We start from the raw sequence: 57,052 nt of genomic DNA, 5'->3' as shown, positions 1-57,052 counted from the left end.
TTCTCGGTGAGGGTGTGGTTGGATTTGCGCGGTTTCTCGGGGGTTACCCGGGTTTCGCTGGTGTTGGGTGATTCTAAGACCCTGTTTTTCGCGTGATTCGGTGTTTGTGTTGGAGTGTGTAGTAGTTTGTGTCTGTTACTGACCAGAAGAGTCAGTTATACACACGCTATCAGCGGCAGTCTCCGAACGGAACCTGATAAATCACATGACGCTATATAAAAATCGAGAGTCGGTGGCTGACAGAAAGACCGAGGATAGATATTGACAAACCATCAGCCCCAAATCAGGAATACACTCGGGGACCTAATTGTCAACGCGCTTTCTTGCTAAAATGTAGCCAGCAAATGCGCCGACGGGGATTATGAACCCTCCAATAGATACTGACACGATTGTGGCGCTAATAAACATAAACCATAGAAGAGCATACACAACCTCTGGAGTTAGTGCTATTTGGTCAATATTCAGAATGACCTGTACAAGCGGAACCATCAACGTTGTGACATCCTCCTCGCCGTAAACGGCGAGGCTTCCCACACATGGGGAATACCAGTCAATCGCCGTCACCAGAACCGGAGGTTCTGGTTGGCTCACGAGACACAGCCTCGTGCACGCTGGTAGAGGGTTCCGACTCTTCGTCGGCCGTGAGCGTCATCTGCGAGGGTGTCTCGCTCGTCTCACGGTGAGTCGAGGCCGTGTCACTACAGCTCCCATCCCGAGGCGAGTCATCGCGTTCCGCCTTGTCAAGCGGAACGCTCTCTCCCCACGGGTCAACCCGTCGTGCGATATTCGCGGCAGCGTTGATATCGGCCTGAAACGTCGAAACGTGGCAATCGTCGTGCGGACATCGGAACTCGGCTTGGGAGTCCCGCCGACCGATGCGATGGCACGAGTGGCACGTCTGCGAGGTGTACGCCGGATTCACGTACTCGACTGGGATGCCTGCTTCAGTCGCCTTGTCTTCGATGCGCCCTTGCAGTCGGGCGAACGCCCACGAGTGAAGCCGACGGTTCATGTACGTCCCATAGTCGAGACGCTCACGGATGTACGTGAGGTCCTCCATCACCAACACCGGGTTCTCGAACTGCTCGGCGTACTCGACGGCTTCCCGAGACGCTTTCTCCACGATGTCGGTGAGCGCGTTCTGGTAATGGTCGAACCGTTCGTCGGTACGCCACTCCGATGCGTCGCGCTCTTGGAGTCGTTTCAGCGTCGTGTGCATCTCTTTGCGGAGATGCTTCGCTCTGCTTCCGCTACGCACGAGCGGGTCAGTCGGAGACCCGTCCTTGAGGGCACAGCCCGTGATAAGGGCGGTTTCTCCGATGTCTAAGCCGATGTGCGTGGCGTCACCGTCAGTCGCTGGATCTTCGACCGGGTACTCGACGGTGACGTGCAGTACCCAGTTATTCCGGTGTTTCTGAAGCCGTATCTCGCCCGCCTTCGCGTCCTCGGCTACGAGGTCGTGCCAGAGGGCTTCCTGTTCGGGGTTGATACGGAGCGGTATCCAGAAGTTCGTTCCCCGACCGGGACGCGGAACCCACCACGTGAACTCGTAGTCGCGCTCTGTGGAGTGGTCGAACGTTGCAGCCTGGTTCGTGAGCCGTATCGGGTGTTCGTCGTCCAACTCGTTGGCGTCGTACGTCTTGCGGAGTTTCGGGACGTAGTTGCAGAGCGCAGCTTTGGCCTGATACGGTAGGTTGTAGGGCGTGACGATGTCGCTCACCGACGACATGGTACTCGCCCCGGCGTCGAACGCCTCTTGCAGACCGTCACGGTACGTGTCGAGCAGGTCGTCGAGTTTCGACTGCTTGTGCGCGGTGGGTGGCGCGAACGTCGCCTGCAACGTCTTCGTGACGGTCGTAGGCACGCTACTGGTCCTCCACGTACTCCATCAGTACGTCGATGCTCACTTGGCCGGTGGTGGCGAGGAAGTACCCCGGTTGCCAGAACGCGCTGTCGAGCGCCTGGCGAACCTCGGGGTTCTCGTCACGGATTTTGCGGGATGTGACGCCCTTGAGCGAATTGATGAACTTGGTGAGGTCGGTCGTTGGTTTCGCCGTGAACAGAATGTGAACGTGGTCGGACCCGCCGTTGACATTCTGGATGCTCACGCCGTAGTCCTCGGAGATGTCGCTGGTAATCTCACTGATACGCTCTGCGATCTCGTCGGTGAGGAGGTCTGCGCGGTACTTCGTGACGGTCACGAAGTGATATTGGAGCGCGTAGACCGTGTGCGACCCGGTTTCGAGGTTGTACTTCATTTGGCCGTACTGATTTCTGTAGACCCAATTCTAATAAAAGCTCGCTGTCGTGGGGTATTCGGCCTGCAACCGATGGTGGAGCGTGAGGCAGTTGTCGGCTTCACGCCCGCCGTGAACGGCGGGATTCTCGCCTTGAAGAAAGATAGTTGGATGAGGATTGGCCGGTGAACAAAAAGGTATATAATTGGCTGCTTGGACGAACAGGTATGATAAATGGTATTACCCGTCGAAACGCAATTGTAGTCGCTTCTATGAGCTTAGCACCCCTTTCAGGGTGTACATTTATCAGAGACGATACTTATACCGTAACCATACATTTGATTAATAATACCCCCTCAGAGCAAGAATTCTACACCGAGCTAACTTACGATGATGACAAGCACCAATTTGGAAGAGTAAGGAGTATACCAGCCAGATCGGCAATAGAGATCAACACCAGTGTGCCTCAAAGAACATATATAATGAAAACTAACGTAGACGACATAGTTCCACGGCCAGAAAAAACTACAAAAGTAAAAGTCGCACAAAACGAATGTGAGGACACAATTTACTGTACTCTTGAGACTAGTGGCGGCAATTATAATCTCAGATATTCAAGACCGGAATGTTCCGGTGAATCATAACATTTCACCGAGTGATGAGTCACTTGGAGCAGGTGTGTCCCTAGGCACTGTCTAGTTTAGCACCTCCGCAGCTGGCATCTGTCCATCAAGCGCCTGATGCGGTCGCTGGTGGTTGTGTAGTGCATGGACTGTACAAGCCATTGCGGACGCTCGCCCAACCGCCCACCCACGAGTGATGGAAGCGGTCGATCCGCATCGTGAGCGTGTGAGACCACGTCTCAATCAGCTCGCTCCCATTCTCAACTTCACCAGAAGCCAACCAGGCATCCAGATCGGGGTCGATACTAATGTTCCGACGTTGCCGAACCATACCCGAGAGAAGGGCACAGCCACACAGGAATCCCCGATACACACCCATGTGGACTAGCGTCTGAAAGAAACAGACGGTCGTCGACGTTCCCTATAGTTCATCGCGTCGGGCGGCCTCAACGTAATCTGCGACTTCCTCAGGATGCTCAAGGAGAACGCGAATCGCAGCTTCGTCGAGTTCACGTCCCTCTACGTTCCGGATGTCACGGTCGGCGAGCTTGCGTTCGACCTCGAACTTCCGGAGGTCCTCCCAATCGCTCCAGACCGCAGGCCGGACGTACATCTGCTGTTGTTTGGTCTCACCGAACTCGAAGGCCGGCGTATCGAGAGCATCCTCTTCCGTCATCTCGTCCGCCTGGTCACTCCCGGTGCTCGAGACGTCCGTGCTCGTCGCCGCTGATTCGCTCATATCACTCGAGTCAGTAGCGGAGTCAGAGACGGCGGTGACGTCAGGGTCGCTGTCTTCAGTATCCTCGGTGTCGTCGGTGTCTTCTTCGGCGACGGCCTGGTCGAGATCGTCGAAGCCCCCCATTATCGAGTCACCTCACCGCGTTCGACGATTTCCGCAAGTTCCTCGTAGCAATACAGTTGATCACATTCGGTGTCGGCGTCCCGAACAGGCGTGCCGGTCAGCGTCTGGCCGATGGTCTCACGGTGTCGAATTCCAGGGAGAGGACCATCGTAGGTGCCGTTGTCGATCTGTTCCCACTCCTCGTCGGTCCGGAACGCGAAGTTTGGAAGCTTCGATCGGACGTGTTCCCGGTTATGTATAGCATCCAAGAGTTTACGATCGTTCGTTGCTTGGTCGATGCGCTTCTGGAGATCGGTCGGGACCACGCTCAGCACGCTCATGTCGTCGATTCCAGCGTCGCGGGCCTCCATGACGAGCCGGGAGACGGTGTTCGTGAGGCCGGAATCATACCCCGTCTCCGGTCGCAGCGGAATGATGAGGTTGCGGGTGGCGAACATCGCGTTGTCGTTGAGCTTCCCTCGAGAGGCGGGACAGTCGACGACGATGTAGTCGTAGTCGTCGCCGAGGAGTTCGTCGACGACAGTCTGTTTGACGCGCGTGGTGCCCATGGTGACGCTTCCGAGTGCGTCCTCGGTTTCCTCGATCTCCTCGTGAGAGGGGAAGAGGTCGAGGCCGTCGGTGACGTTCACGATGTATTCGCGGGGGTCTTCGCGTTCCTTGTAGACGCGTTTGGTGTGGTTCGTGTCTGCGGTGAAGGCGTGGTTGAACCCCATGCCGTTGGTGAGGTGGCCGTTGTCGTCGAGGTCGACGAGGAGCGCGCGGTCGTGTCTGTGCGCGAGTTCGCGTGCGAGGTTGACGGAGGTCGTGCTCTTGCCGTGGCCGCCTTTCAGTACGCCAACCGCGACTGCGCGTGGTTCTGCGTTCATGTTTGGTGACTCATCATCGCCCTGTGGGGCGGTTACACCCTGCTTAGAGCCCATTTGTTATAATCATACTGCACCTACCTCAGCTACCCCACCTTAGGCACCTCACTTACTCTAGTCACCTAAGCCACCTAAGGTGGCTGTAGCAGGTGCCTAAGTGAAGCCACCCCAGGTACACTATTTAGAACAGCCAGACCAGGGGAAGTAGCTAGAGTAGGTAAAGTAGGTAGAGCAGGTAAAGTAGCTAAAGCAGGTAAAATAGTCGCAATAGGTGGATTAGCTACGACAGGTAGCTTAGGTGCCTTAGGTAGTTTAGGCGAGTCAGTCAAAGTAGGTAGATCGGTTGGAGTAGGTGCAGTAGGTGAGAAAGGGGTAGGATTCGCCCTGGGTATGAGCAGAGGGCGTTCATTCGTTGAGTCGGGGCTACTGCGAGCCGAAATCCTGTTCAGGGCATGGGTCGCTCCAGGGGTCAGCCACTGCGGAGGTTCTCGAGAATCCGCAGATACGATTTACGCAGAGCAGGTGTGCGACTGGAGTTTGCTCGACGCTTGCAGAGCTTCAATAGGCCAGCCATCGGTAACACTCGAAAGCACGACGCTACTGAACAGCAATCGGTTCCACCAGCGAGGCCTTCGAAGGCGTGCTTGGCTTGCACTGCCCGACCTCAAGCAGTGGTGGGACGACCTCTCGGACGTGTACTCGAAGGTCCTCCAAACCGTCGTGGAACGGCTGTTCGACAACCTCAAAGGACTCTCCAAACTCAAGGAAAACGGCTACAGCGTCGGTCAACTCAACTGGAAGCCACCACGGGAGTTCCGCAGTTTCACGTACAGTCAGTCTGGCTTCAAGCTCGACAAGAAGGGCGGTCAGACTGTTCTCTCACTCTCGAAACTCGCGGACATACCGATTCGGCTCCACCGTTTCATCCCCGACGACGCCAAACTCAAGCAGGTCACGGTCAAGAAGGAACCGACGGGCGAGTGGTTCGCCACGTTCGGTGTTGAGATGGACCGCGAACCACCCGAACCGCCTGAGACTCCCGAGCGGTGCGTCGGCATCGACGTGGGAATTCTCAAGTACGCTCACGACACGGACGGTACGGCGGTCGGGTCGCTCGACCTTTCGGACGAACGGGAGCGACTGGAACGCGAACAACGGTCGCTCTCACGGAAGGAACACGGGTCGAACAACTACGAGAAGCAACGGCGACGGGTCGCGGAGTGTCACGCTGACCTCCGTCGGAAGCGCCGCGACTTCCTGCACAAGCTCTCGGCGTACTACGCGAGAGAGTACGACCTCGTCGCGGTCGAAGACCTGAATGTGAGGGGAATGATGGAATCGCCGTCGAACAGCCGCAACACGGCGTCTGCCGCGTGGCGGACGTTCTTCTCGTTGCTCGAATACAAGTGCAAGCACGAGGGGACACACTTCGTGGCGGTCAACCCGAGAGGGACAACCAAGGAGTGCGCGTCGTGTGGCGTCTCGACGGAGAAGCCGCTGTGGGTCCGTGAACACTCCTGTCCGTCGTGTGGGTTCGAAGCGGACAGGGATGCGAACGCGGCGTGGAACATCCTTTCTCGCGGCCTCGAAGATGTAGGAGTGGGACACTCCGAAGGAACGCCTGTGGAGACTGCGCTCCCTGTGGACACCTCGGTGTCTACAAAGCGCGTCATCGAATCAGGAAGCCCTACCCCCAAGGAGCGAACGGCATCAGCCGTGAGCGAGTAGGGTAGGGTAGTTCACATCAGCGGTTCGGTGTAGGACGAGTACTACCGTGGCGCGCAGAGACTCGTTCTGTAGGAGGAACTCGATTGGCTGTAGGATTGTATTGTTTCTCGTTCTGTTCGGACCCCACCCACCCCACTACTTCCAGTGTTAGCGGAGAACAGCGTAACGATAGCTCTCTATGTGAGAGCTATCTACAAGTAGTTCACAACGTCGTTCGGGTATGGTTATTGCTAACACCTAATAAACTTATTCTAGCTATACTAGAATCATCTAGCGTAGTTTGGAGGAATAACAGCACTGCGACCGGTGCTAACACTGGAAGTGATGGGGTGGGGGTTCGGTATTCACGATCACGTCGGTCGAACCGACCACAGCTTACACTGGAAGTAGTGGGGTGGGGGTTCGGTATTCACGATCACGTCGGTCGAACCGACCACAGCTTACACTGGAAGTAGTGGGGTGGGGGTTCGGTATTCACAATCACGTCGGTCGAATCGGCCACAGCTTACACTGGAAGTGGTGGGGTTACCACAGCTGTAACACTGGAAGTAGTGGGGTGGGCGTCCGACTTAGGGCTCAACGAACTCCGACAACCCGTTTCGGACACTCTGAACGGACTGGTTGAGTTGGTGTTCTTTGAACTTCCCGCCACCTTTGCCACGATTAATCTCACTCGCCTCAATGATGCCAAGCGTGTCCAGCTCCGCGAGATATTCTCTAACCGCCCGATCCGACACCGGCTCGATTCCCATCTCGCGACAGACCTCGTTGTACGGCTCGTAGAGTTCCCGAGTCGGCACGGGGGTTTCGCCCTCTTCTTCGAGTCGCATCAACGCCCACAGGACGAACTGGCCGTGCTCGCTGTAGTTGCGTATCCCTTCGACGACTTGGTCGGTTTGTAGCCGTTCGCGTGCGTCACCGACGTGCGCTTCGGTGACGATGTCGTTATCTTGTTCACGAGCAACGTCGCCGCTCTCCAGGAGGAGATCGAGGGCTTGGCGTGCGTCACCGGAGTCTTTCGCTCCGTATGCGGCACACATCGGAACGACGCCATCTTCGAGCACGCCCTCTTGGAAGGCGACGGCTTGGCGTTGTTCGAGGACCTGTCGGAGCTCGCCAGCATCGTAGGCACTGAACGAGACTTCCTTTTCACAGAGCGAGGAGCGGACCTTCGACGAGAGTTGATTCCGGAAGTCGAGATCGTTTGAGATGCCGATGACGCCGAGGCGAGTCGTTGCCAGGTCGTCGTTCGAGCGTGCACGTGAGAGTTTGTAGAGGATGCTGTCGTCTTGGATGTGGTCGACTTCGTCGAGGACGATGAGGACGGTGCCGCCGAGGGATTCGAGTTCGTCGAAGAGGAATTGGTAGACGCTGGCTTGGGGGTAGCCGGTCTTGGAGATCTGGTTGTCGGCGGGGCGGAGTTCGTTGACGAGTGCGACGGCGGTTTGGTAGGAGGAGTTGAGGCCGTCGCAGTTGATGAAGACGGTGTTGAGGTCGAGGCCGTCGACGTCGGCGGCGGCCTGTTCGAGTCTGTCGAGGAGGAATTTCGTGGCTGCTGTTTTGCCGACGCCGCTTTTGCCGTAGAGGAAGATGTTGGAGGGCGGTTCGTTTTCGATGACGGGTTGGAGGGCGGCGTGGTAGTTTTCGAGTTCCTCGTCGCGGCCGACGAGCTGGTCTGGGGTCCATTCTTCAAGGAGTGCTTCGCGGCGCTCGAAGATGGCGCCGGTGGGAGCGAACTCGAAGTCGGGCATTCGTAGCTTGTGTCTCACCCCCACCACTTAACCCTTGCTTCCAATGCTTCCAACGTTCGACTCGACTTATAAACACCCAACCCCACCATTTCCAGTGTAACACCCCCAACTACCAATAACGCACCTAGTACGGAACCACTGGAACAACCATACCGGCATGCTTCGAGGCACAGCCGCTGCACTCAACCGACGGCTGACTCACCGGATCCGTCACCGAAGAAGACGATTGGTGAGGGCTGGTGAACGTAGGGAAGTGGAACGGAGGCCAGAGGCCTGAGGGTGGGTTGAAGCGGGAGTGGAGCTGATCACCTGGCGCAATTCAGGTTAGTAGCCCATACTAACGTCCGGGCGAACACGGTGAAAGAGTCCGGCGACGGCCTCGCCCTCAAGGTCACCCAACCGCCCCGCGCCGCCACCCTCGCCGACCAACACGAAACCCCCGACGGGAGGAGTCCCACGTACAGACGTATGACCGCTTGTACTGTTCCACACGACTCCGGGCCAAGAACGACGAATTTAACGAAAGTTTCTAACAAATTAGATTTATCTCCCCGGTGATTCTCCGTCAGAACTGTGAGTTCGAACCCACAATATGTCTACAACCCGTCTGAACGGACAGTTTACGTCAATGATGGGGAATCAAAGGTGGAGCTCTACACGGATGTCTCACAGCCAGAATTCGAGACGCTTGAGTCGGTAGAAGCGTTCGCAGAGGACACGAGTTCGCTACTCGACCGACTTCTTCACACCATGCTGGGACTTCGAGAGGGCGGTGGGCGAGAAGAATTCTATCAGCAGGTTACCGACCTCCAAGCCGAGACAGTCACCCGGTTCGAGAAGTGCCGCCACTATCAAGAGGCAATCAAAGCCAGAAACTCCGAGGTACTCAACGCCCAGCTGGGCCAACTGTACAAACTCGAGAAGCTCCTGAAACGCTATCTTCGAGCGCTCTCAATCAGCCAGAGCATCGGTTTTTCCCAACGACTGCACGACCAATACAACCACACAGACGACCACCTCTACCTCTACGGATACGTCAGGAACGTCTACTCGACCATCGAATACCTCGGCAAAGTTCTTATAAACCGACTCGGTGAGCACAGTATCGGACTCGACGAAGCAGGCACCGGTTTCAGAGAGATTTATGAAACGCTTCGAGAAGAAGACCTCCTCCATGCTGTCGACGACACCCACCAAGTCCCGATACCGCCTACAGGTCGACAGATGACGATGGGTGACCTCACCCTGAATCAGGGGTCCATCGAGTACCTCAGAACCAAGCGGAACAACATCGTGCATCACTGCCCGCTGGTCGTTGACGAAGACTCAGCAGCCCATCTCCCTGACGACCTGCTTAGCACCATCGTCTTCACCAACGGGGACACGCGGAAACTCCTCGAGCTCAGCTCCCGCCTCCACTTCCAATCCATCGGCCTGTTCGTCAACTACCTCATGAGTTTTCAGAAGGAGCTCCTCGAACAGCTCGTCGAAGCCTGGTTTCACGAACAGTAACAGCGACAGCCGGGCCTAGAATCGAGCCGACGGCTGGTACGCGTTCGCGGCCTACACCAGGAGCGGTCGTGGGATGCGCGTACTCGACGTCCGAATGCGGCGGGCGTCGAAGCTACCGCCGGTGCGGTGGTCGTCGACGGGCGGCCACCGGGATAGTCGAAGGCGAAGGTCGAGGTCTCGCGGGTGATGCGGTCGTGAAGATCTCGGTAGGGTAGCCGGCGCTGGACCGTTGCGTTCCGTTCACCATAGAACGCGCGAACTATCCGTTCAGCAGGTATGCAAACCGACCGATGTCTACTGGGAATCGGGCGTTCCACAAGGGGTTTCCATGTCCATCGGGCCGACGCCAATCGCGTCGTTCTCAGTCTCGGAAAGACTCCCGATCTTGACAACAGCACCGAGACATCCCGGGTCTTCGTGATCGTCACCGTAGTAGGCGTCGTAGTCTTCTCGTGTGAATGTATACTCGTATTTTCCACTTTCTCTGTTGTCGGACGTGTCGTAATGAATCGCAGTCACTGTATATGCACCTTTTTTGTCCGACCACACCGGCGGGATGAGCGTTGCCGGCGTCCCGGTTTCAGCGTCAATCCCGGGCAGTGTGATTTTTCGATCGAGGAGCACCTCTTCGTCGCGTTGTACCATGAGACGAATCCCGTTCGCCACGAACGACGAGTTGATAACCTCGATTCTCCCAAGGACGATTCCCTCGGAACCCAGAACGGACGAACAGCCAGCAAACGAAACAGTACCAGCGGCTGCCAACGTTGAGAGAGCCTGCCGACGGTTCATTCAATACAAAATTTCGATGTTAGATGCATGTAATCCTTTGTACTCGCAGGACGTCTGTTCCCTGTACTGACCGTTCAGTTTATTGCCGTATCTACCGATTCGAGGGTATCGAAATCCGTGAAACGGTCTTTCTTGAACTCGACTCCATCGGTGAGGGCTTCGAGACCGGGTCGCGCTCGCGGCAGTCTGGGGTGACGGTGACGTCGTCGACGCCGCGGAGTTTCTGCGAGGCGAGGTTGGCTAGGTCGCGTCGCTCCTCGACGGTGAGGTCGTCGCGCTCGAGGACGGTGCGGACGAACGCGACGGAGCCGGTCGTGTCCTCGCAGGCGTACGCGACGGCGTCAGACCGGTTGCAGTCGTCGTAGTCGACAGCGGTCTGGATGGCGTCGTATCGCCATTCGTTGCCGTCGTCGGTGCGGATACGGACGCTGCCGGGGACGTCTCGGCGTGCCATGCTCGTGAACACGAGCTCGGATTCCTAGTTTGCTGCGGTGAGCGAACCGGGGTCAACGTATCGCTCATCTCGACAAGTCGTAACATCAATTTGGATGGCGGATCAATGACCAGTCAACGATGGATGAGGAGTCCGCTCAAGTCTTCCTACCATCACGTGAGCGATGTTTTGAACGTCTCCGTCTCGCCCGCTTCGGCGAGACGGTGACGTGTGTCCATTGCGAGAGCGACAACGTTGTGAAGCGAGGGACGACCGGTAAAGACGCCCAACAGCACTGGTGCAAGGAGTGTGAGACGTATTTCAACGACCTCACGAACACGATTTTCGGTCAGCATCGCTTCGAACTCGAAGAGATGTTCTACATCATCAAGGAGATGCGATCTGAGCCGACCGCTCAGATCGCTCGTGACCTTGGCCGAGACTACGAAGCTGTTCTCAACTTTGTCCACAAAGTCCAAGACGTGAGTGGGGAGATCGATGAATTTGAACTGTACGAGGTCTGTGAAGCTGACGAAGTCTACGTGACAGCCGGCGAGAAGGGGATCGAAGACGAAGATGAGAGTCCGCGCGAGCGCGGACTCAAAAAAAGGGACGAGGACGATTCGAATCAGACAAACCGCCAGTGCTGACACTCGTCCGTCGCTCCGACGGACGAGTTCGGTTTCTCGTCTGCAAGAATCTCCAAGGTACCGACGAAGACATCGCTGAGTATGGCGACGGCAGCGTCATCCTCTGTACTGACGATTACTCGATTTACGATGGTATCGAGAACAAGGAGGGGGTGGACGGCCATCTGGCCGTCACCCACTCCGACACCTATGTCATCGGCGATGCCCACACAAACACCTGCGAGAACCGCCACAGTTTCCTTCGCCAGTGGCTGGCGAAGTTCAGGGGTGTCTCGAAGCATCATCTTCAGAAGTATCTCAACTTCCTTGCACTGAAGCTCAACTCACCCGAAGATTGGTTCGAGAAACTCCTATGTTACAATGTATCGGGATGAGCGTTCGAGGAATTCGATGAATTCGGCCTTGGAGTCTGGTGCGACGACGATATCCAGATCAGTGGAGAAGCGGGCGTTGAACGCCGATACAGCGTAGCCCCCGACAAGGACGTACTCGTGTCCCTCCTGAGTGAGGTCCTCGAGCAGTTCGATGAGTGCGTCACTTCGGTTGTTGAAGCTCATGGCTGTGCCCGTTCGGTTTCTCGATACGTAACGCCGAGGTCGAGGTCCTCGTACATCCGGTCGAGCATAGCCAGTGCCGACTGGAACTGGGCGTAGTTCTCGCGCATATACTCGATCGTCTCTACTCTCGGGATCACCGGGTACCCTTCGACGTGCTCGATGTCGAGTGACGGGCGTGGCTCGAGGACGATCTGCAGCGGTCCCTCCAGCTCGTCTCGGGGCTGTCGCTCGAATGCGGTGGGAAGGTCGAAGGATTCAAAGAAGGTCCCCCAGGCGTCGACGTCTCGCTCACGGACGGCCAGGAACAGCGGATAGTCATCCGGATTCCGCCCAACTTGGTAGCCGCCCTGGGTCCACACGTAGACGGCGTCGATCCGTGTAAATGCGAACGGCCAGTCACCGAACTGTGGGATGACGTAGGCCTCCTCGATGGATGGTGGACTGACGCCGGCGCTGGCAGCAACGAGCTCTCGTGCTACGTCTCTCACGTGGTCATCGACGACTGAGAGGCCGTCGTCATAGGTGACGTAGCCTGCGTCTTCGAGTCGGTTAACGGCCTGTCTCACCGTCTCGTACGGCGTGTGGAGGTGCTGGGCGACACGACGGATGGAGTCACCACTCTCGATCGCGAGGATGACCTGCGCCGCGGTGTCATCGAGTACCTCGTACATCTGGTGGTTACCAATAATCCGGTAACAGTTAAAAGTCTTACTCGAATGGCCATGAAGCCACTATCTCTCCATACTCTCGAAGGTAGTCCTGATTCCCGCTGAAAACACGTGGAACGATTATAACGAATTCAACGAACAAAACGAACAGAACGAGAAAAACGAATGAATTGAACGCATTCTGAGAAACGAACTGGCGCCCTCTACTCGATGAACAAAACGAAGAAAACGAACGGAACGAACAGAACGAATGAGTTGATGGCAACGAGTGCGTTTGCTTCAACGAGTGTAACGAACAGTTGGTTTTAACACTGTAGTAATCCTCTCACCGAGTGAAACACCCTCACCGAACGCACCGAACTAAACGACCATAACGAACGTAACGAACACAACGAGAAAAACGAAGCTAATGACCGACACCAATACCGCACGAATCACGGTGGCGAATCAGAAGGGAGGCGCGGGGAAGACGACCGACGTCATTCATACAGGCGGCGCACTCTCTGCCAGAGGCCACGACGTCCTCCTGGTCGATATCGACTACCACGGAGGACTCACCTGCTCGCTTGGCTACAACGACCTGTACTACGATACCGACCGCACAACGCTGTTCGACGTCCTCGACTTCGATCAGATGGAGTCGGTGAACGACATCATCGTCGAGCACGAGGAATTCGACATCCTCCCCGCCAGCGAGAAACTCGCGAACAACAAGAATATCCAGACGCTGCTTGAGGCGCCGAAGAGTCGCGAGCGGTTGGAGATGACTCTCGATGAGCTCGACAAGGACTACGACTACATCATCGTCGACACGCCGCCATCCCTGAACGTCCTCACCGACAACGCCCTGGTCGCGACCGGCAACGTCGTCATCCCCGTCATTCCCGAGAAGCTCAACGCCAACAGCCTCCAGATTTTCGCAAAGCAGCTGAGTTCCCTCGAACAGGCGTACGGAGACATCAATCGGCTCGCAATTGTCTGTAACCGCGTCGAGCAGAACGCTGAACACCGCGATACCATCGAGGAGATCAAGTCGGCGTACTCCCTCCCGGTGTTCGAGATCCCGAAGCGGACCGACCTCTCTCAGTCGATTGGCGAGGGGGTGTCCGTCTTTGGCTTCGGCAAGGAGAACCAGCGCGTCGAGGATGCACGCGACCTGTTCAACGAGATTGCCGACCTGTTCGACGAGACGTTTGACAAGACTGCCCCTGAGGAGGTGGAAGCATGAGCGACGGCTGGGGTGATGCTTCCGGCATCGAGGGCAACTACGAAGAGGAGGACGACGAGGCTGATTCCAGCGAAACGAGTGAGGTGAGTGAAACGGTGGAAACCAGTTCATCGACCGAAACGACCGAATCGACTTCAACGAGTGAAACGAATGGAACGAGCAAAACGAAGACGAACATCAAGGACGAGTGGAATGGGCGGACGATTTACATTCCCGACGATGTCCTCGACGAGATGGAGGACACCTACCTCGAGTCCCAACTGAAGCTCCGCAAGGCGGGGCAGGACGAGTTCAAGAAGAACCGCCACTTCTACCCGCTACTCGTCCAGTTCGGTGTTGAGGCGCTCTCTGAGGCGGATGCTGAGGAAATTCAGGCTCGGCTTTCGGAACTCGGCGAGGAATGACCTCGCGCAGAGCGAGGCCCGGCAGAAGATGAGATCAGCCTTCTCAATGCATACGGTTCTCGGACTGGTTTGTGGCTATGGACAAGGTGCTTATTCGACATTTTCGTTGATTTTACTTCTAACCACAGACAAGCCGGGAGGGCCACCCATTCCAAGGCGACCAGTACATCGCGCTGACGTTGATAGTAAAGTCGTAAACGTGCTGATACTGGTCTAACCGCCGAAATGTTCGCTACTCACTCCACGTGAGCTGGCCAACGGTTGGAAACTCAGCCTTCGCTGTTTGGGGTGGGTTGTAGTATCGGGACTTGATATCGTAGTATCCGAATTCCGGAGGGATACGAGCGCACGCCTTTGCCAGATTTTCGTCCGCTGTGTGAGTGATCACACGGATTCGAGCATTCGCATCGAACAATCGAACTGCCAACGCGACCACCGCCGCGTCCTGCCAGTTGTTCGTCTCTGGATACTTGCTCTGCTGGTTGAGAAACTCATCTGCAACGAACCGTGCTTTCTCCACCGGTCCAGCGCTACTATCGAATCCCTCTGTACGATCACTTGGTAGCGGTGGGGCTACCCGAAGCCATCCTTCTTCGATAGCCGTATCGAGGTACGGATTCGTCGGGGAGGCGGAACCCCCGGTATCCGCCAGCTCGTGGTAGACCGCTGCTGGCACCCAAACTTCAGTTCCAGCTTCCTCTACGGCACTCTTGAGCGATTGTAGGTGTGGACTGGGGTGCTTCCCCAAGTTCCGAAACATCACCGTGTCCGCAATGTTCGCAGTATACATCCTCGCTCGGTTCACTTATCGGCGTATTCCTCGAGGAGATCGCCCCCCTCCGCATCGAACTCATCCGGTGTGTACGTCGTCGGGGTCGAATCGTCATCACCGAGGTCGAGAACCGAATAGAGCGCTTCGACGAGATCATACGTAGTTCCAGGAGAGAGATCTGTGAGGCTCGCGATTTGCCGGATTGTGACCTCGCCCTCACTGTGTGCGTTCACGAGATCGTATGCGAGCGCGAACGTGACGATGCCGTAGTCTTCGAGGACTCGTTCGATCGCTGGGTACTCGTTTTTCTGGGCGATTACCTCGATGATTTTGGGAGTGATCGAGACTTCCGTCTCACGGACCGTCAACGTTAGCTCGAACTCCTGAGCGGTGTATACGGCAGTCCCGGTCTCGTCGCCAACCTTGCTGATCAGGCCCGCCTGCTCCAGTTTATGCAAGTAGTCGTACACCGTCTTTTTGGAGACGGTCGTTGTTTCGACGAGTTCGGGACCTGTTGCAGTCTCTGCCTGTCTAATCGATGTATAGAGGTCCGCGAGGGACGGGTTCTCAAGTAATTCTGCGAACGTCGGAATTCCAGTGATGGTTCCTGGAGTGTCCCCCGCGTTTCGCACGTGTTCTGTATCGTAACTCATCTTGTGTAGAGTTACGAAACTGGAAACCATAAATGTTTGCCACGGAACCGGGTCACTGTAGTGTTTACAAACGGGCCCGACCGCAGAGGATAGCTTTGTTACGTGCCTTAATTACACACTACTCTCGCCCACAACGCCCATTAAGTAGAGACGCGAACTTATCACTGGTATCTCTGTCAATTTACGTCGTATAGCAGCGCAATGCTGAATACAGACACATAGCGACCCCTGAATATTATCATTTCAAGAATAGTTAGGATGGGGGAGAGTCGATACAACAGTATTGTTTTCCCATCTCTTGTACAAACCCGACTAATGACGGCGCAGGACTCCACGCAGACTGAAGACCGAAAAGACGACCACCTTCAAATCGTCCAAGAGCGGGACGTCGAAACGACAGGCACGGGCTTCGACGACGTCCACCTCGTCCACAACGCGCTTCCGGAACTCGATTACGACGCGATCGACCCCTCCATCGACTTCCTGGGTCACGACCTCTCTGCCCCAATCTTCATCGAGAGCATGACTGGCGGGCACCACAACACGACGGAGATCAATCGGGCGCTGGCCCGGGCCGCCAGCGAAACCGGTATCGCCATGGGTCTCGGTAGCCAGCGAGCAGGCCTCGAACTCGACGACGAACGCGTCCTCGAATCGTACACCGTCGTCCGCGATGCCGCACCCGATGCGTTCATCTACGGGAACCTCGGCGCTGCACAGCTCCGAGAGTACGACATCGAAATGGTCGAGCAGGCAGTCGAGATGATCGACGCCGACGCGCTCGCGGTCCACCTGAACTTCCTCCAGGAAGCCACCCAACCAGAAGGCGACGTCGATGGCCGGAACTGTGTAGCTGCGATCGAACGAGTGTCCGAGGCACTCTCGGTGCCGATTATCGTCAAGGAAACGGGCAACGGCATCTCCGGGGAGACTGCCCGAGAGCTAACTGCGGCAGGCGTTGACGCTCTCGACGTCGCTGGCAAAGGCGGAACGACGTGGTCCGGGATCGAAGCCTATCGCGCAGCAGCCGCGAACGCGCCGCGACAGAAACAAATCGGCACCCTGTTCCGAGAATGGGGCATTCCAACCGCTGCAAGCACGATCGAGTGTGTTGCCGAACACGACTGCGTCATTGCGAGTGGTGGTGTCCGAACGGGATTGGACGTGGCAAAAGCGATTGCCCTGGGTGCCCGCGCCGGCGGGTTGGCGAAACCATTCCTGAAACCAGCTACAGACGGGCCAGACGCTGTCATCGAACGCGTCGGGGACCTGATCGCCGAGCTGCGAACAGCGATGTTCGTCACCGGCTCGGGGTCGATCGACGAGCTCCAGCAGGTGGAGTACGTGTTGCACGGAAAGACGCGCGAGTACGTGGAACAACGAACCAGTAGCGAGTAGTCCCGGATTCCCCAGTCTCAGCAGGACGGATAGAACAACAGCGGGAAAGAGAGAGCCGACTCCGATATCTGTCCAACCTGTACTTACCGAACTACGCACCACAACGAGGCGGGTTCTCACCAGCGAATTCGTCGTGAAATAACCGTTCAGTAGGTGTGCGAATGTACCGGGTATACGGAAGCAAGAACACCAGAATTTGGTTGTCAGGAACGAAGGTAGTCCCCGAGGAAATTTGAGAGATTGTACACAGTGTAAAGACCGTACCCGATTACGAGGACGGCGACAACAAGGAGAAGTGCCCAGCTCAGGTCCATGTGTCACAGAAGAATTTCTTGTAGAATAAGATTTGTCCCCTGTGACACAACGAATTTTCACTAACCGATATACTGTTCCTCTACATCTAACGATTAGCTGCATTACCCCTGCTCGCGATTGAGGAATCCAGCAGAGCCACAGAACTCTCTATACTGGTCGGTTGGACGAACTCTTGAGCGTCTCCGGGCTATTCTTCTGTAGTGGTCGCGACTCGCGAGTCTCGGCGCAGCGTCTTTCGACGAATCGCACACCAACATATCGAGTGGCCCGCATATGACTCGACACCGCTGTACGATCGCTCCTCACTCGGTGGGTTAGAATCGGACGTTCGAGTCGTCTCGAGTGTCTGGTTCACGCACCCAAATCATAACTCACTCGAACAGTGCGTCTGCGAACTTCCGCTGGCCTACTTCCGCTTCGAGGCCCACGACTGCTACGGAAGGTCAACACGCTACGAGATGGACACCCTCTTTCGCATGTTCTTGCTGAAAGAACTCCACGGATGGCAGCACGAAACATCTCTCGTCGAGTACCTCGATAGCCACCCCGAACTTTGTGAACGCCTCGAGTTGGAGACGGTGCCCGATCAATCGACATTGTGGCGCGGCTGGAACGAGCGCTTCACGCGCGATTTCCGTGAGACGATCCAGGAAGCGGCTCGAACAATCCTGATCAAAGCGCAGAACGCGGGTGTCGCTGTACCACGCGACCCAGAACGAAACCTCCCGGATCAAGGCGACGACGCAGACGAATCTGTCCCAAACGATCAGGCCATCCTCGACAAGGCTGAGAGGGTCACCGACCACATCAGTCGCGTCGTATACCCCGCGTTCTCGCTCGATCGTGGTGAGGGCTGTGAGATTCCTGAGAACGCCTACTGGGGCTTACAGACCTATCTGGGCCTGCGTGAGAACCTAGCGGCTAACGAGGGCGCTCGCAGTTTCATCCACGAGTCGACGCGTGATCGAACGCCACTCGGGCACGGTCATCGCGACCAGATTCGTGACCTCCCCATCAATCAGATTCGCGAGATGTACCGACAGGCACTCCGTCAGCTCATCAACGAGCTCGCGGGGACAGAGGAGTTCTTTCGAGCTGGAATCGTCGCGATCGACATCACCGAGGACGACCCCTTTACCGGCGACCGTACCGGCCACGAGGACGAGATAATCGGAACGAAGGAGAAGAATGACGAATACGCCTACCAGTGGGCGACAGTCCAGCTGGTCGGCAACGCTGTTCCACTCGTGCTTGATGCCCGCCCAGTTCGACGAGGCGAGTCACGCAAGGAGATCGTCAAGGACCTGCTCGACTCCGCTGAGGACCTCGTTCACGTCGATAACGTGCTGATGGATCGGGAGTTCGACAGCCAGCACATTCTAGAGATGATCAGCCAGCGTGGACTGTCCTACGTCGTGCCGAAACGGATGCAAACGAGTGAGAAAGCTCAGGCCAAACGACTCCTCCAACGCGATCAAGACCGGTACGAGACCGACCGCAAGCTCCATCTTGGCAAGAACGAGTGGCACGAGACGACGCTGATCTATCGCCGGAAAGAAGACTCTGAGCACGACGACCATCGACAGTACTCGGTGTTCATGTCCAACCGGGGTGGTGGTTTTCTCAGTGAGTACGGCTACCGGTGGGAGATTGAGAGTGGCTATCGGTCGATCAAGCGATTCATGGCTGCGACGACGTCGACGGATTTCGGGCTCCGATTCTTCTACTTCGCGTTTGCGTGTCTGTTGTACTCGATTTGGCGAGCAGTCGATTTACTTGTCCAAGTCGAGTTGACTGGTGAGTACGAACACGCGCCGATTGTGACGGCCGACAATACGCTCACGCTGCTGAAGAAGGAGACTGGAATCGGATAAGGAGGTACTCTGTCGGGGCCAGTGCGGATTTCTGAGTGGCAACGCTGTCAGGAATTTCGAAAATCCACCGATTTAGTTGGGAGTGCGATAGGAAGAGACGATTGAGAGGAGATTCGAAGCCGAACTAGTCACTGTTTCGTCCGAGACTGCGCATCACAGCCTCGCTCATCCGTCTTTAGTTAAGCCTCACACCTCGGTTGTGTAGCGGTAGCGAGCGTCTCTTGTAAGATTGGTCGTCGCTTGTGGATCTTTTGAGCGTCTTCGATCAGCCGGTCGAGCAGCGGCGGTGGTGAGTAGCCAAGGAACTCACCGAGTTCGTGGAGAATGAGCTGGGCGTGCGACCGAAAGGTCGCCGCCCAGCGCTCTGTCGGAAACACAAGCTCATCATCCGCCTGCTCAGTGACTAGATCCAACAGATCGCGGCTTACAAGCAGCGACAGCAGTGCTGCGTACAATAAGATCATCACCACGTGTTCGTCACTCGTGTCGAACTCGTCCAATTCGTACTGTGTCTTCAGCTCCCGGAACAGCAACTCAACTTCCCACCGACAGCGGTAGATCTCCGCTAAATCCGCCGGAAAGAACTCCTTCCTCGCTAAATTCGTCATGTACAGGTGGTAGTCGTCGGCGTCCTCGTCGCGGACGCCGACGACGCGAAATCGCTTCGTATCCAGCGACTGTGTCCCATTATACGGCCCCCGTTTGAACTCGACTTCGACCTCTACATCAATGTATTTCCGGTCAAGATCATCGAGAACAGCTCGGAGCTGCTCGCCCTCTAAGGGAATGGCGCGGCCGCGCCATTCCCGTAACTCCCCCGTAATGAGCGGATTTGCGTTCTGCTTCAGCCGACTCACGAAGTAGCCGTCGTTTTCGTCGATCAGCGCAAACCGGCGGTATTTGAAGTAGGCGAGATCGAACAGCACAAGGCGATTCTCAAGCCACGGCCCCGTGTTGAACAAGGTGCTGTCGTGCGTTTTCTCGTTAGCAGTATCGAGCCGTTCAATCGTCTGCTCTGTGGCATTGTGGAGCAGGTGGAGCTTCGCTCCAGCCTGCTCCTCGTGGCGGGCTTCAAACTGATCTGAGAGAAACTCGTGTAACCGCAACACCGTTCCATCAGCGATCATCACGTCTCTAAATCGGTCGATATCAGCGTCAAAAGCGTTAGGAACAGCGACCTCGTCGAGGCCCCGCTCGACGAGGTCGCGGAGGTACTCCGCAAGCGTCGGTGTCAACCGCTGATAGAATCCACCAGGAGAGATCGTCTCATCGGCAGTAGAGTTGTAACAGCGTCTAAACCCGGCGAGTGTTCGGCTTTCGCCTGCGGCGAAGCCGAACACGAACGCCCAAACGAAGGCAGGGATCTGGAGCTTACGGTCACGTTCGACCACGCCGAGTTCCTCGGCGTGCTCTTCGAGGAACTCAGAGGGAAACAGTGTAGTGAGCCGACGCATAATCCGAGATGAGGAGTCCTTGTCGTGCACAGACTGGACTTCCTCATTCCTTCCGAAAGATGCCTCGATAAGCCGCCGCTATCACGCGTTTTCTCGCTTAACTAAAGACGGATGGTTTAGGACCTTACGGACCACGACATCGGAATCGCGAGGGTCGAAGTTCTCCGAGACCTTCGCTAGCTCAGGACTCCGCCGGAGAGCTTCGCACACTACTTGCCCAACCTGTAAACCGCCAAATCAACTATGGACAGTCTTGCTCGATATTATTGAGTTCATTTAGTGCCTCCAGACGTTGTTTGGCCTGGCGTTGCTTCTTTTCTCGCTGGGGCTCTTCCATACGGGCATATCGGAAGGCCTCTGCCACCACGTTTTGATCCAGCCCATAGAAATCGTCTATATATAATTGAATCAATGAATCAGCTAAGTACTTGGCCACGCGTTCATGGATTTCCCAGATGTCCCCCCAGTTTGCTTCGTGGACCCATTTGTTCCGTGTGTCATAGAGCTGCTCAGTGATGGTTTTGAAAAATATTTCGTGGGCCTCACTGGCACTGACACTATATGCCCACATCGCCCGGTCAACGATTTCGCTTTTTTCACCGTGCCCAGCTAATGTGAGTTCTTCAATACACCGCCAAAATCCGAAAAATGCATTCTGACGTTCTGTCTCGAGCATTGCTCGCTGATACTCTAAAAGAGCATCTTGGAATATCCCTGCAAGTCCATCAGCGCCATAATTGAAGGACGGGATCTCCTCAAACCGCTCCGGCAGATCTCCATTAGTCCAATCCAAGTCCACAGTGCGAGGTGAACTCCTATTGGTGATGGCGACCTCTAATGGATGGTCAGTGCCAGCTGTAAGGACAGCCATCGGTTCTTGTATCCATGACCACCGTGGGTTCCCTGGCGAGGACTGGTCCCGCTCGCTCAATCGCTGAATTTCCCAACAATAGAGTGTATGATTGATCTTCGCACACAACAGATTCAGAGCAGTATTGAGCTTATTCGCTGCATAGCTACGTCCTTTCGACTGAATAGTCGTCGTCCAATAGCTATAATCTGTATCCTCACACAGCGACTCCACCGTCCCAGTTCCGAATGTGTCGGGATACCTTCTAAATTCTGAAAGCTGCTCAGACCATTCAGACTCAGAGATTGGCTGGAAGGTAATATCGAAAATCTCAATTTCTGGCGGAGAGCCAGCCCATTGTATATTCAACGGGAAATAGAAGATAGTTTCCAGTTGCTCACCCTGCCCGATTTCAGCAATGACCTGATTGACTTTTGCCTCGTACGTCGATACCAGTCCATCTTCTTCAATCGATTCCTCAACGGGATAGTGATATTCGTCCCAGTCTACCTCAGCGTCCGATTCGAATGCCAGGTCTTGGATGATGCCCATCACATCTGACATTATATCAGATGGAGCAATTCCCAAGTCATAGAGCGGGAAAGTCTCCTGTGCTAGTTTCTCGAACGCATAATTTGAACGATGGCGAGCCCACGGTGACGACGAGCGTTCGCTTGCTTCAAACGCATCAGGTGTCGAATTACGGCTGATATCGTGTTGCCAGTCAATTGCCCATTCTAGCAGCTGGTGAATTTCTTCCGACTCTAATGACATTGCCCCACTATTAGTACAGGACTATGAATAATCGCCGGGACAGAACTAACCCAGTAGGCTGTTCGAACCGGTCACAGCTGTTTGTTTTTCTTCCCCCGGGAGGGGTGCGGGGAGATCCAGTCGCGATCGCCCCGTGAGGTGATTGCTCGATGGGACACCGCGCACTCGTTGCGTACGAACGCACAGACGGACAGTACACGCTCCACTACAGCCATTGGGGCGCAGCGAACCTCAAGCTCAAGCACCGAATTTCGGCTGAGTCGCCGTTCGGTGGCGACGACACCGACTCCAAGTGGGCGAAACAGCTCCTCGCAGAGCTTGCCGATGGCCTTGAGGCAGATGCGGTCGACGGCTACCTCGCTGGCGAGGATCGACCGTCGACGGTCGTCGAGCCGAAGCCCCGCGCCACCGGGCTCACCCTCGACGAGATCGTCGCGGACCATCTCGACTACCTCCATCACGAGGCGTTCTTCGTGGTGTCGACGACGTTCGAGGTGACCGCCTATCGGACGCTGTGGTTCGGGCTCCAGTACGACTCGGAGACGGTTGAACAGGGAGAGACGGTCGGGAACGGCGCGCTCGCGACGGTGCGCTGGTACGACGGCGAGCCGGTCGGCGACGGCCACCTCCAGGGACAGTTCGCGGCCCTCAAAGACGTCGTCGGCGATATGCTGGACAAGGGCGTCTTCACGCCGTCGACGGCGAGACAGTACCTGAAACGGAAGCTGGCCGAGCGAGTCGGAGACCGACAGGAGCTGCTCATTCCGACCGGAGAGTCACCCTTCGAGACAGCGAGTCTCGGCAAGTCGTAACACCAATCCCTTAGTGGATATCGGGGGACGTCTAAGTATGTCAAATCAGTCTGAAGATGACGTTCGTGTTTGGCTTGTCGAACGGACGTACTCCGATGACGAGCAGAATCTGATCATCCTCACCTACGCAACGCCCGATGGAGAACAGTACTATCGGAAGGAACGCGCACTCACGTCCTTCACCGACGTCCGAGATACGACAGCAGCAGTCGATGCTGAACCCGGCAATCTTGGCATGGTCGATGACCCCGACCTCCAGGAGCAATACGCGGCCGAAGCACAGCGAATGCAGGAAGTTCACGACCCTGACGACGTAATCTGAGATCTACTGGTCGACAACGCTGCAGGCCATGGGTTATGTCGTAGCAGGCCTTAGACGGGGTATGCGCGAACTCGTCTTCGCTCTCGAATACGAGCCCGGCTGCAACAGGGTGGCGGACGCCCTCGCCGACCACCCCGACGCTCGCGTTCGCTCGCTCTCGCTGCACGCCACTGCCGAGCGTCTCTGGCGGGTCGACCATGCCACCGGTACGCCTGAGGCGCTCAACGCCATCGAGGACGCCTTTCTCAACGGCGACTACTACGCTGACTGTCTCGCCACCGAGGACTGCAACGCCACACAGACCACCCGCGTCCTCGACCGCACGGACGACGCGCTCATCCTCTACTCAGATTGGGAGCGCACTCCGACCTGCGCCTCAGTCCCCCACATCGCTCGCGACCACCTCGGCGACGGCGTGCTGTTCGAGACTCGTCACGAGGGCCGCCACTACACGTGGCGACTCATCCACTCCGGCGATGGCGACGTGGCGGCGTTCTTCGACGCTCTCAAAGTCGCCGTCGGGGAGTGCGCCCAGATGGAGATGCTCCGCACAGCGGACACAACATCAGCTAGGGGAAGCGACGGAACACCAAGTGGATTGCCTCCAGCCCAAGAGGCTGCTCTCCAGGCCGCCGTCGAACACGGCTACTACGAATCACCCCGCGAGGTCGATGTTGGAGAACTCGCAGAGCATCTCGACGTGCCACGGTCAACACTCACCTACCGACTCCGTCGGGCGGAAGAACATTTGGCGAAGCAACATGTCGCCGGCGAGCGGGTAGCGGAAGAACGGCTGGCATCCCACTGAGGGCCGTAGTTGGAATATTCCAACAAAGACATATCGAACTCCCGCTCCTACCGTGACGTGATGACAGAGAATCCGGACGCAGCAGGAGGAACGAGCGGCGGCGGACAGCGACGTGAGCTGACCGCCCGCCTCGCCGTTCCCGAGATGGACTGTCCCTCTTGCGCCCAAAAGGTGAACAAGAGCCTCCAGCGTGTCGACGGCATTACTGACGTCACGCTCCAGCCGACCACCGGCACGGCCAACGTCACGTACGACCCTGATCGAACTAGCGAAGCCGACGTAATCAAGGCGATTGAAGGCGCCGGCTACGAGGTCGTCGGGGGCTCGGACGCCGAGGGCGATGATGAGGACAACCAAGCGACCGATGGCGTCGACATCGCGCCACCATCGGAGGTCTGGACGAGTCCTCGCGCGAAGAAGACGTGGCTCGGCGCGGCGTTCGTCACGCTCGGTCTCATCTTTGAGTTCCTCCTCACCGGACAGAACGCCACGGTGGCGAGCGTCCTCGAGTACCCGCTCCACATCGCAGATGTCCTGTTCCTCGGCGCCGTCGCGGCCAGTGGCATCCCGGTCGTCCGTAGCGGGTACTACTCCGCGAAGAACCGAAGCCTCGACATCGACCTGCTGATGGGGACGGCGATCATCGCGGCGACCGGTATCGGCTACTTCGTCGAGGCGGCGACGCTGGCCGTCCTGTTCAGCATCGCCGAGCTGCTCGAGGACTACGCGATGGACAGGGCACGGGACTCCCTGCGCGAGCTGATGGAACTCTCGCCCGACGAGGCGACCGTCCTTCGCGACGGTGAGGAAGTGACCGTTCCCGCCGAGGAGGTCGACGTTGGCGAGACCGTCGTCGTCCGCCCCGGCGACAAGATTCCGCTCGACGGAACGGTTATCGAAGGCGGGAGTGCAGTCGACCAGTCGCCGATCACGGGCGAGAGCGTCCCCGTCGACAAGCAGACGGGCGATGAGGTCTACGCCGGCGCGATCAACGAAGAGGGGTACCTCGAGGTAGAGGTCACCTCAACCGCTGGCGATTCGACGCTCTCGCGCATCATCGAGATGGTCCAGGGCGCACAGGCGAAGAAGACCGAGTCTGAGCAGTTCGTCGACCGCTTCTCCGGCTACTACACACCCCTCGTCGTCGTGCTGGCAATCCTGACCGCCGCAATCCCGCCGCTGGTCATCGCCGACCCCATCTCGGTCGACCTGGCCGGGTACGGGTTCACCTTCGCGAGCGACTGGCAGACGTGGTTCATCCGGGGGCTCACCCTGCTGGTGATCGCCTGTCCCTGTGCGTTCGTCATCTCGACGCCCGTCTCGGTGGTGTCGGGAATTACGAGCGCCGCGAAGAACGGCGTCCTGATCAAGGGCGGCAACTACCTCGAGGCGATGGGCGAAGTCGATGCCGTCGCGCTCGACAAGACGGGGACGCTCACGAAGGGCGAACTCGCCGTCACCGATGTCGTCCCGGTCGGTGACACCACGGAGGACGATCTGCTCCGTCGCGCCGCCGGACTGGAGCGTCGCAGTGAGCACCCCATCGCTGCGGCCATTCTCGCCCGTGCTGAGGAGACGGGCGTGGGTAATCTGCCCGATGCGACGAGTTTCGAGAGCCTCACGGGGAAGGGCATCCGGGGCGAGATCGACGGCAAGACGTACTATGCGGGCAAGCCCGCGCTCTTCGAGGAGCTGGGCTTCGACCTCGCTCGAGCACGCCGCGAGACGGACGGCGGCGTCGTAGCGGAAGAGTCGTCAGAGTCCGACGACGGGGCGTTTGCCGAGAATGCACTCTCCGCGCTGGAGCGGGAGGGCAAGACGGTCGTCATCGTCGGGACGGAGTCGGAACTGCTGGGTGCGATCGCCATCGCCGACGAGGTTCGCCCGGCCTCGAAGCGGGCTGTCGAACGCCTGCACGAGCTGGGCGTCGAGCGCGTGGTGATGCTGACCGGCGACAACGAGGGCACCGCCCGCGCCATCGCCGAGCAGGTCGGTGTCGATGAGTATCGCGCCGAACTCCTGCCCGACGAGAAGGTCGACGCAGTCGAAGAGTTACAGGCGGAGTACGGGGAGGTTGCGATGGTCGGCGACGGCATCAATGACGCCCCCGCGCTCGCCACTGCGGAGGTCGGCATCGCGATGGGCGCGGCGGGCACCGACACCGCCCTCGAAACGGCTGATATTGCGTTGATGGGCGACGACATCGGGAAACTCCCGTACCTGTACGATCTGTCGCATACGGCCAACGGTGTGATCCGGCAAAACATCTGGGCCAGCCTCGGCGTGAAGCTCCTACTCGCGCTAGGCGTGCCGCTGGGCCTGGTCAGCGTTGCGCTGGCAGTCGTTGTCGGAGATATGGGGATGAGCCTCGGCGTCACCGGGAACGCGATGCGGTTGTCCCGGATTGAGCCCGATCGAATCATCGACGCCTGATTCTGCGGCGGGAAGTGCGGGCAGGACGCTCTTTTTTCGGGACTTACCTCCGCTACATCGAGACAAGTTGTGGTTTGTCTGGGGCAGAAAGGACTGAGCCCCACCGTGGGCTCGTGATTTGATGCCCGAGAATCCAGACGACGATCCATTCCACGATTGCGAGTTAGGTCCTGACGCAGTCCTCGGGACGCGCACCTTCCACGATGTCCTGTTCACCGACGACACGGAGACGCCGATGAACGTGGTAACCGGTGAGACGCCCGCCCATTCGCAGGCGACCGTCAAGGAGGCAAAGGAGTTCGCTGCGAGTGTTGACACCGACACGCCACAGATCGCACTTCCGGCGTCAGTCGAAACGCAAATCGAGACGCAGAGTAAGCCCTACACGTCGGCTGCGTTCTTCCACTTCAAGGCGACAGGCTCGCTCGAACGCCACCGCGCCTACCACGCCGCCTACGAGGCGGACGCGTTCGCGGTCGACTTCGAGGCCGACTACGCGTCGGGCGATCTAACCATCACAGTCGACCGAGCGAACGAGTCCTAAAAATCGACCGCTAGATCAGGTTTTTCGAGCGCCGGCGATGGGTGCCGGCGCAGCTGGAGCGAGCGAGCAATCACTCCCGGTGCGTCGGCGTTTCGAGGTGTTCGAGATGCACATGGTAATTTACGCTCTGGTAGAAGAATCGACCCACGACGACGCACTGGCCACCGGAAATTCGGTGTTCGACCGCCTGGTCGGCGCGGACCCACACGCCAGCGCCGTCTTCGATTACTATGTGACCTTCGACGGGGAGGACACGTCCGTTGCGGGGAAGGCACGATGGGGGGAGTTGCCGACGGCAGCCCCCGTCGACTCCGATGACGGCCAGGACCTGCTCGAGCGTGGCTGGGAGGCGACGAAGGAGGAATTCGAGCGTAATCTCGACCGGGTGAAGGAGGCCATCGACGAGCTCTCCGACGAGGAGATCATGCGCGACGAGGACCTCGCCCGACACGCCTTCCACCAGGTCGGTGCGTACGACGGCCCGACGATCTTCCTGTACACCGAACACGGAACCGGCATTCGCCACCGTGGACAACTGGATCGACTCCTCGAGGAGAGTGAAGAGTTCTGGATCGTACCCGCTGACGTCCACTTCTGATTAATGCCTCCCATCACCAACTGGCGACGCGAGAGCCGCTCGCCGACGCTTGCGTATCGGAACACCGAGACCGGGGCGCGAGCCGTCCTGCATCGAGCCCCGGATTCCTACCGGTACAAATGGCGCGGGGTGATTCTCGTCGACGGCTACCCGGTCTGGTCGCGGGGATACGAGACGAAGGATGCGACATCGTTCCGTGACGAGGTCCGGGAGCGGCCCGCACCGGACCTCAGCTGTCCGGAGTGTCCGAACGACGACGTTCGCGTCGGCGAGAAGGCAGCAGACGGGGCGAAAGTCCAGCGGTGGTATGACTGCCCCGATTGTGGGTACGAAGCCCCCTCACGCATCGTCTACGGACGGAGTACGCCGTGACTCAGGGCTTGACTCCGAGAGTGAAGGCCGTACGTTCCGCTAAGGAACAGGTGTACGTGGTTCGTTCGCTTCTCGCTTATATGGAGAATCAGCCACCGATCCAATTAAGTATATCCAAAGGATATACACCGATATGGCGAATCGGTTTCAAATCGACGGCGAGGAGGTTCTCGACGGCCAAGTCAAGGAGTTCGGGAACAGCGCCCACGTCACCGTCCCCAAACGCTGGCGAGGGGCTGACGTGAAAGTCGTCCGTACCTCAGAACCAACCGAACAAGACGAAGAATGACTGATTCACAGGCTCTCATCAAGACGCTGGACTTCCAGCTCGACATCCAGAGCGATAATGAGAGCCTGCTGTACGACGCCACCCTCGAAGCGAGGTCGGTATACAACCAATCTATCCGACTCGCCAAGGAAGGTGTGGATTGGGACGTCATTCCCGACCGCGTGGCCGAGGACGCCACCCTCGTAAAAAACACGATACAGCGCGTCGTCGCCAAAGCACTCGGTGCGATGGAGAACTACTACGAGTATGACGACTACAACAAACCCAGCCACACCAAAGGCGGAACGTACCCGCTCCGGGCGAACTACGAGGAGGGGTACACCTTGTCACTCACCGACGACGGCGACGTGGCGTTCCGGATCAGCGCGAAGCCCTACAAGCACGTCAAGGGCGTTCTCGATGGTGACGACGCTCATCTCGACATTCTCAAGACCGCCCTCGAAAGCGATGCATGGACGATTGGGACGGCGGAAGCCCTGTTCCGAAACGGCAACGCCGAGCTGCACGTCAACGTAACTAGCTCCGAGGGGACCGTTCGAAACAAGGAAAATTCACGGACAGTCGTTGGCGTGGATGTCAACGAGGATAATGTGGCGCTGACTGCACTCTCCAAGGGCGGTGTCGAGGACACCATCGTTATCGAATTTCCGGACATCAAGTTCAAGCGCCACCGCTATTTCACGATGCGGAAGCGCGTGCAGAACGCGGGGAAGGACAGCATCCACGACACGTTGGAAGGACGTGAGGAACGGTTTGTCCGCGACCGACTCCACAAAGTGAGCCGTCATATCGTCGAGTGGAGCCGGCAGTTCGAGAAGCCGTGCATCGTCTTTGAAGACCTCAAGGAGATGCGCGACAGTATCGACTACGGCACGCGGATGAACCGACGCTTGCACCGCCTCCCGTTCCGCGCGCTTCAGCACTACACGTCCTACAAGGCAGCATTCGCGGGGATTCCGACGGCTTGGATCAATCCCGAATACACGAGTCAATGCTGTCCGATGTGCGGCCATACAGAACGATCGAACCGTCACAAGAAGCGGTTCAAGTGCCAGTCCTGTTCGCATCAAGACCACGCCGACCGGAGTGCAAGCGTGAATATCGCCGTGAAAGGTATCGAAGAGCATCAAGAGTGGACTGTGCCTGCTCTCAACAGCCTTCCCACTGTGCGGACGGTGCGACGGCAGGCATCGGGGGCAGTGGACGCCCCGACCGTGACCCACGACGCCGTTCGAGGCTATCAGACCGATGGCGTCGCGGGAGTGTCCGACTAATCCACGGGAAGTCTCGAGGACCGATCTCGAGACAGCTCACGGCGCCGAACGGTGAGCAGGTGGATCCCCGCTGGCCGCTGTTTTTCGGCCGGGCACGAGGTGGTGGCCCGGTACGACCGGGTAGTCAACAAATGAGTCTCGAAGTACTTGACCGTCACAGCGAGGCACTGTTCGAGTTCCTCTGGTGTCCCGTCTGCGGGCAGGAGGTCTTCACTCACATCCCGTTCGAGGGGGTGTTCTGCAAGAACTGCAACACCCAGGTCGAACTCCAGGAATCCCGAGAGACGCGCGGCTACGAGGAGGCCGTGCTCGTCTGCTTCGATTCTACCACGACCTGGAACCTCCACGTCGACGAGAAACTGCGCCGCGACCTGCCTGATGGGTCGGCGCGCGTGAAAATCTTCGGCGCACCGGGCGCCTACAAGGTCGACTGGTGGAGTCCAGAGCCGGGTGAGGACTGGGAACCTGTCGAGCGCGGCGAGTTCGACGACGTCGAGGAACCATCAGAGGTGTCGCATCTGGCGTAGAGCACGCGTTAAGGCGGTGAATTTACGCCCGACACACGTCGCAGGACCCGCATCCACGAGGGGTTCGCTCGTCGAAGTAGAGACGGCGCCATCGAGCAAACTGATCCGCATACGTGTCCTTGCTGTACGGGAATTGGTACAGATTGACCCCGTCCGGCAGGTCTGTGATTTCGGGCGCATCTATGCCGGGGAATCCGTTACGAAACACGAGATCTTCTGTTTTGGACACCAGCTCAGGAGCAACTGTGGATGGGTCCGAGGCCTTCAAGAAGTAGAGTGATGGGATGAACTCTTTCGGGTCGAAGAATCCGTTTGCGTGAAGAATCCACCCACAGAGCCACAGATACGCCTTCTCACTCGAGAAGAAGACTCCGTAGTGGTTGTCCGATTGCCGGCGTTTGTACACGAACACGGGGAGACCATAGCTGAAGCCGACCCGCGTTGGCTCTGCGTGGATATAGCAGTCCTCACGGTCGATGTAGTGGACCAGCGGAGCTTGACACAGCTTGCCCGGGTGCTCACCAGTACCAATCTGCTCCCACAGCTCCGAGACGGAGGCCACGTCGGCGCTTTCGTCCTCGAGAGTCGTATCATCGATTGCACGATGGACGGGCGCAGCAGACTGAATCTCCTCGGGGAGATCGTCGCTGGACAGCTTCGCCGTCTCTCGGTCAGGGAGTGTCCGATAGAAGTGTTTATAGAAGCCCTCACGACGCCGCTTGTCGGCGAGCGTTTCGCACCGGGCGCAGTCCTCGATAAACATCGCTGGTACCACCCGGTCTGGATTCTCGGCGGCCTCCTCGTACAGACTACGCTGTCGTTCGGCCCGCCTGGCAATTTCATCTGGATCGGGGAGTGGTGAGCCCCCCTCAGACTCCGATGACATACGCATACCTTTGGGCTGGAACAGCATCAGTTTCCGAGCAAGGATCCCGACCGACTGCCCTCTTGCGAATTTCGGAATCCATTTTTAACCGGGTTTAAGTTGTCCAGTGACAGCCATTCGGCGAGATTCCAGCGACTCCACTCGATTCAGGAGAAGTTGTTTCTGCGCCGGCGGTGATCGATGTCGACACGAAGTCAACTCCGATTCATCCAACGGAGCGAGCCCGCAGACGAACAGTCCGATACCGACCGCATCGCACAAATCTACCGCCACTCGGACGGGTATCCCGATAGCGTCCTCCATGACCTGGACCAGCTGAAGGAGTTGCTCGACGAGACACGAACAGAGCGCGGGCCTGCATACGCCGCTGCCCAGTTCCTGTTCCTCGACACGCTCTCGACGATGACCCTCTACGTGGACGAAGGGCGTGATCGGAGCATCCACGCTGACCAACCCTCGGATCTCCTCGACCCGGACAATATGGAGCACCTCGACCAGCCGATGTTTCTGCTCGGACACGGGGTCGAGAATCCGGCCGACGGCATCCACGGCGACGAAGAGTACCTCTACGTCGTCGAACTTCCGACCCGAAACCCGTTCGACGACCCCTCCGAGTGGACCGTCAAGGTGAGTGGTCACTCCGCGTTCCCGCGCTGGGATGGCCCGACCGAGAAAGCCTTCGAGCGGGCTAGCTGGCAGTTCCACGGCCCGCTTGAGCACGCGCTCGAAGAGCTGGTCGCTGAGCCGGCGTGAACACTGAGCCCGCTCAGATGATGCCGCCGATGACGAGTAGTCCGACGACGAGCAGAATCGTCGCAACAACGCTTCCCCCGGCCAGCCACTTGTTCTCCATCGCCTTCTCGTGAAGCGGCATCGCGGCGTACTCCTCGCGGAACGCTTCGAGATTCTCCTCGTCGTAGAAGTACTTCGTCTTCAACGCGAACCGTTCCGTCCTCGCACAGCCCGTACAGATCGGCTCGCCTTCCAGCCGCTCCGTTTTGATGTGGCTGGAGCAGGCGATGGCCCCGCAGTTCGGACAGTAGGTGTACGTCTCGTCGCGGCCGCTCGTGTCACAATGGACGCAGCGGTGGATGCCGTCCTCGGCTGTCACTCGTGACGGGCCTGCCGCGTAGTACTCGTAGGGGTAGGTGTACGCTTGGATGTCGGTCGTGTGCCGAACCTCGGGGAGGTATACGGGCTCAATCGACTGCACGGAGATGTCCGAGCGGTTCGGCTCGCAGGTCTTGTTGTACGTGACGTTGTTGTCGCCCGTGTAGGTCACCGTCGTCGTATGGTGCTGCTGGAGCCGCTCGACGGCCCATTCCTTATACTCCGTTTGGGTCTGCCCGAACCGTCGCTCCTCGACGTCGTCGAACACCTTCGCGAACTGCTCGTAGTCGAGGTCGACCGTCGCGTGGAGGTTCTCGGTGACCAGCGTTGCGACGTCTTCGTCGACGACCTGCGGCTGCCCGCGTTCGGCGTGGGCAACGAATCGCGTCCGGTCGTTGATTCGGTGGATAACGCCCACCGACGTCTCGAAGACGGCGTTCGTGTCCGCGGTGACCGCGACCACTGGGCGGAACGTCACCGATGAGTGCGGTTCTGGGAGGTCGGCGGCTTCGATGTTCTCGATGTCGCGGAACGCCTCCGTGACTGGCGCGTCGACATCGGCGGCCGGGTCGTACGGGCACAGGGTCTTGTCGCAGAGGATCTCGATGCGACCGTTGTAGAGGTCGAGGCCAATTTCGTCGGCAATCTCCCGGAGGTCCTCGCCGTCGAGCAACTCGATTGGATGGGGGTCGTCGTTCTGCTGGAGTCGGTTTGCGTACTCCTGAGCAGGGTTCGTAAACCGGCCGGTCGTGACGACCAGTCCGCGTTTGGGGCCGTCGAAGTCGAACGTCGCGATGGCGGAGTGGAGCTTCTGGACGACCGGCCGCCCGACCGTCCCCGTGTGCTTGCACTCGACGATAATCGCACGCCGCGTGCCGTCGACGACCTCCTCCATGATGACGTCGCGACCCTCGTCAGCCGTGCGGTCGGCCTGGCGGACGTTCTCGTAGCCGAGGTTCCGGAACACGTCCTCCATCACGTCCTCGAACTCGAACCCCGAGAGATCGTCCAGTACAGCCATCCTCAATTATGTGGATAGTGTGAGGGGAATAACTATCTCTTTTGCGATGGGATAAACCGACACAGCGAGCGGTAATTCACCGCCGATAATACGCCCAAAGAGTCCACCGTTGTCAAACATTAACATTTACAATTCAGACGAGTATAACCTGTTATAGAGACGTTCCACGGATGTTGGAAATCCACCGCACCCACCGTGCGCGAATCCGCAACCACTCACAGGTGGCAGAGTCACTCGACCGGCACGGGTGGAGTGCCAGCAAACTCTGGAACGTCGCCAACTACTACTCCCGCCAACAATGGGAAGACACCGGGGAGATCCCTGGTCACGAGGAACTCAAAAGCGAGCTGAAGGGTCACGACAAGTACCGAGGGTTGCACAGTCAGTCCAGTCAGCGGGTTCTGGAGGAACTCGCTGAAGCCTTCAACTCGTGGTACTCCTCAGACGACGACCGGGACAATCCGCCCGGATACCGCAAACGCAACTACTACGACGACCAAGGCCGCCGCGTCCACGAAGAACACCCGCGCAGCACGGTCACGTGGAAGCAGAAGGGCATCCGACACAACCCGAAACACAATCGCGTCCGCCTCAGCAAAGGCGCGAATCACAAAGACCACCCACGGGACCGCGATTACATCCTCGTCGAATACGAGACGCGACCCGGCATCTCGGTCGAGAACCTGCAACAGGTTCGTGCCGTCTACGACAACGCGAAGGAACGCTGGGAACTCCACCTTGTCTGCAAAGACGAGATTGCGACGCCAGACGCACCCGGAGAGGAGACCGTTGGCATCGACCTCGGTATCTCGAATTTCGCCGCTGTCGCCTACAGCACGGAAGAGGCCGACTTATACCCGGGTCACCGGTTGAAACAGGATGGCTACTACTTCCCGAAGGAGATTGCTAAGTGTGACGACAGTGGTGGCGAGCGGGCGACACGGCTGCACCGGAAGTGGTCTGAGCGCCGCCGGCATTTCTTCCACGCCCTCACCAAGCACATCGTCCAGCGGTGTGTGGAGAAGGGCGTTGGCCGGGTCAACGTCGGAGATTTGAGTAGCGTGCGCGAGGATGAGAGCGGTGAGGCGAAGAACTGGGGACAGCACGGCAACCTTGACCTGCACGGGTGGGCGTTCGACCGCTTCAGCTCGCTTCTCGGATATAAGGCGAAGGCCGAGGGGATCGAGGTCGTGGAAGTGGACGAGGGTGACACATCGAAGACGTGTTCTGTGTGCGGGAAAGAAGACGATGGGCAGCGTGTTGAGCGTGGCTTGTACGTCTGTGAAGACTGTGACGCAGCGTTCAACGCGGACGTAAATGGAGCGGAGAACATCCGTCTCGACATCAACGACAGTGCAAGTAACTCCGAGTCCCCGTCTGGGGATAGGAGTACCGGCTGGTTGGCCCAGCCCGGAGTCTACCTGTACGACCTCTCCTGCGGATTCGAACCGCAGGCCGAGGTGGTGGACTCTAAATCTTAATATCCCAACGCTCGGGAATCCCATCTTTTCAGGGGTGGGAGGAGGTCAAGTGGACAGTACGTTGCCGAACGCTACGCCGTCCTGTTTGTGGAACCCCTGAGAGGGGCGCGGGGGTCACCGAACCGCCCGCGAGCAACGAATGAACGGGAATGTACCTGTAGCAAGTTCGGACTCGGTTCCAGTAGCATCGCCCGGTCAGTCTCACCGAGACACAGTCGAGTACGTCGGCTTCCGCGTCGACGGCCAAGCCGTCGTGCTGAACCTCTCGGAGCATCGGCGACTCTCCCTCGACCGTAGTCTCGACATGGTCAACCACAGTCCGCGTATCCAACCGAAGCTACTTACGTGATACAGACGTATCACAGCATATGAGCACTGACAGCGATGCCGGCGGCGACGGTGAGATGGAGAAGATCAACGTCCGCGTGCCACAGTCGCTGCTGGCACAGGTCGACGACGTCTGGGAGGAGCGTGGCTACGCGAACAAATCCGAGTTCATCCGCGACGCGCTTCGGGACGCCGTCAATCCGCCAACGCAGCTGTCCGAGGAAGCCCTGGATCATCTGGCCGAGAGCCGCAAACAGCGGGAGCAGGGCGAGACGGTGTCGCAGGACGACGTGAAGGACCGGCTGGGCATCGATGACTGAGGTCGAGTGGACGCCAAAAGCACTCGATTTGCTGGAGGGGCTCGAATCGGAAGCCCAAGAGCGGTTGGTGAAGAAACTCGACGAAGCAAAGGACTGGACCTCTCATCGTCTCGAAAAGCTCACCGGGTATCCATACTACAAGCTTCGTGCTGGCGACTATCGTGCGATCATCACCTGGGACCGGGATGAGGATGTCCTGATCGTTGAGGCGGTTGGGCATCGCCGGAATATCTACGACCGTCACCTCCCACCATAACTTGCATTTGAACCGGCGCGAGAATGTGTCGCCGATTCTGACCCCGAAATCGAGCTGATTCTAGCCGGTATACGAACCCTGAAACGGATACAATAGTCAGGGTGTACGCTTCGTAATGCGGTACGCTTGCTCTTCGTATCGGAACTGGGCTGTCCCATCGTCGTAACCAGCGGTCCAGTCAGCCGTTCGGTCGTCTGTGCGAAGGACGACACGCTCCACGTCCGAGGCAACAAACGCGAGGGTATTCCGATACCCGCGATAGCGGCGGCGCATCACCTGTTCGGCGATAAGCCGTCGGTTAGCATTGCCTACCGGTTCGAGCACAAGGGACACGCGTGAACGTCCCTCAGAGTCGGGAGCCGTTCGCCAGCGATCCGAGGTCGCCGTCACTGTTCCGCTGTCACGCTGGGTCGTGACATCATCGGTCGGGACGACAGTCACTGGTGGCGCGTCAATCTCGACGAGGGCTCCACTTTGGGCTGTCGCGTGGCCGTAGCCCGCGACGGCGGCGTAACGTCCGCCGCCGAGGAACGGATAGCTCTGCGCCTCACACGGAGCCATCTCGGAAGTCGCAGCCCGCAGAGCCCAGGTTTCTGCATGTCCGGGTGAGAGGCGATGGCAGACAGCATCCTGAACGTACGGACCGAGGTGGAACCATTCTCCACCCTGAAGTTTGTAGACGTTCCAGTGGCCACACCCCACCGCCTCCCGAGCCCGATTAATGAACGTGAACTCGATACGGGCTGGTAAACTCGTCTGCTCGGTGCTTGGGCGGACGAACGTCGGTGAACTCGCGTCAGCGTTGTGGAACCATGCCGTATCGCTGTCACCCGGAAGCGCAGGAACCGACATGCCTGCGAACTGCGAGTCGGTGGCTGGGCCGGGCGAGTCGGTCGGCCAAACAGCCACTCGAAGCGGCCGCTCGCCCGCTCGGGAGAACTCGTAGACGCCTGGTGGCCGTCCACGTCCCACCCCTTCGGCGCGACCGACCAGAGCGTACTCTCCATGGATAGTTTCACCCGGCGAAAGGCGAACTCGCTCGGGGAGTTCCGGGGTTGTATCAGAGGCAAGTCGCCAGTAGCCATCGTCGGCACGCTGGATGTCAGGCGGATCCTCGACGAGATCGTGGTTCGCCGTCGGAGCAAATATCAACCCGACACGATACGTAAAGTCGCCACTCCGTTCTCCCATCGGATGGGGGATATCGCTAAAGAGTCGCCCGAAAGGGGGCGTCCAGTCCAACCGAAATGTGTTCTCGAAGGGGTTCTCGTTGGTGAGCGTTGCTTCGACCGTCGCAGGTCCCTCCGATGTCGCCGTCGACGAGAACCGCATCCTGATGCTTGCGCCATCGTCGGAGCGATAGCGGAGAGGCGCAAGTGCATAGGTACGGTTGGCTGTCGTCAGGTCGATGATGCTCGCGGCCCCGAGCTCCCATTCCTCGTTTTCACTGGGATCATTGGAGGTCGGTGTCGGTGATTCAGTTGGCTGTTCGGTTGGTGTCGTAGTCGGTGTCTCCGTTGTCCCGCCGAACGTTGTACTACACCCGGCAAGTGATCCGATGCCGGCAGTGAGACTTGCGAGGACAGTGCGGCGGCGCATAGTTCCCTGTTTTCAAGCGGCTGATAAACGCTTTCTGGAGAGTCAAAGAGCCGCTTGAACAGCCGCCATTACTGCGGCAGAGAGGTTTATTTCCCCCTTGAAGGGGGCGGGAGTCCCTTAACGGACACTTTCGAACACAGCTATGACAGATGCACATCACCCCTGGCGAGACGAATCGCTCCTCCACGAACTCTACTGGAAACAGGAGCTGAGCACGGTCAAGATCGCGGATGAACTAGGCTGTACACAACAGACGGTCTCGAAGTGGATGCAGAAGTTCGACATTCCTCGTCGAGACCCACGCGAGGCGGCCCCGAACCGGCGAGGAGCTCGACGCCGCGATGGCGACCCTCCCGACGATGTCGTCGACCTCCCCGACGGCGGACGGCCGTCGCCGACGCTCCCCGAGAACTGGCGAACCGTCTCCCGTCCGGACCGGCGGGTCTTCCAGCGCGCTGATCGCGACCACTACATCGTACTCGGGGATGGACGCGACGAGTGGCTGGTCGTGCTCTGCAGCCAGGGCGACCGTGTATATCCTGCCCCGCTCGCGCATCGGACGGTTGCCGAGGATGCTGACGTGGAACAGGTAATCCGGGAACTCGCCGAAGAGAGCAACGATCTCCTCGAGCCCCCGGAGGGGGAGTACTGATGGAAACGCTTCGACTAGCGCGAGCCACCCACCAGCTCCTCGAACGTGGTGTCGAGGCACTTGAGAAAATCGGGCGCGAACTGGAGCGATACAACGACCGACAGGAGCGCACCGACGACACCGTCTCGTGACCGAAACTCACTCTCTAGACCAAATACGGAGTACCGGCTTCCAGTATACGCCTACCCCCGATGGGTGCTCGTGTCCCATCCATCGGGAAGGCCAGCCGGTCACGGCGCCGCTCGGTTTGGGGTTCGCAGAGCGCGTCCATATCGAATCGATCCCGCGCCACGTCGCCGGCGCGATCTACGAAGCACATCACTCCTATATGGACGATGTCCCCCGGACGAATCTCGTCCATCACGGACTCTGTTACCAGGACCAGCTACTAGGTGCGATTACATGGCGCTATCCGCTGATTCGCTCGCTGGAGTACGACGGGACGCGATTCGAGGGCGACGAAATCGTCGAGGCAGCACGGATTTGCATCGGCGTCGATTTCCCCAATCTCGCCTCTGCCGCCCTCGCCCGGTCGATGGAACGATTCGTGCGTCGGCACGGCCAACGACGAGGCGTTCGGCTCCTGCTGACGTTCGTGCGAGCCGACTTCGACGGCTCGATGATCAAAGCGCTCAGAGACAAGGGCTGGCACTGTGCCGGTAAAACGGACCCCGGCCAAGCGGGAAATCGCCCCGATAAGCAGATCCGAGAGCAGCCAAAGTGGCGGTTTCTCTGCGAGGTCCCAGCTGAGTCCGATCGGGAACAGGCCTCACTCGGGAGGTGGTCCCCGTGACCACGAATGCCAGTCTCGATGAATTCGTAGCGGAGGCTGATTCGGACAGCCAGACAGATGACGATTCATCGGTCGTCGACCAGCTGTTGAAACCGGTATCGCCGTCGCTCGGACTGCAGCTCGTCCCCGGCAGGGGTGACCCAATATACCTCCAAAACACGGGGACCGAACGCTACCTGTTCCGAGATGACCACGAGCGATGGTTCATCCTCCAGCCCTCAGCCAAGAAATCAGTCGACAACCTCGTTCGCTGGGTGTATCTCCCCGAGGACAAGCCCACAGAGATCGCCCGAACAGCGATGGGCCAACGGACGGTTCTCGGCTACAGGTACGTTTCACGGAACGAGGCTCCCGAGCCGGTGGCGACGACGGTGACAGCGATGTTCGTCAGCGAGCCCTGGCCCGATGCCACCTACGAGTGTGGATCCTGTAGTAGAGAGTTCGACTCACCGCAAAGACACGCTCGGCATTGCTGGGAAGCACACCCCTGGGTTCCAAATCCTGAGCAGGTCCGGGTACGGAGAGACGAATCTGAGTAGTTCCGACATCTGATCCGAGCCGCGGACGGGACCTGGATTAACCAACACTCCTCGCCGTTCAGAGACGGGTGTTGGTTAACGTGGTGTTGTTTTTGCGCCCGGGAGAGGGGCGCAGGGCGCGAGACGATGCAGTCGCACGTCGACGAGGATTCCTGAAGTGAGGTGACTGAGATGAAAGATCCAGAGTCCAGAACCATCTTCGCTGGCGTCGATGGACGTACCGACACCGAACTACCCGAGTGGTATCGAGAGCGCCATGGAGATGCAGACCCCGTGACCTTCGCCGAGGCGGTTCGTGATCTTCCGCAAGCCGTCGAGACGACCGTGGCGTACCAGAACCCCTACACCGACGAGTGGGTCGAGACGGAGCGGTTCAACGCGCTCGTCGAGCCGAGTCGAGCTCGGGGGCAGGTTCGAGATGAGGACGCAGAGACGGACCCATTGTTCCATATCCCGACTGACTCGTACTCGATCATCAACCCTGTCGACGTGTACGGGCCGCTGGAGGAGGTCCTCCGCGAGGAGACCATCGACGGGACGCCGCTGGGTGACGTGATGTTCGGCGAGATTCGGCGCTACCGGGGCGGCGGCGAGGTCCACATGGACATTATGTTCGACGGCCTCGAGGTGCGCCTTCCCGGTCGGTCGGACCCGATTACGATGGGCGTCACGTCGGGCTACGACTTCTTCGGCGAGCACGCCGTCTACGTGGAGGGGTTCGCCCAGGACGGCTACTGCTCGAACACGATGCGCTCGCTCACCGACAAGGAGGTTATCAAGCACGTCGGCGACGTGCGGAACTTCCGCACCTGGTGGGAGGAACTCCTCGCACAGGTCGAACTCGTCGCGGACGACCTCTTCGAGTTCATCCGGGACGCTCAGGATATCGACCTCGACTTCTCGGAGCTCCCGTTCACCGTCACGGAGTTCTACACCCTGTTGGGGTTCCCGGACTACCTGGCCGAGCGTGCCGCCGGCGATGCGGAAGCCAATGCGGCGTCGCCCTTCGAGATCGATATGTGGACGCTGCATTCCGGCGCGACGTACGCCCTCACCCACTTCTTCCAGGGGAAAGAGGGGGCATCCCTCGATCAGTACGTTCGGATCGCCAACGACATTCTGTTCAACCCGGAAGGTACGATCGAACGCGTCGAGCAGGCGTACGAGCAGCAGCTAGAGGCGGACGGTGACGACGGGTCACAGGCCTCGCTGGCCGGCGAACGAGCGCTGGCGAGCATCGAGCGCGTCAGCGACGACCTGCAGGAGAAAGTCGAGCAGTTCGAAGAACGCGAGGACGCGCTGCGCGAGCGGTTCCAAGAGGCGATGGGTTAAGACGAACATCGACCACGACGCTTCCGTAGCCATTCATCGGTATTCTGATAGTACATCAATCCACAGGAGTTTATCACTACCTACAAGGAACTGAGATTGTAGAATTCCGGTTTTCTAAAATTGACACTCATAAAATAATTCGACAGAGACAAGGGGCCGTTGCTACGAAACGAACTGTACAAAGATGTCTACGGGAAGATCGCCATCTGTGCATCATCGCCGATATACTGGTGCACAACGCGCAGGGGAAAATCAGACTGTACCACCAAAACGGGGCCAGACTATCCCAGGTGAAATATGACTGATCAAAAACAGGTGGCGGAAGCGAACGGCGTCAAGGGGACCCCGAAACGGGGTCTATTTATGGCCACGTTCGGCTTTTTCGCCGGTCTCACCACCATCGTCTTCTACGGAGCTGCCGGTCCAATATTCGAGGAACACTTGGCCCTCACCGGCGTCTTCCACGGGCTGTTGTTGGGATCGCCCCACCTCAGCAAGGCAGTGCTTCGAATACCCTTCGGGGCCTGGGTCGACGAGGCCGGCGGAAAGAAACCGATGCTCATCCTGTTAGCGTCGACGATCGTCGGGATCGCCGGCCTCGTCGTCACGCTGTTCCTGACGTACCCTGACGATTTCGGGATGCATCTGTACCCCCTGCTCGTGCTGTTCGGTCTTCTAGCGGGTGCTGGCGGGGCGACCTTCTCCGTCGGCATTAGCCAGACCTCCTACTGGTACCCCAGCGATAGACAAGGGTTCGCGATGGGCGCATTCGCCGGTGCCGGAAACATTGGCCCGGGGATGGTCGTCTACGTCCTCCCGGTTCTGATCGGGCTGACGGGACTGGCGATGGCGTACGGAATCTGGCTCGCGTTCGTCGTCGCCGTTACCATCGTCTACGCCATCTACGCGGTCGACCCGTACTACTTCCAGTTGCTCCGGCAGGGGAAGGATCAAGAGGAAGCGAAGGAGACGGCGGACGAACTCGGCCAGGACATCTTCCCCTCGGGCAACACCTGGGAATCCCTGCGTGAATCCGCCTCGATCCGGCGGACGTGGGTCCTCGTGTTCCTCTATACGGTCTCGTTCGGCGGCGGCTTCACCTCACTATCCGCGTGGTTCCCGACCTACTGGGATCTATTCCACGGGTTCGATCTCTCAACGGCGGGACTGCTGGCGGGCATCTTCATCGTCTACGGCTCGCTCATCAGGATTCCCGGCGGGAGCATCAGCGACCGGTTCGGTGGTGAGAACGTCGCGATCGCTAGTTTCAGCGTCATGGCCGTCGGCGCGGTCGTCATGACCTTCGCGAGCGGCTTCTGGCCGGCGTTGATCGGGATGATGATCCTCGGCACGGGGATGGGAATTGCGAATGCCGCCGTCTTCGAGTTGGTCCCGAAGTTCGTCCCCGAAGCCGTCGGTGGCGCCTCCGGGTGGATCAGCGGCATCGGCGGCGGCGGGACGCTCATCATCCTCCCGGCGCTCGGTTACTACACCGACGTCTTCGGACAGATCGGGTACGCACGAGGGTTCTCCCTCTTCGTCGTGCTGAGCGCGATCTGTGCCGTCGTCTCGTGGGGGCTGAAGCGCTACGAGCCCGACGTCGACGCGGACGTCGACGAAACACCCGTTCACTAATCTGGCAGTCCCAGGACTTCGCTGAACGGTCCCCCGTTTCGCCCTCTCGCGCTTGACAGACTGGGTGTACGAGACCTACGCTTCCGGATCGCGATGGACAGTCAAGACCGGGATCTCGGAGTGTCGGACGACGTCTTCGGTTACGCTACCGAGGAGCGCCCGTTTGACACCCGTCCGGCCGTGGGTACCCATCACGATCACGTCGATATCGTTCTCTTCGGCGTACGTGAGAATGTCGTCGTGCGGGTTTCCACGTCGGACAGCGCTCGTCGCCTCGACACCACGGTCCTCCGCTCGCGCTGCAACATCGCCGGTAGCTTCCTCTCCCTCATGCTCCAAGGCGTCTAGGAGATTATCCAACCCGGGAACCCCCTCACCAGTCCCGGAAACGGAGGTCGGCTGATCGACGATGTAGAGGACGTGCAGCGTTGCATCGTGGACATCAGCGAGTTCGATAGCAGTTTCCTCTGCGCGTCGGGCACCCTCACTACCGTCCGTCGGGAGAAGTACGCGGTCGAACATGGGCTTTCAAATCACCGCTAAAAACTATCAGGGGACGCGTGTTAAGGGTGGCCACAGATACGGACCTGGAGTGTCCATCTTCGCCTGAGACGTTCGTCATACCCAGTGATATATACGTCTAAGCCCAAAATGGCCGTTCAATGAGTCAAGACCTGGACTTCTTCCGGGGCCTCGTGAGGACCACCAAATCAGTGGGTTCAGCCCTCCGGAGTATTGTCAAAGAGGGCGTACACCGGTTGACGACCCACTTTGAGGAGTGGCCGGAACGGTACATCGAAATGCGAGCATCGCTCTATCGAGACCACCGATAATCTTCCCCTCGCTGGGGCCGAGAAGCACCAGATGGCAGCTGTCTCCGGTGATTCGACATCTCGGTCCGGTCGGGTTAACGATATCTGAGAGTCTACATAAATGGCATCTTGGAAAGAGAAGGCGTACTCACTCTCGCGTGGCAAAGAGCTGGTATTGGCGTTTGCTGGTGGGCTATATGTGGGAGTAGTTGCGGTTGTCTGGTCATTCGCCCTTACCGGTGATCCTCCCGATATGTCCGTCTACACAGTCTCCACAGCAGCGATCGCGAGCGTCGTCGTTCTCGCCGCTTGGTTGGGGCTCTTCGCGTACTTTGTTTGGACTGATTCGAAGGCCTCTGCCGATGCCTAACAGGTGGGTACGTCAATCGGAAGAAGATCGGACGAGATTGAAGCTATGACCGTGCAAATTCCTCATTGAATGCCCCAGAGGCGGCATCTGTATCTGGCCCCACCTTTCGCCGGATAATCTGTAGCCCGGCTACGATGAGGACCGTCCCCGCGGCGATAGCGACCGACTGGATCGTCGGGAATCCTCCAATCGCAGCAGTGAAAGTAGTGACATAGGCCATCGGATGGGTGATGTTCAGGACGTAGAAGACTGCTGTACTGGCGATAAATGCAAGTAACGCGCTTCCGACGAACCGGAGCCCCGGCTCCGACATCGGCTCGATACTCGTCGGCGCAATCCCTTGGGCGAGGACAGTATAAGTGAGCCACCCCGCAACAAGCGCGGTCAGATGGCTGACCACGACTGTCTTCGGCGAGTTCTCCGAATCATGTGGGAAGAAGACGAGAAGATACGCTGCGGGCGCAAGAGCGACAAGAATAGCCCAGTGGCCAGAAGCGAACGCAATTCCCGCGAGTACGGCGAGGAGGACGACGCCGTGACCACTCGCCCAAATCACTCGTTCGTCCATCGCTTGTATCGAGATGGCGTTTCACCCTCAAAGAGTGTTGCGTACGAGTATGCGGGGACGTGAGCGAAGAAACTATTCTTCGGTCTGATTCCCCGTCGAAGGTTGATCCCCACGTCCACCGAGAGGTTGACCACCCTGGGTGTCGAACAGTCTATCAATAGAGTATGAACTCCTCTGACCGTCTCGAGGATACGTACGTCGCGGCGCTGCAACACGACCTCGTGGATGTTCCCTCGGAAGCAACGCTAGTGGGAGTCGTCCGGCGGCCAACCGGCTGGTTCCGAACAACGGTCGACGAGAACTATCCGGCACTCGGTCCCCCCGAGAACCTCCTCGACGAGTTCAAACAGCGCCACGAGGACTTCAAAATGCAAGGGATGTGTGACGAAGGCGCCCATAATGCGGCTTGGAACGAAGTCAAATTTGAAGAGCGGTACCGCTCGTATCTCACTGATGGTGCGGAGGCTCATGAGGCAGTCGCCGAACTTACAGACCGACTGCAAGACGGAGAGCAGCTCGTCTTCGTCTGTTTCGAAAACACCGATCAGAAACGGTGTCATCGAACGCTTCTCAAAGAGCATCTCGCTACACAGCTGTAGCCAGTTACTCAGGCCGGTGCAATCAGTTTCCGAATAACGAGCACGTCTGCGTCGACCTACAGGAGAAGGTCGATAAGTTGGAAGACTGCGAGGACGCGCTGCGTGAACGGTTCCAAGAGGCGATGGCCTGACGCCGCGTCGGTGGCATAGTCATCTGTTCTGGTTTTTCTCGCCCTTGAGGGGTCGAGGCCAACAGAGATGGCTCAGTTCGCGATCAGCGACGGGAGTGATGATGAATTCCCACCTGAGAAGCGTCTCGAAGCACCTAATTACCGATTGATCATGGCCGGTATCGCGACGATCCCGGATATGGAAACCCTCCAAGAGTGTGTTACCTACGAGAACGCCAACCAGAATCGGATGCAGATCCTGCGCCGGCTCAAGTGGAAGGCCGAAGAGCTACGGGAGCAGGAATCATAATGGATTGGTTGATTCCGTTGCTACGAGTAGCCTGGCTCTGGAGCTCGCCATGCGACCCCAATTCCACAGATAGCGAGGCCTCCAGCGAATAGAAATGCCGTATCAAAGCCGGCTGTGTCGACAATAACCCCGCCTATAATCGGGGCAAGGAACGCCCCCGCTAACCCAACACTCGTCTGGAACGCGACGGCTGTCGCAGCGACCCGTGAATCAACAACCTCTCGAACATACGTGAAGGACAGTCCCAGCGTAAGCTGAACCGCAAAGCCGGTGAGCAGCAGGAGCGCAACGAGCAGTGGAAGTGACCGGAACTGGGTGAACACCAGTACGAGCGGAGCAGCAACTGCGAAGGACCCGAAAACGATGGGTTGGCGGCGACCCCCGAAGACTCGGTCAGACAGGAGGCCACTGCTGATCCGGGAGACAACTCCGATAGCGGGGAATACGGCCACCAAGAGGCCACTCACCGCGAGTGATAGGTCAAGTTCGGCGGTGAGATACGACGCGCCCCAGCTATTCACGAACAGGTATAATGAATAGCCGAGAAAGCCGAGCAGCCCGACCGACCAGACACTCCGGTTCCGGAGGACCGCACCGAACTCCTCGAGAGAAGGAGCGTCTCCCCGGCTTGTTCCGAGTCCGCGACTGGCCGGCCAGAACAGGACGAGGCCGACGACCGTGAGGCCGGTGAATGCGACAAAGATGGCGGGCCACCCGAACCGATGCGCAATCAGTGGCCCGGTCCCCTGACCGAGCGCGAATCCGATCGGGCCACTCGCGGTGAAGATGCCGACAGCAGTCGCTCGATTCTCGCTGGTCGCTGCTCGACTCACGATGTCGATGCCAGCGTTCCAGACGACGACGTAGGCGACCCCACCAAGCGCTCGTGATGCAATCACAGATCGATAATCCCCTCGCCGCCCAGCGATCCATCCCCACGTCCCGGCGACAACAAGTGTCAGCACTGCGAGTGCCATCGCAGTCCTGGAATCCGCCCGGTCGAGCGCCGCTCCAGCTGGGAGGCTTGCGATCACCGCGGTGCCGAACATGACCCCGACCAGGAACCCTGCGATCGTCGGCCCAATATTCAGTGCGTCGCGAATGAGCGGGGTAACACTCGCCGGGACGATCTCATAGGCAGCGAGCCCCGTCGAGATGAGACTCGCTCCAGTGACGAGTCTCCACGCCGACTGGCGCTGCTGGTGCGGTTCCTTGCTCGTGGCGTCTTCGGGCTGGGTGGTGGGAGGTCGGGTAGTCATTCCTCGAGAGTCTGGTTGGATAGCGGAACGCTGAAATCGGGAAGAGTCGGTCGACCGCGAAAAGTCCCGATAATCGCGTTTTCATATTCCGTAGCGCGCTCCCTATCTCACGGGGTTAAACAACAAACCTCTTTGGTTCGAGACGGTTAGATAGTTAACTAGCAATGGACGTACATTCCGACCCGGGCCAGTACCGGAGCTGGAGGCGAGCTCGAATCGGCACCGAGAGAACCATTCGCTATCTCTCTGTGGTCGAATAATGGCTGCTTCCCCACCCATTCTGGATTCGTCGACGGTGTTGCTCGTCGGGACAGACGACTGGCTCACGCAATTCGCCACGACGCTCGAGAAACGGACTGATGCCACCGTACAACACGTTCGAACCAAGACGGAGGCAATCGACACCATCCGGACGAACCCCACGGACTGCCTCATTACCGAGTACGCACTCGAAGAGACAACCGGACTCGACCTCCTCCGAGAAATCCGCGAGGAATCGCCTGCGCTCCCGGTCCTCCTCGGGGCTACTGCCGGGAGCGAAGCCATCGCCAGCGAGGCCATCGAAGCCGGTGTCACCGATTACATCGCGCTTTCGGACCCGCTAGCACAGATAACCGACGAACTCATCGACCGAACAGAGCGTGCCCTCCGGGCCGCACAGCGGTCGGCCACGCAACGGGACCGGGCCAGACAGTTCGACGCGATCTTCAACGATTCGCGAACTGCGACGTGGGTGCTTGACCCGGGTGGCGCACTTGCCCGCGTGAACGAGACAGCACGGGAGATGATCGATGAAGACATCGACACGATCGTCGGCGACCCCTTCTGGACGCTTCCGTGGTGGTCACAGGCCGATGCACCGAACACGGACGTCCAACAACTCGTGGAGAAAGCACTCGACGGGACGTTCGGCAACGCGGTCGTCCCACAGCCGCCAAACGTCGATGACTCGCGCGTTATCGACCTCTCCGTGCGCCCGGTCGAGAACGAGCGCGGCGATCTCGTCTCGATCGTTGTCGAAGGCGTCGACATCACCGAGCGCGTCGATCTCGAACGGAATCTCAGAGAGTCCGAAGAACTGCACCGCGTCACGCTCAACAACATGACCGATACCATCCTCATCACGGACGAAGCCGGCGAGTACACCTACGTTTGTCCCAACGTCCACTTCATCTTCGGCTACACCGTCGACGAGATCCGGAATCTCGGAACGATCGACGACCTCCTCGGCGATGACCTCTTCGACCGGGAGGAACTCGCGGAAGACGGCGTCCTCAAGAACATCGAGACGACGGCGACCGATAAAGCCGGGCGCGAGCACACGCTCCTCGTCAACGTGCGCGAAGTCTCGATCCAGGATGGGACTCTCCTCTTCAGCTGTCGGGACATCACGAAACGCAAGCAACGCGAGGAAGCCCTCGCCACGCTCCACGAGACGGCTCGCGATTTCCTCTACGCCGAGACCCACCAGGAAATCGCCCAGCACGTCGTCGACGACACTCCTGGTGTGCTCGATCTCGATGCGAGTGCGGTCTACCTCTTCGACGGTGAGGCCAACAATCTTCGACCCGCAGCTCACTCGGCGACGATGACCGAGTTGAACGGGCCACTCCCGACCGTGCACGCCGACGGCGAAACACTCCCGAGCTACAGTTTCGTCGAGGACGAATCGCTGTTCTTCGAGGACGTTCACGACGCGGACCGACTCGACAATCGGGCAACCGACCTCCGAACTGCGGCCTACATCCCGCTCGGCAACCACGGCGTGTTCGTTGCGGGCTCGAACCAGGTCGGTGCATTCGATGAGGTGATGCGAGAATTGGCCGATCTGCTCGCGGCTACTGCCGAAGCAGCCCTCGACCGGGTCACACGGGAATCACGACTCCGGGAACAGGACCGAACACTTCAGACGCAAAACGAGCAATTGACCGCCCTGAACCGCATCAACGAGACGATACGGGAGATCGATCAGGCTCTCGTACAGGCGGAGACGCGCGAGGAAATCGATCACACGGTCTGTGAACTGCTGACCGCCGACGACCGGTTCCGATTCGCCTGGATCGGGACGATCGATCCGACGACCGATACCCTGGAGCCTCGGGCCTGGGCAGGGACCGAACAGGGGTACTTGGATAGTCAGTCGTTCGCCGTCCAGGCGTCGGGTGCAGAACCGGCCGGACAAACCGCAGCCACTGGCGATGTGACGATGGTGACGAACGTCGCTGCTGGTCTCCATGACGAGGCGTGGCGGAAAGACGCCATCTCCCGGGACTACCTGTCCGTATTGAGCATCCCGCTCGTGTACAACGACCTTACCCACGGTGTGTTGACGGTGTACGCACCGACCCAGGATGCGTTCGACGAGACGGCGAAGGCCGTCCTGGGAGAACTCGGCGAAACCATCGCATCCGCTCTCAGTGCGATCGAACGGAAGAATGCATTGCTCACGACGTCGATGACACGTGTCGAGTTCACTATCGACGACCCGAAGTTTGTCCTCTCACGGCTGGCACAGGACGCGGAGTGCACCCTCTCGTATCAGGGTGGCGTCCAGCAGTCCACGGAAGGCAGCTACGTGTTCGTGACCGTCGAAGACCGGCCGGTAACTGACGTGGCAGACGCGGCCTCGCAACTGGTCGGTATCGACGACGTGCAGCAGATCAGCGCGGACGGCGAGGGGGGTGTTCTACGGCTCCGGCTCACACAACCGTTCCTCGCCTTGGAGCTGGCCGATCACGGTGCCGTCTTCCGCGAAGCGACCGCTGATCCAACCACGACGACGCTCGTCATCGATATCCCGGACAGCATCGACGTCCGAACGATCACGCAGCTCGTCCGTGAGACGTTCGCTGGCGCTGAACTCCGTGCCAAGCAGACGCTCGATCAGACCGCAGAACACAATCTCTACTCGAAGTTCCTCGATTCAGTGACGGAGCGGCAACTGGAGGTGATCCAGACGGCGTACTACAGTGGGTTCTTCGAGTCGCCCCGTGAGAGCACGGGCGAAGACGTAGCGGAGACACTCGGCATCTCCCCACCCGCGTTCTATCAACACGCGCGGACCGTCCAACGGAAACTGTTTGCTGCACTCTTCGAAGAGAACAATCTCCCGGTGGCGGCCGCCACGGAGACAGTTCAATAACAAACCCACTGGTTGGAGTGCTGTTTGGTAGTCAACAGCCGAATACTCCCTTATACACTTATTACACCTTATAGAGTGCGCCACTCCACCTGGCGGCACTCGTGAACTCACAATGAGAGATGTCGACCCTGAATCAGACGAAGAAACCCCCTACGAGTGCTTCGAATGTGGCAAAATCATCATCGCGGAGGATAGCCCGGGCCAGTGTCCCGACTGTAGCGGTCCGATGCGAAACCGGCGAATGCCGCTCGAATGACCATGGCATCGAAATCTGATAGCACCCGCGACGAGTCAGACGACGAGGCGGCAGATTCGACCGAACCCGAATCGGCGCTCGAAACCGCCCGCCGCCAGTTGTACCATGCTGCTACTCATCTCGATATTGATCAGAACATCGTCGAACGGCTCAAACACCCAAAGAAAGTCCACGAAGTCACTGTTCCTATCGAACGTGACGACGGGACGGTCGAGGTGTTCACGGGCTACCGAGCCCAACACGACAGTGTTAGAGGACCGTATAAAGGGGGGCTCCGGTATCACCCCGAGGTGACGCGGGACGAGTGTGTCGGCCTCGGCATGTGGATGACCTGGAAATGCGCCGTTATGGATCTCCCGTTCGGGGGTGCCAAAGGTGGCGTTGCGGTCAATCCGAAGGAGTTGAGTTCGGCTGAGAAAGAGCGGCTCACCCGACGGTTTGCCCAAGAGATCCGCGGAGCGATCGGCCCGACAGTAGACATTCCCGCGCCAGATATGGGGACAAATCCACAGACGATGGCGTGGTTGATGGACGCCTATTCGATGCAGGAAGGCGAGACCATTCCTGGTGTCGTCACGGGGAAGCCACCTGTCATCGGGGGCAGTAAAGGCCGTGACGAAGCGCCTGGCCGGAGCGTTGCCATCATCGTTCGGGAGGCAATCAAGCACTACGAGAAGGATATTAACGAAGCGAGTGTCGCCATCCAAGGATACGGAAGCGTTGGCTCGAATGCTGCACGGTTACTCGACGACTGGGGAGCGAACATCGTTGCGGTCAGTGACGTCAACGGTGGTGTCTATGACACGAACGGCCTCGATACCCATTCGATTCCATCACACCACGAAGAACCCGAGGCTGTGATGGGTCACGACGCTCCAGAAACCGTCACCAACGCGGAACTGCTTGAACTTGACGTAGACGTTCTCGTGCCTGCCGCCTTAGGGAACGTCCTTACAGCCGAGAACGCCGAGGATGTGCGGGCGGATATCATCGTCGAGGGAGCGAACGGACCAACGACGAGCGCGGCCGATCGTATTTTTACTGAGCGAGGGATACCTGTTATTCCGGATATATTGGCGAATGCCGGTGGCGTCACAGTGAGTTACTTCGAGTGGCTACAAGATATCAATCGCCGTACTTGGTCGTTGGAACGGGTACACGACGAACTCGAAGAAGAAATGTTGACGGCATGGGATGTGGTCAGAGACGAGTTCACCGATGGTGAGGTGACGTGGCGAGATGCTGCCTATATTGTTGCTCTCTCACGAATCGCTGAAGCCCATGAGGCGCGGGGGCTCTGGCCATAAGGAGATGGGTCACCGACCATTCAGACGGATTCGACGGCCAAGTACCCCGCTTGAACGAGGGCTGTTTCGACTGTATCAGCTTGTTAGTCCCGGGGCTCTCCTCGTTACTATCTGCTTTATTGGATACGTTGTCATCGGCTTCAGCTTATCCTTCGTTGGGATCTATGAACCAGCGTACTCCGTGATGGGTTTCACCGACCCATTTTTTACAATCTTGTCATTTCTGACTGGGCTTTTCATCAGTACGATGTCGGGAACGCTCGCGGTGCTCACGCTCCTGCTTAGTCCCAACGATTCGAAGGCTGGTTTCGTTGTCATGGTGAGTTTCATTGCTCTTGGATTTGGGGCCGCTACGATGCGAGTTACATTCGGGGGCGTCCAAGCATGTCTCGCTGAGATAATAAGCAGTCTTCTGTAGAAGTGAAAATATATTTGTGCGATGCAAAAGGGATTAGTTACGACGTTCGCTCTTGAGAACTGCTCAAGAGGGTCCAAACGCTGGGTCTGCTACCGATGGCCGGTCGGTTCACCGCAGAGGATACTGATTCGTCCACGGCCGGCATCGTTCAAGCGCTGCAGCGACGCTCAAAATATCTGCTTCAGCAAACCGCCGGCCAACAATCTGTAATCCAACTGGAAGCCCGTTGTCGGTAATCCCAGCAGGAACTGACGCCACAGGGTGGCCAGTCATATTGAACACCCATGTCAACATCACGTCTGTCGGGACACCAATCACGGATTGACCGTTGATTTCCGTTGGATAGCCGTCGGTGAGATGCTTGCTGAACGGTGGGACGGTAAGAGTGGGTGTCACGAGAACGTCGTAGTCAGTCAGCGCGTCCTGAATGCCATCGTATGCATCAGTCCGTGGCGCGTTCTGTAATCGATTGTCGGCAGCGTCGGTCTCTGTTCCTAATGCGATCGTCGATCGAACCGTGTCTTCGACATCTGCCGTCTCGAAGTCGATGCCGTACCGGTCTTCGATTCGTTGAGCGAATGCACTGAAGAAGACGCCAACCTGCGTGACGTACGCCATCGAGAGCTCTTCATACGACGGGAGCGAGACGTCCACAGTATCGACTGTCGCACCGCCGGCCGCTAGGTCCGTGACGGCAGCATCAACTGTTTCACGCACCGTCGATGCAACTGGTTGTAAATCCAGATTCGGACTGTACGCAACCGATAGCTCAGTAGTCGGCCGGTTAGTGGCCTCGACGTATTCCGTCTCTGGACGGGGCACACTAAATGGGTCTCGGTCGTCATAGCCTGCGAGGACATCGAGTAAGAGAGCTGTGTCCTCAACTGTTCGTGCCATCGGCCCACCCACAAAAAACGGAGAGTGGGTGCCGAATCCGTCGAATGGGATACGTTCGGGAACAAGCCCGAACGTCGGTTTCAGCCCGATGACGTTACAACAGGAGGCTGGGACCCGGAGCGAGCCACCGATATCCGACCCGGTGGCAAGCGGTACTGCACCCGCCGCAAGCGCCGCTGCCGAGCCGCCAGATGAGCCGCCCGCAGAATGATCGGAGTCGAACGGGGTCGGAGTCGCACCAACGAACCGATTCTCTGTCTTAATAGTGTGACCGAGTGCCGGTGTGTTGGTCGTACCGACGATGACGGCACCGGCAGCTTCCAGCCGCTCGACTGTGATGGAATCCTCGTCGGCAACGTTATCGGCCAATGGAGCGAGTCCCATCGTATTCTTGACACCCTCTTTCCGGCTCCGAAGATCTTTGATTGCGACTGGCACACCGTGGAGTGGGCCGAGGTCTTCTCCACGGGCCGCTGCAGCGTCGGCGGCGTGAGCACGCTCCCGTGCCGATTTCTCAGTGATCGTGATGAACGCGTTCAAATCATCGATTGCTCCGATACGCTCTAGGGTTGACTCGAGGAGGGTTAGCGCAGACACACATCCAGTACGGGCTTCAGACGCAAGTTCCCGTGCCGATCGCTGCATGAATTCGGGCATATCTAATGAACATTCGGGCTGTGTGTTCCTATTTATTCTCATCAGTGACCTTCGAAGTCACGGCCCGAACCGAAACCAACTACACAGGACGGGTGGTATACTCTAATCTATGCTGGCTTTGCCAGCCGTGAGTATGATCTCGGCAGTCCTAGTACAACTGAGTGAGATCGGCATCGCGAGTGGCTACGGACTGGTGGTGTTTTTTCTGATTGGCCTCCTCGGCGGTGCACACTGTATTGGAATGTGCGGCCCGCTTGTTGCAACCTACGCCGAGCGTATGGAAACCGACGACCGCTGGTCTGGCGCACTCACTCTCTATGAAGTGCGACAGCACACGCTGTTCAACCTCGGCCGGACGATGAGCTACGCCCTCATCGGGGCTGTCTTCGGGGCTGCTGGCGCGCTGCTCTATGGGACGATCGGGCTCGCCGGGATTCTCGGGCCAGTCCAGGGTGTCGTCGGCATCTGCATCGGCGTGGCAATCCTCGGGATGGGAATCACCCGATTGGCCGGCTACCAACAAGGAGCCGTCGAAGGTGTGATTGCCGATACTGGTATCGGATCAATATTCGCGCGAACTTACACAGTGATCTCGACACGGATCGACCGCTGGGTCAACGGCATCGGCATCGTCGGGCTTGGCGCGCTTCATGGATTGTTGCCGTGTATGCTGCTCTATCCCGCATTCCTGTATGCGTTCGCACAGGGCTCGCCTGTATATGGTCTCCTCTCGCTCGCCGCGCTTGGGCTCGGGACGATTCCTAGCGTGTTCCTCTACGGAACGGTGATCCAGTCAGTAAGCGCCCGCCAGCGACAGGTGGTCCACTATGGACTCGGTGTGTTGTTCATTGGGCTCGGATACGTCCTATTAGCGATGGGGCTCATGCGGTTTGGCGTCGTGCTCCCGTTGCCCGATATCCCGTACTATCAACCAATCTCCGGCTCGGAGGCGGTTGCGTAACATGTCCACCTGTACACTCTGTGACCTCCCTGTCGAAGACCCAATCATCGACGTGGCCATCGACGGCGAGTTCTGCTGTCGGGGCTGTCTAGAGGTCGCACGCCTGGTTGACAACGGTGAGGACGTCGACCTCTCCATTACGGCCGTCCGTGACCGTGTCGCGGCCGAGGATTCCCAACCCGATGTCCCCGAGGGCGCCGAAACGGCCTACCTCTCGATCGACGGTATGCACTGTCAGACCTGCGAAGGATTCATCGAACTCCTTGCCGAGGAAGAGGACGGTGTTCACGAGGCGCGTGCGAGCTACGCCACTGAAATGGCGCAGGTGGTGTACGATCCTGCCCAGATCGACCGTAACGCGATCTCCGCTGCACTCAGTCGACTGGGCTATCAGGCCCACGGTCCCGACGAGGAAAACGACTCGCTGCGTTCGCGCGTCGAGTTCGGCAAATACCGTGCAGTGCTCGCGGCGGTACTGATGATGCCCGTGTTGATTCTCTACGTCCTGTTCATCTATCCGGTATACCTCGGCATCTATCCCGAGAGCTTTCTCTACGGAAGTACCGTTGAGGAAATGGTGTTCGGGCCGCTAGCTGTCTGGAGTACGCTCATCGTTATTGGGCTTGGATACCCTGTCTTCCGCGGGGCCTACGTGAGCCTGAAAGTCGGTCGCCCGAACATGGACGTGTTGATCGCCATCGCGGTGCTCGCAGCGTATCTCTACTCGCTGGCCACCTACCTCACGGGCGGGCGTGACCCGTACTTCGACGTCGCAGTGATGGTACTCGCGATCGTCACCATCGGCAACCATCTCGAGTCACGGGTCAAACACGCTGCGCTCGGCAATCGTGCGGATCTCACGGATTCACGCGTCGATGACGCCCGCCGACTCGACGACGACAGCGAGGCCACCGAAACTATCGACATTGCAGCGTGTGAGCCTGGCGATCAGCTGTTAGTCAAACCTGGCGAACGGATCCCAGTCGACGGCCAGATCATCGACGGGACTGCCGCGATCGATGAGGCACTCATCACGGGTGAATCTCTCCCGCAACGCAAATCCGTCGGGGACGACGTACTCGGCGGGTCGATCCCTACTGACAATGCGGTTGTCGTCGAAGTTGGTCCGGAAAACACCAGTACGATGGATCGCCTCGTCGAACTCCTCTGGAACGTCAAGAGTTCTGCGACGGGCGTCCAGCATATGGTCAACCGTTTTGCGGTGCTGTTCGTCCCGCTCGTACTCGGGCTTGCCGCGCTGACTGCGACTGGCTGGTTCGTCCTTGGCAACGACCTAAACACAGCTATAATGGCCGGTGTCTCCGTGCTAGTGGTCTCGTGTCCGTGTTCGCTCGGGATCGCGACCCCGCTTGCTCTCGCGGCGGCCACCCGCGATGCCACCGACAATCGGATGCTCGTTCTCAACGAGACAGTGCTTGAGCGGATCGACGACTCCGCAGTCGTTGTGTTCGACAAGACTGGGACGCTCACCACTGGGGAGATGGAACTTGTGGACATCGCTGGCGACGATCCTGACGAAGTGCTTGAGATGGCGGCCGCCGTCGAACGTCGGTCAAGCCACCCCATCGCCGCTGCGATCGACGATGCCGCCCCGCCGACCACGCGCTCGGTGTCGAGCTTCGAGAGCGCCGACCGTACCGTGTCAGCGCTCGTCGACGATACCCGCGTAGTTATCGGCCATCCAGACTCCTTCGATGCTGACGAGTGGACGATTCCCGCGGAGATCGAGGCAGCCGTCACGGACGCCTACGAGTCGGGCACTCATCCCACGGCGGTTGCCTGGGAGGGTGTCGTCCGAGGAGTCGTTACAGTCCGAGATACGCCGCGAGAGAACTGGGAACACGTGGTTTCCGAGCTCGCGGACGCGGACCGAGAAATCGTCGTGTTGACTGGCGACGACGAGCGGATGACCGAGACGTTTGCGAACCATCCCGCAGTTGATCACGTATTCGCAGGCGTGCGCCCCGAGTCGAAGGAAGTGATCGTCCAAGGACTCCGCGAACGCGGGACGACGACAATGATCGGCGACGGAACGAACGACGCGCCCGCACTCGCCAGCGCCGACCTCGGGATCGCGGTCTCAAGCGGCACCGATCTGGCGATCGAGGCGGCCGACGCGGTGGTGCTGGACGACCGTCTCGACGCCGTTCCCGAGGTCTTCGAGCTGGCAAGTGAAACTCGAGGCCGAATCAAACAGAATCTCGTCTGGGCGGCTGGCTACAACGCGATTGCGCTCCCATTGGCAATGACTGGCGTGATCACGCCGTTGATCGCCGCCGTTATGATGGCGATCAGTAGTCTCATTGTCGTCTTTAACTCGAAGCGCCGACTGCTTTCGACGAACGGAGATCATTCGGCTGAGACCGACTCTAGCGAACGCAGCGATCGACTCGGACCTCCCGCACACTCGGACTGAGCGATCGAACGCAAGCATCGTCCGTAACCATCCTGCTACGCTTTATGTATAATAACTGCCGCCATTCGTCTTTAGCTAAGACTCACACCTCGGTTGCGTAGTGGTAGCGAGCGTCTCTTGTAGGATCGGTCGTTGTTGGTGGATCTTCTGTGCATCTTCGATCAGCCGCTCCAACAGCGGCGGTGGCGAGTAGCCGAGATATTCGCCGAGTTCGTGGAGGATGAGCTGGGCGTGCGACCGGAAGGTCGCCGCCCAGCGTTCCGGCGGGAACACGATCTCATCGTCGGCCTGCTCGGTGACCAGATCCAACAGCTCACGACTCACCAGCAGCGACAGCAACGCCGCGTACAACAGAATTTTCACGACATCCGGATCGCTCGTGTCGAACTCGTCCAACTCGTACTGCGTCTTCAACTCACGAAACAGGGTTTCTACCTCCCACCGGCACCGATACAGCGTTGCGAGATCCGCCGGGAGAAACTCATTTCGCGGCAGATTCGTGATGTACAGATGGTAGTCGTGGGCGGGCACGTAAAGGACGGCCTCGACGGGGAAACGCGTAGTGTGCCACGGGCGGGTTACCACCGGATGTACCCCCGTGTAATCCGCGTAGAACACCAC

Annotated in this window: 55 protein-coding genes and 5 pseudogenes; 37 read left to right on the top strand and 23 right to left on the bottom strand. The window is 58.6% G+C overall.

What is annotated here, in order from left to right; translation table 11 throughout:
* Positions 1-303: 303 nt before the first annotated feature.
* Genes SM754_RS16890 through tnpA form a run of 3 tightly spaced genes read right to left on the bottom strand, consistent with a single transcriptional unit; the run spans position 304 to position 2,258 of the window.
* Positions 304-534, bottom strand: a complete 231-nt coding sequence (locus tag SM754_RS16890; RefSeq protein WP_323677336.1) for a hypothetical protein — start codon at positions 532-534, stop codon at positions 304-306.
* A gap of 16 nt (positions 535-550) precedes the next feature.
* Positions 551-1,864: an RNA-guided endonuclease TnpB family protein gene (locus SM754_RS16885; protein WP_323677335.1), complete on the bottom strand. Its 1,314-nt coding sequence runs from the start codon at positions 1,862-1,864 to the stop codon at positions 551-553.
* Between the two features lies 1 nt (position 1,865).
* Positions 1,866-2,258 carry an IS200/IS605 family transposase gene (gene tnpA / locus SM754_RS16880; protein ID WP_323677334.1) on the bottom strand — a complete coding sequence of 131 codons (393 nt, stop codon included), beginning with the start codon at positions 2,256-2,258 and terminating at the stop codon, positions 1,866-1,868.
* 206 nt (positions 2,259-2,464) lie between these two features.
* Here tnpA and SM754_RS16875 point away from each other — a divergent pair, with 206 nt between their 5' ends.
* Positions 2,465-2,881 carry a hypothetical protein gene (locus SM754_RS16875; protein WP_323677333.1) on the top strand — a complete coding sequence of 139 codons (417 nt, stop codon included), beginning with the start codon at positions 2,465-2,467 and terminating at the stop codon, positions 2,879-2,881.
* Positions 2,882-2,932: 51 nt separating this feature from the next.
* On the opposite strand, the pseudogene SM754_RS16870 reads toward SM754_RS16875, so the two are convergent.
* The 3 genes and pseudogenes from SM754_RS16870 to SM754_RS16860 all read right to left on the bottom strand — a co-directional run.
* Positions 2,933-3,107 (bottom strand): annotated as a pseudogene (locus tag SM754_RS16870) (IS6 family transposase); the annotation flags it as partial.
* 174 nt (positions 3,108-3,281) lie between these two features.
* Complete coding sequence (locus SM754_RS16865; protein WP_323677332.1) at positions 3,282-3,722, bottom strand: DUF7970 domain-containing protein; 441 nt, start codon at positions 3,720-3,722, stop codon at positions 3,282-3,284.
* Positions 3,722-4,588, bottom strand: coding sequence for a ParA family protein (locus tag SM754_RS16860; protein WP_501993816.1), 867 nt, complete (start codon positions 4,586-4,588; stop codon positions 3,722-3,724). The genes SM754_RS16865 and SM754_RS16860 overlap by 1 nt, the downstream gene beginning before the upstream one ends.
* Before the next feature lie 597 nt (positions 4,589-5,185).
* Here SM754_RS16860 and SM754_RS16855 point away from each other — a divergent pair.
* Positions 5,186-6,313, top strand: coding sequence for an RNA-guided endonuclease InsQ/TnpB family protein (locus tag SM754_RS16855; protein ID WP_323677371.1), 1,128 nt, complete (start codon positions 5,186-5,188; stop codon positions 6,311-6,313).
* Between the two features lie 569 nt (positions 6,314-6,882).
* Here SM754_RS16855 and SM754_RS16850 read toward each other — a convergent pair.
* On the bottom strand, positions 6,883-8,064 hold the full coding sequence (locus SM754_RS16850) for an orc1/cdc6 family replication initiation protein (protein WP_323677330.1): 1,182 nt from the start codon (positions 8,062-8,064) through the stop codon (positions 6,883-6,885).
* A gap of 573 nt (positions 8,065-8,637) precedes the next feature.
* Between SM754_RS16850 and SM754_RS16845 the strand changes: the two genes are divergently transcribed.
* Together SM754_RS16845 and SM754_RS20610 are read left to right on the top strand one after the other, a co-directional pair.
* Positions 8,638-9,576 carry a hypothetical protein gene (locus SM754_RS16845; RefSeq protein ID WP_323677329.1) on the top strand — a complete coding sequence of 313 codons (939 nt, stop codon included), beginning with the start codon at positions 8,638-8,640 and terminating at the stop codon, positions 9,574-9,576.
* Positions 9,577-9,610: 34 nt separating this feature from the next.
* Positions 9,611-9,763: pseudogene (locus SM754_RS20610) on the top strand (PD-(D/E)XK family putative nuclease); the annotation flags it as partial.
* 107 nt (positions 9,764-9,870) lie between these two features.
* Here the strand turns inward: SM754_RS20610 and SM754_RS16840 are convergent.
* Positions 9,871-10,368, bottom strand: coding sequence for a hypothetical protein (locus SM754_RS16840; protein ID WP_323677328.1), 498 nt, complete (start codon positions 10,366-10,368; stop codon positions 9,871-9,873).
* A 91-nt stretch (positions 10,369-10,459) separates the two neighbouring features.
* A complete protein-coding gene (locus SM754_RS16835) occupies positions 10,460-10,822 on the bottom strand; it encodes a DUF7692 domain-containing protein (RefSeq protein ID WP_323677327.1) in 363 nt (120 codons plus the stop codon).
* Positions 10,823-10,941: 119 nt separating this feature from the next.
* On the opposite strand from SM754_RS16835, the gene SM754_RS16830 reads away from it, so the two are divergent.
* Positions 10,942-11,825, top strand: a protein-coding gene (locus tag SM754_RS16830) for an IS1595 family transposase (protein WP_136361201.1) whose coding sequence is annotated in 2 segments (ribosomal slippage) — positions 10,942-11,404 and positions 11,404-11,825 — 885 coding nt in all. Because the reading frame shifts where the segments join, the coding sequence is not laid out codon by codon here.
* On the opposite strand, the pseudogene SM754_RS16825 reads toward SM754_RS16830, so the two are convergent.
* Positions 11,826-12,008 (bottom strand): annotated as a pseudogene (locus tag SM754_RS16825) (hypothetical protein); the annotation flags it as partial. It lies immediately after the preceding gene.
* Positions 12,005-12,679: a helix-turn-helix domain-containing protein gene (locus SM754_RS16820; RefSeq protein WP_323677326.1), complete on the bottom strand. Its 675-nt coding sequence runs from the start codon at positions 12,677-12,679 to the stop codon at positions 12,005-12,007. The pseudogene SM754_RS16825 and the gene SM754_RS16820, both read right to left, overlap by 4 nt.
* A 406-nt stretch (positions 12,680-13,085) precedes the next feature.
* Here SM754_RS16820 and SM754_RS16815 point away from each other — a divergent pair, with 406 nt between their 5' ends.
* On the top strand, positions 13,086-13,904 hold the full coding sequence (locus SM754_RS16815) for a ParA family protein (RefSeq protein WP_323677325.1): 819 nt from the start codon (positions 13,086-13,088) through the stop codon (positions 13,902-13,904).
* Positions 13,901-14,308, top strand: coding sequence for a DUF8160 family protein (locus SM754_RS16810; protein WP_323677324.1), 408 nt, complete (start codon positions 13,901-13,903; stop codon positions 14,306-14,308). Before SM754_RS16815 ends, SM754_RS16810 begins: the two co-directional genes overlap by 4 nt.
* A gap of 232 nt (positions 14,309-14,540) precedes the next feature.
* Here the strand turns inward: SM754_RS16810 and SM754_RS16805 are convergent, their stop codons facing one another.
* A complete protein-coding gene (locus SM754_RS16805; RefSeq protein ID WP_323677323.1) occupies positions 14,541-15,098 on the bottom strand; it encodes a PIN domain-containing protein in 558 nt (185 codons plus the stop codon).
* Between the two features lie 11 nt (positions 15,099-15,109).
* A complete protein-coding gene (locus tag SM754_RS16800) occupies positions 15,110-15,763 on the bottom strand; it encodes a winged helix-turn-helix domain-containing protein (RefSeq protein WP_010890434.1) in 654 nt (217 codons plus the stop codon).
* Between the two features lie 285 nt (positions 15,764-16,048).
* Between SM754_RS16800 and fni the strand changes: the two genes are divergently transcribed.
* Both fni and SM754_RS16790 read left to right on the top strand, forming a co-directional pair.
* Positions 16,049-17,131: a type 2 isopentenyl-diphosphate Delta-isomerase gene (gene fni / locus SM754_RS16795; protein WP_010904022.1), complete on the top strand. Its 1,083-nt coding sequence runs from the start codon at positions 16,049-16,051 to the stop codon at positions 17,129-17,131.
* A gap of 515 nt (positions 17,132-17,646) precedes the next feature.
* Positions 17,647-19,320: a transposase gene (locus SM754_RS16790; RefSeq protein WP_135536600.1), complete on the top strand. Its 1,674-nt coding sequence runs from the start codon at positions 17,647-17,649 to the stop codon at positions 19,318-19,320.
* Between the two features lie 179 nt (positions 19,321-19,499).
* Here the strand turns inward: SM754_RS16790 and SM754_RS16785 are convergent, their stop codons facing one another.
* Both SM754_RS16785 and SM754_RS16780 read right to left on the bottom strand, forming a co-directional pair.
* Entirely contained in the window at positions 19,500-20,774 is a 1,275-nt protein-coding gene (locus SM754_RS16785) for an IS4 family transposase (protein ID WP_257301231.1), read from the bottom strand.
* Between the two features lie 241 nt (positions 20,775-21,015).
* Positions 21,016-22,398, bottom strand: a complete 1,383-nt coding sequence (locus SM754_RS16780) for a hypothetical protein (protein WP_020931526.1) — start codon at positions 22,396-22,398, stop codon at positions 21,016-21,018.
* Between the two features lie 149 nt (positions 22,399-22,547).
* Between SM754_RS16780 and SM754_RS16775 the strand changes: the two genes are divergently transcribed.
* From SM754_RS16775 to SM754_RS16730, 10 genes are all read left to right on the top strand, one after another.
* Positions 22,548-23,210 (top strand): DUF6735 family protein, encoded by a 663-nt coding sequence (locus SM754_RS16775; protein WP_323677322.1) that lies wholly within the window; start codon positions 22,548-22,550, stop codon positions 23,208-23,210.
* A gap of 37 nt (positions 23,211-23,247) precedes the next feature.
* Positions 23,248-23,532 carry a DUF7967 family protein gene (locus SM754_RS16770; protein WP_006183450.1) on the top strand — a complete coding sequence of 95 codons (285 nt, stop codon included), beginning with the start codon at positions 23,248-23,250 and terminating at the stop codon, positions 23,530-23,532.
* 61 nt (positions 23,533-23,593) lie between these two features.
* Positions 23,594-24,340 (top strand): helix-turn-helix domain-containing protein, encoded by a 747-nt coding sequence (locus SM754_RS16765; protein WP_050051691.1) that lies wholly within the window; start codon positions 23,594-23,596, stop codon positions 24,338-24,340.
* A 60-nt stretch (positions 24,341-24,400) separates the two neighbouring features.
* The gene (locus tag SM754_RS16760) at positions 24,401-26,773 is read left to right on the top strand and encodes a heavy metal translocating P-type ATPase (RefSeq protein WP_323677321.1); all 2,373 of its coding nucleotides are present in this window, start codon (positions 24,401-24,403) and stop codon (positions 26,771-26,773) included.
* Positions 26,774-26,894: 121 nt separating this feature from the next.
* Positions 26,895-27,317 carry a DUF8025 family protein gene (locus SM754_RS16755; RefSeq protein WP_020221063.1) on the top strand — a complete coding sequence of 141 codons (423 nt, stop codon included), beginning with the start codon at positions 26,895-26,897 and terminating at the stop codon, positions 27,315-27,317.
* Between the two features lie 106 nt (positions 27,318-27,423).
* The gene (locus tag SM754_RS16750) at positions 27,424-27,915 is read left to right on the top strand and encodes a DUF7995 family protein (protein WP_323677370.1); all 492 of its coding nucleotides are present in this window, start codon (positions 27,424-27,426) and stop codon (positions 27,913-27,915) included.
* 3 nt (positions 27,916-27,918) lie between these two features.
* Positions 27,919-28,287, top strand: coding sequence for a DUF7568 family protein (locus SM754_RS16745; RefSeq protein WP_323677320.1), 369 nt, complete (start codon positions 27,919-27,921; stop codon positions 28,285-28,287).
* Between the two features lie 133 nt (positions 28,288-28,420).
* Positions 28,421-28,576: a DUF2080 family transposase-associated protein gene (locus SM754_RS16740; RefSeq protein ID WP_143414403.1), complete on the top strand. Its 156-nt coding sequence runs from the start codon at positions 28,421-28,423 to the stop codon at positions 28,574-28,576.
* Entirely contained in the window at positions 28,573-29,850 is a 1,278-nt protein-coding gene (locus tag SM754_RS16735) for an RNA-guided endonuclease TnpB family protein (protein WP_323677319.1), read from the top strand. The genes SM754_RS16740 and SM754_RS16735 overlap by 4 nt, the downstream gene beginning before the upstream one ends.
* 131 nt (positions 29,851-29,981) lie before the next feature.
* Complete coding sequence (locus tag SM754_RS16730; RefSeq protein ID WP_323677318.1) at positions 29,982-30,377, top strand: DUF7567 family protein; 396 nt, start codon at positions 29,982-29,984, stop codon at positions 30,375-30,377.
* A gap of 22 nt (positions 30,378-30,399) precedes the next feature.
* Here the strand turns inward: SM754_RS16730 and SM754_RS16725 are convergent, their stop codons facing one another.
* Entirely contained in the window at positions 30,400-31,263 is an 864-nt protein-coding gene (locus SM754_RS16725; RefSeq protein WP_323677317.1) for a hypothetical protein, read from the bottom strand.
* Positions 31,264-31,443: 180 nt separating this feature from the next.
* Between SM754_RS16725 and SM754_RS16720 the strand changes: the two genes are divergently transcribed.
* Positions 31,444-32,016, top strand: a complete 573-nt coding sequence (locus tag SM754_RS16720; RefSeq protein ID WP_501993814.1) for a hypothetical protein — start codon at positions 31,444-31,446, stop codon at positions 32,014-32,016.
* A 13-nt stretch (positions 32,017-32,029) separates the two neighbouring features.
* Here SM754_RS16720 and SM754_RS16715 read toward each other — a convergent pair whose 3' ends face one another.
* A complete protein-coding gene (locus SM754_RS16715) occupies positions 32,030-33,394 on the bottom strand; it encodes a restriction endonuclease (protein WP_323677315.1) in 1,365 nt (454 codons plus the stop codon).
* A gap of 170 nt (positions 33,395-33,564) precedes the next feature.
* Here SM754_RS16715 and SM754_RS16710 point away from each other — a divergent pair, with 170 nt between their 5' ends.
* From SM754_RS16710 to SM754_RS16700, 4 genes and pseudogenes are all read left to right on the top strand, one after another.
* Positions 33,565-34,875 carry an RNA-guided endonuclease InsQ/TnpB family protein gene (locus SM754_RS16710; protein WP_323677314.1) on the top strand — a complete coding sequence of 437 codons (1,311 nt, stop codon included), beginning with the start codon at positions 33,565-33,567 and terminating at the stop codon, positions 34,873-34,875.
* 139 nt (positions 34,876-35,014) lie between these two features.
* Positions 35,015-35,197: pseudogene (locus SM754_RS20605) on the top strand (DUF6166 domain-containing protein); the annotation flags it as partial.
* Positions 35,198-35,243: 46 nt separating this feature from the next.
* On the top strand, positions 35,244-35,522 hold the full coding sequence (locus SM754_RS16705) for a ribbon-helix-helix domain-containing protein (RefSeq protein WP_135806871.1): 279 nt from the start codon (positions 35,244-35,246) through the stop codon (positions 35,520-35,522).
* Entirely contained in the window at positions 35,515-35,778 is a 264-nt protein-coding gene (locus SM754_RS16700) for a type II toxin-antitoxin system RelE family toxin (protein ID WP_058984726.1), read from the top strand. The genes SM754_RS16705 and SM754_RS16700 overlap by 8 nt, the downstream gene beginning before the upstream one ends.
* A 96-nt stretch (positions 35,779-35,874) precedes the next feature.
* On the opposite strand, the gene SM754_RS16695 is transcribed toward SM754_RS16700, so the two are convergent.
* The gene (locus SM754_RS16695; RefSeq protein WP_323677313.1) at positions 35,875-37,377 is read right to left on the bottom strand and encodes a hypothetical protein; all 1,503 of its coding nucleotides are present in this window, start codon (positions 37,375-37,377) and stop codon (positions 35,875-35,877) included.
* Positions 37,378-37,694: 317 nt separating this feature from the next.
* Between SM754_RS16695 and SM754_RS16690 the strand changes: the two are divergent.
* The 6 genes and pseudogenes from SM754_RS16690 to SM754_RS16665 all read left to right on the top strand — a co-directional run.
* A pseudogene (locus SM754_RS16690) lies at positions 37,695-38,029 on the top strand (DUF6166 domain-containing protein); the annotation flags it as partial.
* Complete coding sequence (locus SM754_RS16685) at positions 38,029-38,160, top strand: hypothetical protein (RefSeq protein WP_323677311.1); 132 nt, start codon at positions 38,029-38,031, stop codon at positions 38,158-38,160. The pseudogene SM754_RS16690 and the gene SM754_RS16685, both read left to right, overlap by 1 nt.
* A gap of 116 nt (positions 38,161-38,276) precedes the next feature.
* Complete coding sequence (locus SM754_RS16680) at positions 38,277-38,822, top strand: hypothetical protein (protein ID WP_323677310.1); 546 nt, start codon at positions 38,277-38,279, stop codon at positions 38,820-38,822.
* Complete coding sequence (locus SM754_RS16675; protein ID WP_323677309.1) at positions 38,819-39,361, top strand: hypothetical protein; 543 nt, start codon at positions 38,819-38,821, stop codon at positions 39,359-39,361. The genes SM754_RS16680 and SM754_RS16675 overlap by 4 nt, the downstream gene beginning before the upstream one ends.
* A 171-nt stretch (positions 39,362-39,532) precedes the next feature.
* A complete protein-coding gene (locus SM754_RS16670) occupies positions 39,533-40,693 on the top strand; it encodes a hypothetical protein (protein WP_323677308.1) in 1,161 nt (386 codons plus the stop codon).
* Positions 40,694-41,056: 363 nt separating this feature from the next.
* Entirely contained in the window at positions 41,057-42,328 is a 1,272-nt protein-coding gene (locus SM754_RS16665; RefSeq protein ID WP_323677307.1) for an MFS transporter, read from the top strand.
* Between the two features lie 75 nt (positions 42,329-42,403).
* Here SM754_RS16665 and SM754_RS16660 read toward each other — a convergent pair whose 3' ends face one another.
* The gene (locus tag SM754_RS16660; protein ID WP_323677306.1) at positions 42,404-42,850 is read right to left on the bottom strand and encodes a universal stress protein; all 447 of its coding nucleotides are present in this window, start codon (positions 42,848-42,850) and stop codon (positions 42,404-42,406) included.
* A gap of 703 nt (positions 42,851-43,553) precedes the next feature.
* On the bottom strand, positions 43,554-44,078 hold the full coding sequence (locus SM754_RS16655) for an HPP family protein (RefSeq protein WP_323677305.1): 525 nt from the start codon (positions 44,076-44,078) through the stop codon (positions 43,554-43,556).
* Between the two features lie 164 nt (positions 44,079-44,242).
* On the opposite strand from SM754_RS16655, the gene SM754_RS16650 reads away from it, so the two are divergent.
* Entirely contained in the window at positions 44,243-44,677 is a 435-nt protein-coding gene (locus SM754_RS16650) for a DUF488 domain-containing protein (RefSeq protein ID WP_323677304.1), read from the top strand.
* Between the two features lie 198 nt (positions 44,678-44,875).
* Positions 44,876-45,097 (top strand): DUF8129 domain-containing protein, encoded by a 222-nt coding sequence (locus SM754_RS16645; protein WP_323677303.1) that lies wholly within the window; start codon positions 44,876-44,878, stop codon positions 45,095-45,097.
* Positions 45,098-45,117: 20 nt separating this feature from the next.
* Here the strand turns inward: SM754_RS16645 and SM754_RS16640 are convergent, their stop codons facing one another.
* Positions 45,118-46,356, bottom strand: a complete 1,239-nt coding sequence (locus SM754_RS16640) for an MFS transporter (protein ID WP_323677302.1) — start codon at positions 46,354-46,356, stop codon at positions 45,118-45,120.
* A 259-nt stretch (positions 46,357-46,615) separates the two neighbouring features.
* Between SM754_RS16640 and SM754_RS16635 the strand changes: the two genes are divergently transcribed.
* The 3 genes from SM754_RS16635 (at position 46,616) to gdhB (ending at position 51,061) form a co-directional block, all read left to right on the top strand.
* Positions 46,616-49,498, top strand: coding sequence for a bacterio-opsin activator domain-containing protein (locus tag SM754_RS16635; protein ID WP_257300908.1), 2,883 nt, complete (start codon positions 46,616-46,618; stop codon positions 49,496-49,498).
* Between the two features lie 112 nt (positions 49,499-49,610).
* Positions 49,611-49,754, top strand: a complete 144-nt coding sequence (locus tag SM754_RS16630) for a rubrerythrin-like domain-containing protein (RefSeq protein ID WP_257300909.1) — start codon at positions 49,611-49,613, stop codon at positions 49,752-49,754.
* Positions 49,751-51,061, top strand: coding sequence for a glutamate dehydrogenase GdhB (gene gdhB / locus SM754_RS16625; protein WP_282352304.1), 1,311 nt, complete (start codon positions 49,751-49,753; stop codon positions 51,059-51,061). The genes SM754_RS16630 and gdhB overlap by 4 nt, the downstream gene beginning before the upstream one ends.
* A gap of 526 nt (positions 51,062-51,587) precedes the next feature.
* Here gdhB and SM754_RS16620 read toward each other — a convergent pair.
* The gene (locus SM754_RS16620) at positions 51,588-53,033 is read right to left on the bottom strand and encodes an amidase (RefSeq protein WP_369684163.1); all 1,446 of its coding nucleotides are present in this window, start codon (positions 53,031-53,033) and stop codon (positions 51,588-51,590) included.
* 109 nt (positions 53,034-53,142) lie between these two features.
* Here SM754_RS16620 and SM754_RS16615 point away from each other — a divergent pair, with 109 nt between their 5' ends.
* Both SM754_RS16615 and SM754_RS16610 read left to right on the top strand, forming a co-directional pair.
* Positions 53,143-53,994 (top strand): sulfite exporter TauE/SafE family protein, encoded by an 852-nt coding sequence (locus tag SM754_RS16615; RefSeq protein WP_135822956.1) that lies wholly within the window; start codon positions 53,143-53,145, stop codon positions 53,992-53,994.
* Between the two features lies 1 nt (position 53,995).
* Complete coding sequence (locus SM754_RS16610) at positions 53,996-56,431, top strand: heavy metal translocating P-type ATPase (RefSeq protein ID WP_257300912.1); 2,436 nt, start codon at positions 53,996-53,998, stop codon at positions 56,429-56,431.
* 75 nt (positions 56,432-56,506) lie between these two features.
* Here the strand turns inward: SM754_RS16610 and SM754_RS16605 are convergent.
* On the bottom strand, positions 56,507-57,052 hold a 546-nt coding region (locus SM754_RS16605), incomplete at its 5' end, for a transposase (protein WP_323677301.1).

Origin of the sequence: Halorubellus amylolyticus (assembly GCF_034808145.1) — an archaeon.
Taxonomy (GTDB): domain Archaea; phylum Halobacteriota; class Halobacteria; order Halobacteriales; family Natrialbaceae; genus Halorubellus.
The sequence above is the reverse complement of the archived record's forward strand: the minus strand, read 5'-3'. Positions and strand labels throughout refer to the sequence as shown.

Coding starts and splice junctions, on each gene's coding strand:
- SM754_RS16785 (WP_257301231.1), bottom strand. CDS start 20,774: ATGCGTCGGCTCACTACACTGTTTCCCTCTGAGTTCCTCGAAGAGCAC.
- SM754_RS16875 (WP_323677333.1), top strand. CDS start 2,465: ATGATAAATGGTATTACCCGTCGAAACGCAATTGTAGTCGCTTCTATG.
- SM754_RS16705 (WP_135806871.1), top strand. CDS start 35,244: ATGAGCACTGACAGCGATGCCGGCGGCGACGGTGAGATGGAGAAGATC.
- SM754_RS16840 (WP_323677328.1), bottom strand. CDS start 10,368: ATGAACCGTCGGCAGGCTCTCTCAACGTTGGCAGCCGCTGGTACTGTT.
- SM754_RS16710 (WP_323677314.1), top strand. CDS start 33,565: ATGTTGGAAATCCACCGCACCCACCGTGCGCGAATCCGCAACCACTCA.
- SM754_RS16730 (WP_323677318.1), top strand. CDS start 29,982: ATGAGTCTCGAAGTACTTGACCGTCACAGCGAGGCACTGTTCGAGTTC.
- SM754_RS16725 (WP_323677317.1), bottom strand. CDS start 31,263: ATGTCATCGGAGTCTGAGGGGGGCTCACCACTCCCCGATCCAGATGAA.
- SM754_RS16665 (WP_323677307.1), top strand. CDS start 41,057: ATGGCCACGTTCGGCTTTTTCGCCGGTCTCACCACCATCGTCTTCTAC.
- SM754_RS16640 (WP_323677302.1), bottom strand. CDS start 46,356: ATGACTACCCGACCTCCCACCACCCAGCCCGAAGACGCCACGAGCAAG.
- SM754_RS16835 (WP_323677327.1), bottom strand. CDS start 10,822: ATGGCACGCCGAGACGTCCCCGGCAGCGTCCGTATCCGCACCGACGAC.
- SM754_RS16620 (WP_369684163.1), bottom strand. CDS start 53,033: ATGCCCGAATTCATGCAGCGATCGGCACGGGAACTTGCGTCTGAAGCC.
- SM754_RS16815 (WP_323677325.1), top strand. CDS start 13,086: ATGACCGACACCAATACCGCACGAATCACGGTGGCGAATCAGAAGGGA.
- SM754_RS16650 (WP_323677304.1), top strand. CDS start 44,243: ATGAACTCCTCTGACCGTCTCGAGGATACGTACGTCGCGGCGCTGCAA.
- SM754_RS16720 (WP_501993814.1), top strand. CDS start 31,444: ATGTCGACACGAAGTCAACTCCGATTCATCCAACGGAGCGAGCCCGCA.
- SM754_RS16860 (WP_501993816.1), bottom strand. CDS start 4,588: ATGAACGCAGAACCACGCGCAGTCGCGGTTGGCGTACTGAAAGGCGGC.
- SM754_RS16810 (WP_323677324.1), top strand. CDS start 13,901: ATGAGCGACGGCTGGGGTGATGCTTCCGGCATCGAGGGCAACTACGAA.
- SM754_RS16630 (WP_257300909.1), top strand. CDS start 49,611: ATGAGAGATGTCGACCCTGAATCAGACGAAGAAACCCCCTACGAGTGC.
- SM754_RS16685 (WP_323677311.1), top strand. CDS start 38,029: ATGGAAACGCTTCGACTAGCGCGAGCCACCCACCAGCTCCTCGAACGT.
- SM754_RS16735 (WP_323677319.1), top strand. CDS start 28,573: ATGACTGATTCACAGGCTCTCATCAAGACGCTGGACTTCCAGCTCGAC.
- SM754_RS16670 (WP_323677308.1), top strand. CDS start 39,533: ATGAAAGATCCAGAGTCCAGAACCATCTTCGCTGGCGTCGATGGACGT.
- SM754_RS16610 (WP_257300912.1), top strand. CDS start 53,996: ATGTCCACCTGTACACTCTGTGACCTCCCTGTCGAAGACCCAATCATC.
- SM754_RS16755 (WP_020221063.1), top strand. CDS start 26,895: ATGCCCGAGAATCCAGACGACGATCCATTCCACGATTGCGAGTTAGGT.
- SM754_RS16700 (WP_058984726.1), top strand. CDS start 35,515: ATGACTGAGGTCGAGTGGACGCCAAAAGCACTCGATTTGCTGGAGGGG.
- SM754_RS16660 (WP_323677306.1), bottom strand. CDS start 42,850: ATGTTCGACCGCGTACTTCTCCCGACGGACGGTAGTGAGGGTGCCCGA.
- SM754_RS16635 (WP_257300908.1), top strand. CDS start 46,616: ATGGCTGCTTCCCCACCCATTCTGGATTCGTCGACGGTGTTGCTCGTC.
- SM754_RS16765 (WP_050051691.1), top strand. CDS start 23,594: ATGCGCGAACTCGTCTTCGCTCTCGAATACGAGCCCGGCTGCAACAGG.
- SM754_RS16750 (WP_323677370.1), top strand. CDS start 27,424: ATGCACATGGTAATTTACGCTCTGGTAGAAGAATCGACCCACGACGAC.
- SM754_RS16615 (WP_135822956.1), top strand. CDS start 53,143: ATGCTGGCTTTGCCAGCCGTGAGTATGATCTCGGCAGTCCTAGTACAA.
- SM754_RS16715 (WP_323677315.1), bottom strand. CDS start 33,394: ATGGCTGTACTGGACGATCTCTCGGGGTTCGAGTTCGAGGACGTGATG.
- SM754_RS16805 (WP_323677323.1), bottom strand. CDS start 15,098: ATGTATACTGCGAACATTGCGGACACGGTGATGTTTCGGAACTTGGGG.
- SM754_RS16695 (WP_323677313.1), bottom strand. CDS start 37,377: ATGCGCCGCCGCACTGTCCTCGCAAGTCTCACTGCCGGCATCGGATCA.
- SM754_RS16740 (WP_143414403.1), top strand. CDS start 28,421: ATGGCGAATCGGTTTCAAATCGACGGCGAGGAGGTTCTCGACGGCCAA.
- SM754_RS16770 (WP_006183450.1), top strand. CDS start 23,248: ATGTCAAATCAGTCTGAAGATGACGTTCGTGTTTGGCTTGTCGAACGG.
- SM754_RS16780 (WP_020931526.1), bottom strand. CDS start 22,398: ATGTCATTAGAGTCGGAAGAAATTCACCAGCTGCTAGAATGGGCAATT.
- SM754_RS16760 (WP_323677321.1), top strand. CDS start 24,401: ATGACAGAGAATCCGGACGCAGCAGGAGGAACGAGCGGCGGCGGACAG.
- SM754_RS16775 (WP_323677322.1), top strand. CDS start 22,548: ATGGGACACCGCGCACTCGTTGCGTACGAACGCACAGACGGACAGTAC.
- SM754_RS16820 (WP_323677326.1), bottom strand. CDS start 12,679: ATGTACGAGGTACTCGATGACACCGCGGCGCAGGTCATCCTCGCGATC.
- SM754_RS16865 (WP_323677332.1), bottom strand. CDS start 3,722: ATGGGGGGCTTCGACGATCTCGACCAGGCCGTCGCCGAAGAAGACACC.
- SM754_RS16645 (WP_323677303.1), top strand. CDS start 44,876: ATGGCTCAGTTCGCGATCAGCGACGGGAGTGATGATGAATTCCCACCT.
- SM754_RS16745 (WP_323677320.1), top strand. CDS start 27,919: ATGCCTCCCATCACCAACTGGCGACGCGAGAGCCGCTCGCCGACGCTT.
- gdhB (WP_282352304.1), top strand. CDS start 49,751: ATGACCATGGCATCGAAATCTGATAGCACCCGCGACGAGTCAGACGAC.
- fni (WP_010904022.1), top strand. CDS start 16,049: ATGACGGCGCAGGACTCCACGCAGACTGAAGACCGAAAAGACGACCAC.
- SM754_RS16850 (WP_323677330.1), bottom strand. CDS start 8,064: ATGCCCGACTTCGAGTTCGCTCCCACCGGCGCCATCTTCGAGCGCCGC.
- tnpA (WP_323677334.1), bottom strand. CDS start 2,258: ATGAAGTACAACCTCGAAACCGGGTCGCACACGGTCTACGCGCTCCAA.
- SM754_RS16655 (WP_323677305.1), bottom strand. CDS start 44,078: ATGGACGAACGAGTGATTTGGGCGAGTGGTCACGGCGTCGTCCTCCTC.
- SM754_RS16800 (WP_010890434.1), bottom strand. CDS start 15,763: ATGGTTTCCAGTTTCGTAACTCTACACAAGATGAGTTACGATACAGAA.